Annotated in this window: 51 protein-coding genes (2 of these 51 only partly in view); 32 read left to right on the plus strand and 19 right to left on the minus strand. The window is 68.7% G+C overall.

Features of this window, described 5'->3' with window-relative positions:
• The 8 genes from FXO19_RS02960 to FXO19_RS02995 form a co-directional block, all read right to left on the minus strand.
• Nucleotides 1-427, minus strand: partial view of a YiaD family glycine zipper/OmpA-like lipoprotein gene (locus FXO19_RS02960; protein ID WP_149193547.1) — the 5' portion only. The gene continues 251 nt to the left of window position 1, outside the view; 427 of the gene's 678 nt are visible here — the first part of the coding sequence; the start codon lies at nt 425-427; its stop codon lies beyond the left edge, outside the window.
• A gap of 167 nt (nt 428-594) precedes the next feature.
• Nucleotides 595-2,052 (minus strand): WS/DGAT/MGAT family O-acyltransferase, encoded by a 1,458-nt coding sequence (locus FXO19_RS02965; RefSeq protein ID WP_149193548.1) that lies wholly within the window; start codon nt 2,050-2,052, stop codon nt 595-597.
• Between the two features lie 109 nt (nt 2,053-2,161).
• A complete protein-coding gene (alr, locus tag FXO19_RS02970; RefSeq protein WP_149193549.1) occupies nt 2,162-3,253 on the minus strand; it encodes an alanine racemase in 1,092 nt (363 codons plus the stop codon).
• Nucleotides 3,254-3,341: 88 nt separating this feature from the next.
• Nucleotides 3,342-4,745, minus strand: a complete 1,404-nt coding sequence (locus tag FXO19_RS02975; RefSeq protein ID WP_149193550.1) for a replicative DNA helicase — start codon at nt 4,743-4,745, stop codon at nt 3,342-3,344.
• A gap of 258 nt (nt 4,746-5,003) precedes the next feature.
• Entirely contained in the window at nt 5,004-5,465 is a 462-nt protein-coding gene (gene rplI / locus FXO19_RS02980) for a 50S ribosomal protein L9 (RefSeq protein WP_149193551.1), read from the minus strand.
• Nucleotides 5,466-5,637: 172 nt separating this feature from the next.
• Nucleotides 5,638-5,868, minus strand: a complete 231-nt coding sequence (rpsR, locus tag FXO19_RS02985; protein ID WP_096208774.1) for a 30S ribosomal protein S18 — start codon at nt 5,866-5,868, stop codon at nt 5,638-5,640.
• 11 nt (nt 5,869-5,879) lie between these two features.
• Nucleotides 5,880-6,338 (minus strand): 30S ribosomal protein S6, encoded by a 459-nt coding sequence (rpsF, locus tag FXO19_RS02990; RefSeq protein ID WP_149193552.1) that lies wholly within the window; start codon nt 6,336-6,338, stop codon nt 5,880-5,882.
• 178 nt (nt 6,339-6,516) lie between these two features.
• Entirely contained in the window at nt 6,517-6,858 is a 342-nt protein-coding gene (locus FXO19_RS02995) for a HesB/IscA family protein (RefSeq protein WP_149193553.1), read from the minus strand.
• Between the two features lie 132 nt (nt 6,859-6,990).
• On the opposite strand from FXO19_RS02995, the gene asnS reads away from it, so the two are divergent.
• The 16 genes from asnS to FXO19_RS03075 all read left to right on the plus strand — a co-directional run bounded on the left by asnS (nt 6,991) and on the right by FXO19_RS03075 (nt 22,580).
• Nucleotides 6,991-8,391: an asparagine--tRNA ligase gene (gene asnS, locus FXO19_RS03000; protein ID WP_149193554.1), complete on the plus strand. Its 1,401-nt coding sequence runs from the start codon at nt 6,991-6,993 to the stop codon at nt 8,389-8,391.
• Between the two features lie 129 nt (nt 8,392-8,520).
• Nucleotides 8,521-8,820 (plus strand): hypothetical protein, encoded by a 300-nt coding sequence (locus tag FXO19_RS03005; RefSeq protein ID WP_149193555.1) that lies wholly within the window; start codon nt 8,521-8,523, stop codon nt 8,818-8,820.
• Entirely contained in the window at nt 8,817-9,146 is a 330-nt protein-coding gene (locus FXO19_RS03010; protein WP_255516264.1) for a hypothetical protein, read from the plus strand. The genes FXO19_RS03005 and FXO19_RS03010 overlap by 4 nt, the downstream gene beginning before the upstream one ends.
• 3 nt (nt 9,147-9,149) lie before the next feature.
• Complete coding sequence (locus tag FXO19_RS03015) at nt 9,150-9,770, plus strand: FMN-binding negative transcriptional regulator (protein WP_149193556.1); 621 nt, start codon at nt 9,150-9,152, stop codon at nt 9,768-9,770.
• 23 nt (nt 9,771-9,793) lie between these two features.
• Nucleotides 9,794-10,579, plus strand: coding sequence for an SDR family oxidoreductase (locus FXO19_RS03020; protein ID WP_149193557.1), 786 nt, complete (start codon nt 9,794-9,796; stop codon nt 10,577-10,579).
• Between the two features lie 172 nt (nt 10,580-10,751).
• The gene (gene nei / locus FXO19_RS03025) at nt 10,752-11,564 is read left to right on the plus strand and encodes an endonuclease VIII (protein WP_149193558.1); all 813 of its coding nucleotides are present in this window, start codon (nt 10,752-10,754) and stop codon (nt 11,562-11,564) included.
• A gap of 269 nt (nt 11,565-11,833) precedes the next feature.
• Nucleotides 11,834-13,231: an aldehyde dehydrogenase gene (locus FXO19_RS03030; RefSeq protein ID WP_255516265.1), complete on the plus strand. Its 1,398-nt coding sequence runs from the start codon at nt 11,834-11,836 to the stop codon at nt 13,229-13,231.
• A gap of 13 nt (nt 13,232-13,244) precedes the next feature.
• Entirely contained in the window at nt 13,245-13,910 is a 666-nt protein-coding gene (gene can, locus FXO19_RS03035; protein WP_149193560.1) for a carbonate dehydratase, read from the plus strand.
• Nucleotides 13,911-13,916: 6 nt separating this feature from the next.
• Nucleotides 13,917-14,348 (plus strand): RidA family protein, encoded by a 432-nt coding sequence (locus FXO19_RS03040; RefSeq protein ID WP_149193561.1) that lies wholly within the window; start codon nt 13,917-13,919, stop codon nt 14,346-14,348.
• Between the two features lie 19 nt (nt 14,349-14,367).
• A complete protein-coding gene (locus FXO19_RS03045) occupies nt 14,368-14,898 on the plus strand; it encodes a 3-hydroxyanthranilate 3,4-dioxygenase (protein WP_149193562.1) in 531 nt (176 codons plus the stop codon).
• A 220-nt stretch (nt 14,899-15,118) separates the two neighbouring features.
• Nucleotides 15,119-16,129, plus strand: coding sequence for an amidohydrolase family protein (locus FXO19_RS03050; RefSeq protein ID WP_149193563.1), 1,011 nt, complete (start codon nt 15,119-15,121; stop codon nt 16,127-16,129).
• A gap of 155 nt (nt 16,130-16,284) precedes the next feature.
• Entirely contained in the window at nt 16,285-17,556 is a 1,272-nt protein-coding gene (kynU, locus tag FXO19_RS03055; protein WP_149193564.1) for a kynureninase, read from the plus strand.
• A 132-nt stretch (nt 17,557-17,688) separates the two neighbouring features.
• Nucleotides 17,689-19,059 carry an FAD-dependent oxidoreductase gene (locus FXO19_RS03060; RefSeq protein WP_149193565.1) on the plus strand — a complete coding sequence of 457 codons (1,371 nt, stop codon included), beginning with the start codon at nt 17,689-17,691 and terminating at the stop codon, nt 19,057-19,059.
• Nucleotides 19,060-19,147: 88 nt separating this feature from the next.
• A complete protein-coding gene (gene sbcB / locus FXO19_RS03065; RefSeq protein WP_149193566.1) occupies nt 19,148-20,590 on the plus strand; it encodes an exodeoxyribonuclease I in 1,443 nt (480 codons plus the stop codon).
• A gap of 213 nt (nt 20,591-20,803) precedes the next feature.
• Nucleotides 20,804-21,490 (plus strand): DUF2461 domain-containing protein, encoded by a 687-nt coding sequence (locus tag FXO19_RS03070; protein WP_149193567.1) that lies wholly within the window; start codon nt 20,804-20,806, stop codon nt 21,488-21,490.
• Between the two features lie 559 nt (nt 21,491-22,049).
• Complete coding sequence (locus FXO19_RS03075; RefSeq protein WP_149193568.1) at nt 22,050-22,580, plus strand: DUF2939 domain-containing protein; 531 nt, start codon at nt 22,050-22,052, stop codon at nt 22,578-22,580.
• A gap of 136 nt (nt 22,581-22,716) precedes the next feature.
• Here the strand turns inward: FXO19_RS03075 and FXO19_RS03080 are convergent, their stop codons facing one another.
• A complete protein-coding gene (locus FXO19_RS03080; RefSeq protein ID WP_149193569.1) occupies nt 22,717-23,622 on the minus strand; it encodes a 5'-nucleotidase in 906 nt (301 codons plus the stop codon).
• A 147-nt stretch (nt 23,623-23,769) separates the two neighbouring features.
• Here FXO19_RS03080 and FXO19_RS03085 point away from each other — a divergent pair, with 147 nt between their 5' ends.
• Nucleotides 23,770-24,906, plus strand: coding sequence for an alpha/beta fold hydrolase (locus FXO19_RS03085; RefSeq protein WP_149193570.1), 1,137 nt, complete (start codon nt 23,770-23,772; stop codon nt 24,904-24,906).
• A gap of 223 nt (nt 24,907-25,129) precedes the next feature.
• On the opposite strand, the gene FXO19_RS03090 is transcribed toward FXO19_RS03085, so the two are convergent.
• The 3 genes from FXO19_RS03090 to FXO19_RS03100 form a co-directional block, all read right to left on the minus strand.
• Nucleotides 25,130-25,906, minus strand: a complete 777-nt coding sequence (locus tag FXO19_RS03090) for an NAD kinase (RefSeq protein ID WP_149193571.1) — start codon at nt 25,904-25,906, stop codon at nt 25,130-25,132.
• Nucleotides 25,907-26,142: 236 nt separating this feature from the next.
• A complete protein-coding gene (locus tag FXO19_RS03095) occupies nt 26,143-31,131 on the minus strand; it encodes an NAD-glutamate dehydrogenase (protein ID WP_149193572.1) in 4,989 nt (1,662 codons plus the stop codon).
• A 123-nt stretch (nt 31,132-31,254) separates the two neighbouring features.
• Nucleotides 31,255-32,436, minus strand: a complete 1,182-nt coding sequence (locus tag FXO19_RS03100; RefSeq protein ID WP_425481437.1) for an acyl-CoA dehydrogenase family protein — start codon at nt 32,434-32,436, stop codon at nt 31,255-31,257.
• 287 nt (nt 32,437-32,723) lie between these two features.
• Between FXO19_RS03100 and FXO19_RS03105 the strand changes: the two genes are divergently transcribed.
• The 3 genes from FXO19_RS03105 (at nt 32,724) to metH (ending at nt 37,753) form a co-directional block, all read left to right on the plus strand.
• A complete protein-coding gene (locus FXO19_RS03105) occupies nt 32,724-33,662 on the plus strand; it encodes an ArsR/SmtB family transcription factor (protein ID WP_149193822.1) in 939 nt (312 codons plus the stop codon).
• 52 nt (nt 33,663-33,714) lie between these two features.
• The gene (locus tag FXO19_RS03110) at nt 33,715-34,797 is read left to right on the plus strand and encodes a homocysteine S-methyltransferase family protein (RefSeq protein ID WP_149193574.1); all 1,083 of its coding nucleotides are present in this window, start codon (nt 33,715-33,717) and stop codon (nt 34,795-34,797) included.
• 196 nt (nt 34,798-34,993) lie between these two features.
• Nucleotides 34,994-37,753 (plus strand): methionine synthase, encoded by a 2,760-nt coding sequence (gene metH / locus FXO19_RS03115; protein ID WP_149193575.1) that lies wholly within the window; start codon nt 34,994-34,996, stop codon nt 37,751-37,753.
• A gap of 241 nt (nt 37,754-37,994) precedes the next feature.
• On the opposite strand, the gene FXO19_RS03120 is transcribed toward metH, so the two are convergent.
• The 6 genes from FXO19_RS03120 to FXO19_RS03145 all read right to left on the minus strand — a co-directional run bounded on the left by FXO19_RS03120 (nt 37,995) and on the right by FXO19_RS03145 (nt 42,662).
• The gene (locus FXO19_RS03120; RefSeq protein WP_343195889.1) at nt 37,995-38,609 is read right to left on the minus strand and encodes a DUF2058 domain-containing protein; all 615 of its coding nucleotides are present in this window, start codon (nt 38,607-38,609) and stop codon (nt 37,995-37,997) included.
• A gap of 14 nt (nt 38,610-38,623) precedes the next feature.
• The gene (locus FXO19_RS03125) at nt 38,624-38,839 is read right to left on the minus strand and encodes a SlyX family protein (RefSeq protein WP_149193824.1); all 216 of its coding nucleotides are present in this window, start codon (nt 38,837-38,839) and stop codon (nt 38,624-38,626) included.
• A 2-nt stretch (nt 38,840-38,841) separates the two neighbouring features.
• Nucleotides 38,842-40,188, minus strand: a complete 1,347-nt coding sequence (locus FXO19_RS03130) for a UDP-glucose dehydrogenase family protein (protein WP_149193576.1) — start codon at nt 40,186-40,188, stop codon at nt 38,842-38,844.
• Between the two features lie 18 nt (nt 40,189-40,206).
• On the minus strand, nt 40,207-41,001 hold the full coding sequence (locus FXO19_RS03135) for an FKBP-type peptidyl-prolyl cis-trans isomerase (RefSeq protein ID WP_149193577.1): 795 nt from the start codon (nt 40,999-41,001) through the stop codon (nt 40,207-40,209).
• An 89-nt stretch (nt 41,002-41,090) separates the two neighbouring features.
• Nucleotides 41,091-42,035 carry an FKBP-type peptidyl-prolyl cis-trans isomerase gene (locus FXO19_RS03140; protein ID WP_149193578.1) on the minus strand — a complete coding sequence of 315 codons (945 nt, stop codon included), beginning with the start codon at nt 42,033-42,035 and terminating at the stop codon, nt 41,091-41,093.
• Nucleotides 42,036-42,131: 96 nt separating this feature from the next.
• Nucleotides 42,132-42,662: a glutathione peroxidase gene (locus FXO19_RS03145; RefSeq protein WP_149193825.1), complete on the minus strand. Its 531-nt coding sequence runs from the start codon at nt 42,660-42,662 to the stop codon at nt 42,132-42,134.
• A 168-nt stretch (nt 42,663-42,830) separates the two neighbouring features.
• Between FXO19_RS03145 and FXO19_RS03150 the strand changes: the two genes are divergently transcribed.
• From FXO19_RS03150 to FXO19_RS03170, 5 genes are all read left to right on the plus strand, one after another.
• On the plus strand, nt 42,831-43,253 hold the full coding sequence (locus FXO19_RS03150) for a hypothetical protein (protein WP_149193579.1): 423 nt from the start codon (nt 42,831-42,833) through the stop codon (nt 43,251-43,253).
• Nucleotides 43,254-43,257: 4 nt separating this feature from the next.
• A complete protein-coding gene (locus FXO19_RS03155; protein WP_149193580.1) occupies nt 43,258-43,629 on the plus strand; it encodes a GntR family transcriptional regulator in 372 nt (123 codons plus the stop codon).
• Between the two features lie 23 nt (nt 43,630-43,652).
• Entirely contained in the window at nt 43,653-44,519 is an 867-nt protein-coding gene (locus FXO19_RS03160; RefSeq protein WP_425481438.1) for an ABC transporter ATP-binding protein, read from the plus strand.
• The gene (locus FXO19_RS03165; RefSeq protein ID WP_255516267.1) at nt 44,516-45,592 is read left to right on the plus strand and encodes a hypothetical protein; all 1,077 of its coding nucleotides are present in this window, start codon (nt 44,516-44,518) and stop codon (nt 45,590-45,592) included. The genes FXO19_RS03160 and FXO19_RS03165 overlap by 4 nt, the downstream gene beginning before the upstream one ends.
• Nucleotides 45,593-45,935: 343 nt before the next feature.
• On the plus strand, nt 45,936-46,769 hold the full coding sequence (locus tag FXO19_RS03170) for a GIN domain-containing protein (protein WP_149193582.1): 834 nt from the start codon (nt 45,936-45,938) through the stop codon (nt 46,767-46,769).
• A 277-nt stretch (nt 46,770-47,046) separates the two neighbouring features.
• Here FXO19_RS03170 and FXO19_RS03175 read toward each other — a convergent pair whose 3' ends face one another.
• Nucleotides 47,047-48,465, minus strand: coding sequence for a class II fumarate hydratase (locus tag FXO19_RS03175; protein ID WP_149193583.1), 1,419 nt, complete (start codon nt 48,463-48,465; stop codon nt 47,047-47,049).
• Nucleotides 48,466-48,628: 163 nt separating this feature from the next.
• Here FXO19_RS03175 and purB point away from each other — a divergent pair, with 163 nt between their 5' ends.
• The 7 genes from purB to lpdA all read left to right on the plus strand — a co-directional run.
• Entirely contained in the window at nt 48,629-50,026 is a 1,398-nt protein-coding gene (purB, locus tag FXO19_RS03180) for an adenylosuccinate lyase (protein ID WP_149193584.1), read from the plus strand.
• A gap of 178 nt (nt 50,027-50,204) precedes the next feature.
• Entirely contained in the window at nt 50,205-50,606 is a 402-nt protein-coding gene (locus tag FXO19_RS03185) for a VOC family protein (RefSeq protein ID WP_149193585.1), read from the plus strand.
• A gap of 232 nt (nt 50,607-50,838) precedes the next feature.
• A complete protein-coding gene (locus tag FXO19_RS03190) occupies nt 50,839-52,053 on the plus strand; it encodes a cupin domain-containing protein (RefSeq protein ID WP_149193586.1) in 1,215 nt (404 codons plus the stop codon).
• The gene (locus FXO19_RS03195) at nt 52,050-52,970 is read left to right on the plus strand and encodes a GNAT family N-acetyltransferase (RefSeq protein ID WP_149193587.1); all 921 of its coding nucleotides are present in this window, start codon (nt 52,050-52,052) and stop codon (nt 52,968-52,970) included. Before FXO19_RS03190 ends, FXO19_RS03195 begins: the two co-directional genes overlap by 4 nt.
• 191 nt (nt 52,971-53,161) lie before the next feature.
• Nucleotides 53,162-55,990 (plus strand): 2-oxoglutarate dehydrogenase E1 component, encoded by a 2,829-nt coding sequence (locus tag FXO19_RS03200; RefSeq protein ID WP_149193588.1) that lies wholly within the window; start codon nt 53,162-53,164, stop codon nt 55,988-55,990.
• Nucleotides 55,991-56,026: 36 nt separating this feature from the next.
• On the plus strand, nt 56,027-57,292 hold the full coding sequence (gene sucB, locus FXO19_RS03205; RefSeq protein WP_149193589.1) for a dihydrolipoyllysine-residue succinyltransferase: 1,266 nt from the start codon (nt 56,027-56,029) through the stop codon (nt 57,290-57,292).
• Between the two features lie 128 nt (nt 57,293-57,420).
• A protein-coding gene (lpdA, locus tag FXO19_RS03210; protein ID WP_149193590.1) for a dihydrolipoyl dehydrogenase crosses the window boundary here: on the plus strand, nt 57,421-57,671 show its beginning. The gene runs 1,186 nt beyond the window's last position; the window shows 251 of its 1,437 coding nt (coding positions 1-251); its start codon is at nt 57,421-57,423; its stop codon lies off the right edge, out of view.

Consider the following 57,671-nt stretch of genomic DNA (forward strand, 5'->3'; position numbering starts at 1 on the left):
TCAGCGTGTTGGCGACGTTGTCCAGCACCGGATAGAACTGCGACTGAATGTTGGACTGGTCGAAGCCGAAGGTCACATTGCCCGGCATGTTGAGGGTGATGTTGTCGCCCTGGCGGACGACGTCGACGCCAGTGCCGGCCATCTGCCGCCGCAAGTCGGCTTCCTGTCGGTCCTGGTAGGCACCGACGGCGCCTCCGGCGAGCGCTCCGGCGCCGGCACCGACCATCGCACGCTGGCGACGCTCGGTGGCATCGCCACCGCTGAGCAATCCGGCCACCGCACCGATGCCGGCCCCGACCAGCGCGCCGGTCCGGGTACGGTTGGGATCGTTGGGGTCACTGGTCTGGCCGGTATAGCTGGCGCAACCGCTCATCAGCAGCGCAGCAGCGATTGCGGCGGCGAGACCGGGATTGGCGAACTTGCGCATGATGGCTCTCCTTGGATGACGCCGGACGATCCGGCTGGGTAATCAGGTCACTATGCTAACGATGCCGGGGTCTTGGAAGGGTGACGGGAGTCTGCACCTGAGCTTCGCCGGATAGTCCCCATTCAGCTGGTAACTCCCGGGAGCGTCCGCGCATCTCCGGGCATCGCTCAAGCAGCGCCATCCAGCAGCCCCTCGGCCGCAGTCGCGTCGAGCGCGGCGCTCCAGTCGCCCATCAGCGCCAGGTACAGCAGTTTCTCGAACTCCGGGCCGAAACGACGGATCACCGCGTCCGGATCCGGAATCAGCCGCGCATCGGCGATCAGCCCGAAATGCACCCGGCCGTTGTAGCTGAGGATCGAGATGCCGATGCCGATGGAGCCGGTCTGGGGCACCCAGAACATCATCTCGCGCAGGGTGCAGCCGGCCAGGTACAGCGGCTGCTGCGGGCCGGGCACATTCGTCGCGACGGCGGTGGCCTTGCGGCTGAGTAGCGCCAGCGCAACCTCCTGTACTGCCTGAGGTGTCATCCCCAAGGCCGCGAGCAACCCATACGCAACAATGGCTTGCTTGGAACTCTTCAACTGATTCATGCAACTTGCCACCCGCTCCAGCCGCCGCACCGGGTTGGGCTCGCCGACCGGCAGATCGAGGAAGACCAGCCCGAAGTGGTTGCCGAGCTTCTTCGCATGCTCCAGCGGACGCAGGTTGATGGGCACGGTGGCGCGCAGGGTGATGCCGTCGACCGGCTCGCCGCGCTCGCGCATGTAGTCACGCAGCGCGCCGGCGGCCGCGGCCATCAGCACGTCGTTGACGGTGCAGTCGCAGGCACGGCCGACCGCCTTCACCTCCTCCAGGTCCAGTGGCTCGGCCCAGGCCACGCGCTTGCTCGCGCCCAGCGGCCCGCGCAGCAGTGAGGGTGGATCGTCGGGCAGCGCCAGAGCGACCAGCAGCTCGCGCGCGATCTCGCCGCCCTCCTTCGCCAGCATCGCGGCGAGGCTGGGATCGCGGTACATCTCCATGCCCTTCTCGATCACCCTGCCGCCGAGCTTGCGGTAGCGCGCCACCGCGCCGACGCGGCGCGCGACCTCGGCACCGTCCTGCTTGAGCCAGTCACGCGCCAGGTCGCGACCGGCATCGGGATCGCGCACCGTGTCGGTGAGCGACAGCAACACCTGCACCAGCGCCATGCCATCGGCATAGCAGTGATGCACGCGCGCGACCAGCGCCGAGCCGCCGCGGTAGCGTTCGACCAGGTGGAATTGCCAGAGCGGCCGATCCTTGTCGAGCGGCGACGATCCCAGCCGGCTGACGAAGCGCTCGAGCGCGCGCTTGTCGCCGCGCCCGGGCAATGCCGCCGGCTGCACGTGCCGGTCGATGTCGAAGCCGGCATCATCCTGCCAGGCGGCGCCGGTGGGCCCGTCCACCGGCTTCTGCCGGAAGCGCGTGTAGGCGAGGAAACGCTGCTCCACCAGGTCCCGCAACCGCTCCAGCGACATCGGCTCGGCGAACATCAGCACGCCGGTGATCATCATTGGATTGGTCGGCTTCTCCATCCGCAGCCAGGCGGTGTCGACCCGCGACATCGGTTCGCTGCGCGGGCGCCTGCGCGGTTGCTGGGCGGTCATCCGCTCCTCCCTCGGACTGGCGGCGAGTGAAGCACGCGGCCGCGAAGAGCGTCAATCGACGCCACGGCCGTGGACATCGCCGCATCCGGGCGCGCCGGCGCGAGCGTGGTCAATCCTCGACGAAACGCACGCGGCGGGTGATCGAGCACACCGGCTCGTAACCGATCGTGCCGGCCGCCTCGGCCACCGTTTCAACCGGCAGGCCCGGGCCCCAGAGCACGACCGGATCGCCCGCACGCGCATCGGGCTGGCCGCGCAGGTCGAGCGTCATCAGATCCATCGATACCCGGCCCACGGTCCGTGCCGGACGGCCGTTGACCAGGACCGGGGTTCCCGACGGCACGTGGCGCGGATAGCCGTCTCCGTAGCCGACCGCCGCCACGCCGACCGGCATGTCCTCCGGGCACTCCCAACTGGCACCGTAGCCGATGCGTTCGCCGCGGGCGATGCGATTGACCGCGATCAACCGCGCCGACAGGGTCATCGCCGGCCGCAGCCCGAACTCGCTGCCCGGGCGGCCGGCCACCACCGAGATGCCGTACAGCGCCCCGCCCGGCCGCACCCAGTCGCCGTGCGCTTCCGGCCATCCGAGCACGCCGGCGGAATTGGCCAGCGAACGTGGCCCGGGCAGTCCTGCGGTCGCCTCGGCGAAAACGCGCAGCTGCGCCCGGGTCTGCACGCCGCGCGCGCCACCGTCGGCAAATTCGTCGGAGCTGGCGAAGTGGCTCATCAGCACGATGTCCTCGGCCACGTTGGGCAATTCGCACAGGCGCGCATGCGCCGCGCGCACCGATTCCGGTGCGAAGCCGAGCCGGTGCATGCCGGTGTCGACCTTGAGCCAGCAGCGGATCGGCGGGCCGGGCTCCGCCTGCGCGAGCATCTCGATCTGGTCGACGTGGTGGATCACCGCCTCGGCCCGCAGCCACCGCAGTCGCGCCAGATCCTCCGGCGCATCGAATCCGGACAGCAGCAGCACCGGCTGCGACAGGCCGAGCGCCCGGATCCGCTCGACGTCGGACAGGGCGGCCACGCCGAACGCGTCGGCATCACGCAACGTGCGCGCCACCCGCTCCAGCCCATGGCCGTAGCCGTCGGCCTTGACCACCGCCATCACCCGGCTGTGCGGCGCACGTTGTCGGATCACGCCGAGGTTGTGGCGCAACGCGTCGAGGTGGAGGGTGGCGGTCGTGGCTCGGGCCATGCGCGGGATTGTAGGGGGCGGAAGACCGGACCGTGGCGTTCCTGCGACGCTGCGGCGGTGGTCGTGGGAAAGCCTTCTTGGCCGCGGATCACTCGAAGCTGCCGACCGAGTCGTGCGCCAGGTTGTCGAAGCGGGTGTACTCGCCGAAGAACTTGAGCTTGAACGAGCCGGTCGGGCCGTTACGCTGCTTGCCGATGATGATCTCGGCCAGTCCCTTGTCGGGCGAGTTCTCCTTGTTGTAGTACTCGTCGCGGTAGATGAAGACGATCACGTCGGCGTCCTGCTCGATGGCGCCGGACTCGCGCAGGTCGGACATCAGCGGGCGCTTGTCGGTGCGCGACTCCAGCGAGCGGTTGAGCTGCGACAGCGCGACCACCGGCACGTTGAGTTCCTTGGCCAGTCCCTTGAGCCCGCGCGAGATCTCGGAGATCTCGGTGGCGCGGTTCTCGCTGTTGCCGGGCACCGCCATCAGCTGCAGGTAGTCGACCACGATCAGGCCGAGATCGTGCTCGCGCTTGAGCCGGCGCGCCTTGGCGCGCAGTATCTCCGGCGACAGCGCCGGCGTGTCGTCGATGAAGATGCGGGTGTCCTTGAGCAACCGGATCGCGCTGGTCACACGGCTCCAGTCCTCGTCCTCGAGCTGGCCGGTGCGCAAGCGGGTGGCGTTGATGCGGCCGACCGAGGAGATCAGGCGCAGCGCCAGCTGGCTGGCCGACATTTCCATCGAGAATATCGCCACCGCCTTCTTGGTCTTGAGCGCGGCGTATTCGGCGATGTTGACCGCGAACGCGGTCTTGCCCATCGACGGACGCGCGGCCAGGATCAGCAGATCGCTCGGCTGCAGGCCGGCGGTCATCTGGTCGAACTCCTCGTAGCCGGTCGGCAGCCCGGTGATGCCGCCGCCGTTGGCATAGCGCGTCTGCAGGACGTCGAATGCCTCGGCCATCGCCCTGTTGACCGGGGTGAAGTCACTGCGCCCGCGCGCCCCGGCCTCGGCGATGGCGAACACCGCCTGCTCGGCGCTGGCGAGCAGCTCCTGGCTATCGCGGCCCTCGGGCTGGAACCCGTCGTTGACGATGTCGGTGCCGACGTCGATCAGCTGCCGCAGCACCGCCTTGTCGCGCACGATCTCGGCATAGGCCTTGATGTTGGCCGCCGAGGCCGTGGTGCTGGCCAGTTCGACCAGGTAGGCGCCGCCGGCGACCTCCCCGGCGAAGCCTTGCGACTCGAACCACTCGCCCAGGGTCACCGCATCGTAGGGCTTGTTCTTTTCCGCCAGTTCGCGGATCGCGCGGTAGATCAGCTGATGGTCGCGACGGTAGAAATCGTTGTCGACCAGCATGTCCGCGATGCGGTCGTAGGCGTCGGGCGACAGCATCAGCCCGCCGAGCACCGCCTGTTCGGCCTCCACCGACTGCGGCGGCACGCGCAATTGCTCGATACGGCTGTCGCTACCGCGCTGTTCGGGGCCGAAGCGGGGACGTGCGGACATGACGGGCTGCGGCTCCTGGCTTGCGTAGGCGCCGAACGCGATCAGCGTCCGGTTCGATTGTCGGATGGGGTCGGCCATCGTACGCGCGCTCGCACCGCGGAGGTTGCAGACAAGTCTTGGGAAATGCTGTGCATAACTTTCCCCGCAACCGGTCGCATACGCTGCGACGCAACATCGACGCCAACGAAAAGAGGCGCCTCGCGGCGCCCCTTCTCGGATCGATCGCCGGGATTGACCCGGGATCGATGGTCTGGAAGGTCAGACGACCACGGCTTCCGGCTCGATCGCGACCTTGACCGTGGTCTCGACGTCGGCGTACAGATGCACGACGACCTCGTACTCGCCGACGTGGCGGAACGGGCCCTCGCCCATCACCACTTCCGACTTGCCGACCTCGACGCCGGTCTGCGCCGTCAGCGCCTCGGCGATGTCGCGCGGACCGACCGAGCCGTACAGCTTGCCCTCGCTCGAGGCGTTGACCTTGACCGCGATGCTGGCGCCTTCCAGCTTGGCCAGGCGGCCGCTGGCCTCGTCATGGGCGACCTTGGCCTTGGCTTCGTACTCGGCGCGCTTGGCCTCGAACTCGGCCAGGTTGGCGTCGGTCGCCCGCACCGCCTTGCCCTGCGGCACGAGGTAGTTGCGGCCGTAGCCCGGCTTCACGGTGACCTTGTCGCCAAGATTGCCGAGATTGGTGACCTTCTGCAGCAGGATCAGTTCCATGGGTGTGCTCCTTGTTCGTTAGCGGCGCGCCCAGGCGCCGCAACTTTCAGCTGTCCGAACGGACGGGGGAAAGCGAGAAACGAGTGAAGAGGAGTGAGAAACGAGTGAAAGCGCTCTTCTCTCATTTCTCACTCCTGCGGCGGCATTGCCGCCGCCCACTCGTTTCTGCCCTTTAGACGTTGTGGTTGTCGGTATACGGGATCAGGGCCAGGAAGCGCGCGCGCTTGACCGCGGTGGCCAGCTGGCGCTGGTAGCGCGACTTGGTGCCGGTGATCCGGCTGGGAACGATCTTGCCGTTCTCGGTCAGGTTCTGGCGCAGGGTGTTGAGATCCTTGTAGTCGATCTCCTTGACGCCCTCGGCGGTGAACTTGCAGAACTTGCGGCGACGGAAAAACTTGGACATGGGGGCGATCCTCAGGCGGCTTCGGCGGTGTCGTCGGCCTTCTCGGCCTGGTCGGGCTTGTCTTTGTCGCTGCCGGCCTCGTCGTCGTCGCGGCGGCGGCGTTCGCCGCGCTCCCCGCGCTCGCCACGCTCCGGCTTGTCGCTCTTCTCGTCCTTGTTCTTCATGATCAGCGACTGCTCGGTGATCGGCTCGTCGCGACGGATCACCAGGTGGCGCAGGATGGCGTCGTTGAAGCGGAAGGTGCCGACGAGCTCATCGAGCACGGCCTGGCTGGCCTCGATGTTGAGCATCACGTAGTGGGCCTTGACCAGGTTGTTGATCGGATAGGCGAGCTGGCGGCGGCCCCAGTCTTCGAGGCGGTGGATCTTGCCGTTGCCGCCTTCGACCAGCGCGGTATAGCGCTCGATCATCGCCGACACCTGCTCGCTCTGGTCCGGATGGACCACGAACACGATTTCGTAATGACGCATTTGGTTTTCCTTTCGGTTATCGATCGCCGGGCATCGCCCGGCCGGATCGGACAGCTCCCCGACGACCGGAACCGGGCGCGGTGGAGCAAGGGCTCGCTACGGCGCACCGCAGCGAGCCGCATATTATGGCGGATCAATGACTTGCGGGCAAGCGGCCGGGCGGCCGGCGGGCCGTCTCTCAGGCAGCGCGGTCGGCGGCGGTGGTGAAGCTCTCGCCGCAGCCGCACTCGGCGGCCATGTTCGGATTGCGGAACTGGAACTGTTGGTTCAGGCCCTGGCGGGCGAAATCGATCTCGGTGCCGTCGACCAGGGGCAGGCTGTCGGCGTCGACGTAGATACGCACGCCGTCCTGTTCGTTGACCCGGTCGCCGGGGCGTTCCTCGTGCGCCAGGTCGACCACGTAGCCCCAGCCGGAGCAGCCGGTGCGCTCGACGCCGAAGCGCAGGCCCAGGGCCTGGGGCGAGGCGGCGAGGAAGCTCTTCACGCGTTCCAGTGCAGCGGGGGCGAGATGGATGGCCATGTGTCGATTCTACTCCGTCGAGTGCCGGCGCACGGTCACGGCGCGTGAACGCTGTGTACCGCAGTCAGTCAGCCGTGACTTCGGTAGACTGCACGGCTCACAGATCTGTTCATCGAACCCGGAATTCAAGGCATGACGACGGTCAGCGTGGCACAGGCGCTCGCGGGCAAGATCCCCGAGGGCGGCGAGGTAACGGTCCGCGGCTGGGTCCGCACCCGGCGCGACTCCAAGGCGGGGCTGAGCTTCGTCAACGTCAGCGACGGCTCCTGCTTCGCGCCGATCCAGATCGTCGCGCCGGAAACGCTGCCCAATTACGAGTCCGAGATCCGGCGCCTGACCGCCGGCTGCGCGGTGATCGCCCGCGGCACCCTGGTGCGCTCGCAAGGCAAGGGCCAGAGCTTCGAGATCCAGGCCGAGGCGGTCGAGGTGGTGGGCTGGGTCGACGATCCCGAGACCTACCCGATCCAGCCCAAGGCGCATTCGCTGGAGTTCCTGCGCGAGGTCGCGCACCTGCGCCCGCGCACCAACCTGTTCGGCGCGGTCACCCGCATCCGCCATTGCCTGGCGCAGGCGGTGCACCGCTATTTCCACACGCAGGGCTACTACTGGATCGGCACCCCGATCATCACCACCTCCGACGCCGAGGGCGCCGGCCAGATGTTCCGCGTCTCGACGCTGGACCTGGCCAACCTGCCGCGCGGCGAGGACGGCGCGGTCGACTTCTCCCGCGACTTCTTCGGCCGCGAGGCCTTCCTCACGGTGTCCGGCCAGCTCAACGTCGAGGGCTACTGCCTGGCGCTGAGCAAGGTCTACACCTTCGGCCCGACCTTCCGCGCCGAGAACAGCAACACCACCCGCCACCTGGCCGAGTTCTGGATGGTGGAGCCGGAGATCGCCTTCGCCGACCTGGCCGAGAACGCGCGCGTCGCCGAGGACTTCCTCAAGTACCTGTTCCGCGCGGTGCTCGACGAGCGCGGCGACGACATGGCGTTCATCGCCGAGCGCGTGCAGAAGGATGCGATCACCCGGCTGGAGGCGTTCGTCAACGCGCCGTTCGAGCGCATCGACTACGGCGACGCGGTCGATCTGCTGCGCAGGTCCGGGCACAAGTTCGAGTTCCCGGTCGAATGGGGCCTGGACCTGCAGACCGAGCACGAGCGCTGGCTGACTGAGCAGCACGTCGGCCGCCCGGTGGTGGTCACCGACTACCCCGAGCACATCAAGGCCTTCTACATGCGCCTGAACGACGACGGCCGCACCGTCGCCGCGATGGACGTGCTGGCGCCGGGCATCGGCGAGATCATCGGCGGCGCCCAGCGCGAGGAGAGGCTGGAGGTGCTCGATACGCGCATGGCGCAATTCGGGCTCGATCCCGAGCACTACGGCTGGTACCGCGACTTCCGCCGCTACGGTACGGTGCCGCACGCCGGCTTCGGGCTCGGCTTCGAGCGCCTGGTGGTGTACGTGTGCGGGCTGTCCAATATTCGCGACGCCATTCCGTATCCGCGGGCGCCGGGCCATGCGGAATTCTAGAGGCGAGAAACGAGTGAACAGGAGTGAGAAACGAGAGAAGAGCGAAGGCCGCCGGCGGCGGCCGCGCGACTCGCGACTCAATGCTTCTCACTCGTTTCTCACTCCTCTCCACTCACTCCTCGCTTTCCCATGACGCTCTTCCTCGCCCTGTGCTTCGTCGGCATCGCCATCGGCGGCGCCTGCGCCTTCGTGATCTTCTGGCCGCTGTCGCTGGTGCACCTGCGCGAGCGCGATCCGCAGCTGCGCGCGCGGCTGGGCGAAGGAGCATTTCTCAAACCCTCCGCCCTGGGCTGGCTGCTCTCCGGCGGCTATCGCGAATCGCACGACCGTCAGTTCACCGGGCTGGCGACGCCGGCGCGGATCGCGCTGATGACGGTGCTGACAGGGCTCGGCATGGCCGCGCTGCTGTGGCTGTGGTCGCTGGCATGAACGGGACCCGCGACCCGGCATCGCCCATGGCCTACGAGGAATGGTGGCTGGCCACGCTCGGCCGCACCGTGATCTGGGCGCGCCTGCGCGTATGCGCCGGCGGCACCGCCGAGGTGTTCGACAGCGACGGCAACACCCTCGCCTACGACACCGAGGACAGCGCCCGCGCCGCCCTGCTCGATGCCGAGTTCGTCGGCTTCGATGGACTCGACGAGGACGACGCACTGGCACGCGGATTCTCGCTGGACGAACTGCCGCCGCCGCACGCGGATTCCGACGAGGCGCTGCGTGCACAGATGGTGCGCAAGCTCGGCGGCCACGCCTGAGGCATGTACACGCCGCGCGCCTTCGCCGAAACCGACCTCACGCGGCTGGACTGGCTGGTTGCCGAGCATCCCTTCGTCACCCTGGTCACCAGCGATGCGCAGGGCGCGCCGTTCGCCTCGCAGCTGCCGGTGCTGTATCGGCGCAACGGCGACGACATCCTGATCGAGGGACATTGGGCCCGGCCCAACCCGCAGGCCGGCCATGGCGCGCACGCGCTGTTGATCGTGCACGGGCCGCATGCGTACGTATCCGCGGGCTGGTATCCGGACAAGGAGCCCGCGGCGCGGGTGCCGACCTGGAACTACGCGACCGCCCATCTTTACGGCAACCTTGAGCGCTACGACGACGGCGATGCGCTGGCCGACTTGGTCCTGCGCCTCAGCGACCACCACGAGGCGCGGACCGGCGGCGACTGGCGCTTCGATCCGAAGGAACCGCGCTTTCGCAGCCAGCTGCGCGGCATCGTCGGTTTCCGCTTCATTCCCGAGCGGGTCGAACTGAAGTTCAAGCTCAGCCAGAATCATCCTGCGGAGAACCGCAACGCCGTCGCGGCGGCGCTCGAGGCGCGCGACGAGCACGGTGCGCAGCAGGTCGCCGCGCTGATGCGCGCCAACGCATCCTGACCCACCCCCTACGGAGCCGGCCCATGGATCTCGACCTCAGCGGCAAGCACGCCCTCGTCTGCGGCGCCTCCGAAGGCATCGGCCGCGCCGCCGCGCACGAGCTCGCCCTGCTCGGCGCCGACGTCACCGTGCTGTCCAGGCGCGCCGAGGCGCTGCAGGCGGTAGCCGCCGCCCTGCCCCGCAAGGATGCCCAGCGCCACGACTGGATCGCGGCGGACGTGTCGCAGACGCAGGCGCTGCGGGAACGGGCCGAGGCGCTCGCCGTCGAACGGCCGGTACAGATCCTGATCAACAACAGCGGCGGTCCGGCCGGCGGCCCGGCGCATGCCGCCGATGCCGAGGCCTACCTCGATGCCTTCCGCCGCCACCTGGTCGCCAACCAGACCCTGGTGCAGGCGCTGCTGCCGGGCATGCGCGCGGCGCGCTGGGGCCGCATCGTCAACGTGATCTCGACCTCGGTGCGCGAACCGATCCCCGGACTCGGCGTGTCCAACACCGTGCGCGGCGCGGTGGCGAGCTGGGCCAAGACCCTGTCGCGCGAACTGGCGGACGAGGGCATCACCGTCAACAACGTGCTGCCCGGCTTCACCGAGACCGGCCGCATCGAGCAGATCGTGCGCGACCGCGCCGGCAAGGAGGGCCGCGACGAGGAAGCCGTGCGCGCGGCGATGCGCACCACTGTGCCCGCCGGGCGCTTCGCCCGCCCCGAGGAAACCGGCGGCGTGATCGCCTTCCTCTGCTCGCCCGCGGCCGCCTACGTCAACGGCGTCAGCCTGGCGGTCGACGGCGGGCGGATGCAGTCGATTTGAAGGGCCGGGAATAGGGAATCGGGAATGGGGAATCGAAAAGGCAACAGCTCGCAGCGAATGTGGCGGAATGACTTGCGCCATCGGGCATTGAAAAGCATTACGAGCACCTGCCAGAGCACTCGCCGTCCCGGCTTTCCATTCCCGATTCCCCATTCCCCATTCCCGGCTCTCCATGCCTGAAGGCCCTGAAATCCGCCGCACCGCCGACCGCCTCGCCGAGGCGGTGGCGGGACGCGCGCTGGCCTCGGCCTGGTTCGTGTTTCCGGCGCTCAAGCGGCACGAGCGCACGCTGCGCGGCCGCACGATCGAGGCGATCAGCGCGCGCGGCAAGGCGCTGCTGGTCCGTTTCGACCATGGCTGGACGCTGTACTCGCACAACCAGCTGTACGGCGTGTGGCGCGTGGTCGCGGCCGGGGAGCGCCCGGACACCGCTCGCTCGCTGCGGGTGGCGCTGGAGACGGCGGAACGCGCGATCCTGCTGTACTCGGCATCCGACGTGGCGATGTGGCGGACCGATGCGCTCACAGAGCATCCGTTCCTGACCCGGCTCGGCCCGGACGTGCTCGACCCGAAGCTCGATGCAGACGCGGTGGAAAGCCGCCTGCAGGACCGGCGCTTCGCCGGCCGCCGGCTGGCGGCGCTGCTGCTCGATCAGCGGTTCCTGGCCGGCATGGGCAATTATTTGCGCTCGGAAGTGCTGTTCGAGGCCGGTATCGATGCCGCGCGCAGGCCGGCCGACCTCGATGTCGGCGAACGGCGACGACTGGCGCGTGCACTGCTGGCGGTGCCGGCGCGCAGCTACCGCGCACGCGGCATCGAAGCGGCCGCGGGCATGCGCGCCGACTACCTGACCGATACGCCCGATGCGTTCCGCTTCCACGTGTTCGACCGTGAAGGGCTTCCGTGCGAGCACTGCGGCACGCCCATCCGCCGCAGTGAGTCCGGCGGGCGGCGGCTGTACTTCTGCCCGCGTTGCCAGCGGTAGGAGCGCGCCATGCGCGCGATGCCGCGGGCGTTTGGCCGCCCGCAAATTCAGGTGACCGGCGCACCTGCCGGCCCGGAATCGCGGCATCCGCCGGATCCTGCGGTGCCCACGGCATCGCGCGCATGGCGCGCTCCTACGAAGGTAGGCGTCCGGTCTGAATCATCGGGCCGAGCCGTGCGCCGTGCCGGCGCGCGGTCGGGCCGAGATCCGGGTCTCGGCCACGGTAAGATGGCGCGATGCGGCAGTTCGGACACTTCATCGATGGTCAGATGCACGGGACCGGCGGCGATCGCTGGCTGCCGGTGCACGATCCCGCGCTCGGCCGGGTCTATGCCGAAGTCGCCGACGGCGACGCCGCCGACGTCGATGCCGCCGTCACTGCCGCCGCCGGAGCGTTCCCCGACTGGGCGGCGCAGCCCAACGACCGGCGTGCGCGCTGGCTGGAACGCCTGGCCGACGCGCTCGAGGCCCGCACCGACGACTTCGCCCATGCCGAGGCGCGCGATGGCGGCAAGCCGTTCGCGCTCGCACGCGATGTCGAGATTCCGCGCGCGGTCGCCAACCTGCGCTTCTTCGCCCACGCCGCCACCCAGTTCTCCAGCGAATCGCACCATGGCCAGGCCGGGCTCAACTACACCCTGCGCACGCCGCTGGGCGTGGTCGGCACGATTTCGCCCTGGAACCTGCCGCTGTACCTGTTCACCTGGAAGATCGCGCCGGCGCTGGCCGCCGGCAACACCGTGGTGGCCAAACCATCCGAAGTCACCCCGGCGACCGCCACGCTGCTGGGCGAATTGGCGGCCGAGATCGGCTTTCCCGCCGGCGCGCTCAACATCGTGCACGGCCGCGGGGCGGAGGTCGGTGAGGCCATCGTCGCCCATCCTGGCATCCGCGCGATCTCGTTCACCGGCAGCACCGCGGTCGGCCGCCGCATCGCCGGCATTGCCGGGCCGCTGCTGAAGAAACTCTCGCTCGAGCTTGGCGGCAAGAATCCGACCCTGGTGTTCGCCGACAGCGACTGGCAGGCGCACCTGGACACGCTGGTCCGCTCGGCGTTCCAGAACTCCGGACAGATCTGCCTGTGCGGCTCGCGGATATTGGTCGAGCGGCGCATCTACAACGCCTTCCGCGAAGCCTTCGTCGAGGCGGCGCTGGCGCTGCGCATCGGCGATCCGATGGATTCGGATGCGCGGCTCGGCCCGCTGGTGTCGCAGGCGCACTTCGACAAGGTGCTGGCGGCGATCGCGCGCGCGCGCGACGAAGGCGCCACCGTGCTGTGCGGCGGCGAGGCGCTGCAGCGGCCCGGATGGTTCGTGGCGCCCACCGTACTCGAGGGCCTCGGACCCGACTGCGCCACCAATCGCGAGGAGATCTTCGGCCCGGTCGCCACCCTGCAGCCGTTCGACGACGACGCCCAGGCATTGGCGCTGGCGAACGCCGGCGACTACGGCCTGGCGGCCTCGCTCTGGACCCGCGATCTCGACCGCGCACACCGCCTCGCCGCCGCGCTGCGCGCCGGCATCGTCTGGATCAACACCTGGCTGATGCGCGACCTGCGCACGCCGTTCGGTGGCATGGGCCAGTCCGGCATGGGCCGCGAAGGCGGCCTGGAAGCGATGCGCTTCTTCACCGAGCCGAAGAACGTCGGCATTCAACTTTCCTCATGACCCACCTGAACCGATGACCGAACTCGACGATCTCCTGCACCGCAACCACGAATGGGCCGAGCGCGTCCGTCGCGAGGATCCCGGCTTCTTCGACCGCCTGTCGCAGCAGCAGGCACCGAAATACCTGTGGATCGGCTGCTCCGACTCGCGGGTGCCGGCCAACCAGATCCTCGGCCTGGATCCGGGCGAGGTCTTCGTGCACCGCAACGTCGCCAACCTGGTGGTGCACACCGACCTCAACGCGCTCAGCGCGATCCAGTTCGCGGTCGACCTGCTGAAGGTCGAGCACATCCTGGTGGTCGGCCACTACGGCTGCAGCGGCGTGCATGCCAGCCTCACCGGCACCCGCGTCGGCATCGCCGACAACTGGCTGCGCCACGTCGGCGATGTCGCCCAGAAGCACGCCGGGCTGCTGGCGAAGGTGCCGACCGAGGAACTGCGGCACGCGCGGCTGTGCGAGCTCAACGTGGTCGAGCAGGTCGTCAATGTCTGCCGCAGCACGGTGGTCCGGGACGCCTGGACGCGTGGCCAGGCCGTCGACGTGCACGGCTGGGTCTACAGCCTCGCCGACGGCCGGGTGCGGCCCCTGGCGATCGACATTTCCGGCCCCGACGAGATCGAAACGGCCTATACCGCCGCCATCGCCGGCATGCCCACCACCACCCCGCGCGACGGATAGGAATCGATGAGCGATATCGTCCGCACCGACACCGCGCCGCCGCCGGTCGGCACCTATCCGCACGCGCGCCGGGTCGGCGGGCTGCTGTTCCTGTCGGGCATCGGCCCGCGCGACCCGGCCACCAACGCGATCCCCGGCAACGAGGTCGACGCCGACGGCCGCCTGCGTGGCTACGACATCGCCGCCCAGACCCGCGCCGTGTTCGCCAACGTCCGCGCGGTGCTCGAGGCCAGCGGCGCGCGCTGGCAGGACCTGGTGGACGTGACCGTCTACCTCACCGACATGGCGCGTGACTTCGCCGCCTACAACGCGGTCTGGGCCGAGTACTTTCCCGATGCCGGCACCGCGCCCTGCCGCACCACGCTCGGCATCGACGCCCTGCCCACGCCGATCGCGATAGAGTTGAAATGCGTCGCGGCGCTGCCCGGCCGCTCCTGACGCCCGAAGGAGAGTGCGCATGCTGCCCGAACCGCTGAACTTCCAGGCCTGGATCGAAGAGAACCGCCATCTGCTGAAGCCGCCGGTCGGCAACAAATGCATCTACGACGGCGACTTCATCGTGATGGTGGTCGGCGGCCCCAACCAGCGCACCGATTACCACTGGGACGAGGGCCCGGAATGGTTCTACCAGCTCGAGGGCGAGATGACCCTGCGCGTGCAGGACGAAGGCCGCCCGCGCGACATCCCGATCCGTGCCGGCGAGACCTTCCTGCTGCCGCCGCGGATCCCGCATTCGCCGCAGCGCGGCCCGGACTCGATCGGGCTGGTGATCGAGCGCAAGCGCCTGCCGCACGAGAAGGACGGGCTGCTGTGGTACTGCGAGCGCTGCAACCACAAGCTGTACGAGGAATATTTCCAGCTCGGGGACATCGAAAAGGACTTCCCGCCGGTGTTCGAGCGCTTCTACGCGTCGAAAGAACGCCGGACCTGCGACAGCTGCGGGCACCTGAATCCGGCGCCGGGGAAGTACGAAGAGCGAGCGCGATAATCCGCCCGATCTGTTAGGAGCGCACCGCGCCAGACAGCCATTTCTGTTGCTAGGAGATTCGGTCCGTCGCCATGGGCGGTGCGAACAGGCAGCCAGGGCACCATGCTGGAACAGGTCCTTACAATAGCCTGAGGCGCGGGCGATTCATTGGCACCAGCCGTGGCGACTGCCCATTCCTCACCGCAACGGAACTGGCTGCCTGGCGCGGTAGAATGCCGTCGTGCTGAAGATCGACATCCACGCCCATTACCTGCCGCGCAGCTGGCCCGACCTGGCCGCCAAGTACGACGACGCGCGCTTTCCGGTCATCCACCACACCGCCGACGGCCGCCATCGCATCTACAAGGACGGACGCTTCTTCCGCGAGATCTGGTCCAAGACCTGGGACGCACAGGAGCGGATCGACGATTACGCCCGCTTCGGGGTGCAGGTGCAGGTGATCAGCACCGTGCCGGTGATGTTCAGCTACTGGGCGAAACCGCACCAGGCGCTGGAACTGCACCAGGCGCTCAACGACGACATGGCGGCGACCGTGGCGGCGCATCCGCGGCATTACGCCGGCATCGGCACGGTGCCGCTGCAGTCGCCGCGTCTGGCGATCCAGGAACTCGAGCGCTGCATGGACCAGCTGGGCCTGCAGGGCGTGCAGATCGGCTCGCATATCGGCGCATGGAATCTGGACGCGCCGGAACTGTTCCCGTTCTTCGAGGCCGCCGCCGATCTCGGCGCCGCGATCCTGGTGCACCCCTGGGACATGATGGGGACCGACAGCATGCCCAAGTATTGGCTGCCGTGGCTGGTCGGGATGCCGGCCGAGCAGTCACGCGCGGCCTGCTGCCTGGTCTTCGGCGGTGTACTCGAGCGGCTGCCGAAGCTGAAGGTGTGCATGGCGCATGGCGGCGGCAGTTTCCCGTACACCATCGGCCGCATCGAGCACGGCTACAACATGCGCCCGGATCTGGTGGCCACCGACAACCCGAACAATCCGCGCGGCTACCTGCAGCGGCTGTACTTCGACTCCTGGGTCGCCGATCCGCGCGCGCTGCGCTACCTGCTCGACACATGCGGCGTCGAGCGGGTGATGCTCGGCACCGACTATCCGTTCCCGCTCGGCGAGCAGACCCCGGGCGCCGGCATCGCCGAGCTGGATCTGGCGGAGATCGAACAGGCGCGGCTCTATCACGGCACGGCGCTGGAATGGCTGGACCTGCCGATGGCTCGTTTCAGATGATTGGCCACGGATTTGCGCGGAGCAACACGTATAAGGGCCAAGGGTGGCAGACGCGGACCGGTGGAATCCGTGACAACCGGGCAAGCAGCAGCAGGCACACGCGACGGCGCTGTCCGCGTTCATCCGCGCAAATCCGCGGCAAATAGTAGGCAGGCATGACCGATCTCTTTTCCGAAGACTACGCGCGACGGCAGGACGCCGGCGACCCGCTGGCCGGAATGCGGAACGAGTTCCTGATCCCGAAGCACGACGGCGAGGACCAGGCCTACTTCTGCGGCAACTCGTTGGGGCTGCAGCCGAAAGGCGCGCGGGCCCATGTCGAGGAGGTGCTCGACAAGTGGGCGATGGAGGCGGTGGAGGGACACTTCACCGGCCAGGCGCAATGGATGCCCTACCATGAACTGGTGCGCGAGCCGCTGGCCGACGTGGTCGGCGCGCAGCCGGCGGAGGTGGTGGCGATGAACTCGCTCACCGCCAACCTGCACCTGATGCTGGTCAGCTTCTATCGCCCGACCCGCGCGCGGCCGGCGATCCTGATGGAGGCCGGCGCATTTCCCTCCGACCGCTATGCGCTGGAGTCGCAGGTCCGCTTCCACGGTTTCGACCCGGCGACCGACCTGATCGAGCTGCAGGCGGACGAGGCCGACGGTACGATCTCGATGCAGGCGATCGAACGCGCAATTGCCGAGCACGGCCCGCGCCTGGCGCTGGTGCTGTGGCCGGGCGTGCAGTACCGCAGCGGCCAGGCCTTCGACCTGGCGGAAATCGCCCGCCTCGCGCACGCAGCCGGCGCCGTGGTCGGCTTCGACCTGGCCCATGCGGTCGGCAACCTGCCGCTGCGGCTGCACGACAGCGGCGCCGATTTCGCGGTCTGGTGCCACTACAAGTACATGAACGCCGGCCCCGGCGCGGTCGCCGGCTGCTTCGTGCACGCGCGCCACGCGCGCACCGACCGGCCGCGCTTCGCCGGCTGGTGGGGGCACGAGCGCGAAAGCCGTTTCCGCATGGGGCCCGAGTTCGTGCCCACGCCCGGCGCCGACGGCTGGCAGCTGAGCAATCCGCCGATCCTGGGACTGGCGCCGCTGCGCGCCTCGCTGGAACTGTTCACGCGCGCCGGCATGGACGCGTTGCGCACGCGCTCCGAGCGCCTCACCGGGTATCTGGAGGCGCTGATCCGCGAATCGCTGTTCGACACGCTGCAGATCGTCACCCCGGATGCGCCACAGCGGCGCGGCTGTCAGCTGTCGCTACGCGTGGCCGGCGGGCGCGAACGCGGCCGGGCCCTGTTCGAATTCCTGGCGTCGCGCGGCGTGCTCGGCGACTGGCGCGAACCGGACGTGATCCGCATCTCGCCTGCCCCGCTGTACAACACCCACGCCGACGTGTTGCGCTTCGCGCGCGCGGTGGAGGCATGGCGTGGCGGGTAACCGCATTTTCAGCCGCGGATCGACGCGGATGAACGCGGATAAGGTGCAAAGTGGTCCGTGCCTGCTCGATTCATTTTCATCCGCGTTCATCCGCGCTAATCCGTGGCTGGAAGCTTTCGCAATGGAGGCACGATGACGCCGAAGCGCCATCACATCGCCATCGTCGGCGCCGGCCTGGCCGGCGCCCTGCTCGCGATCCTGCTGGCGCGCAAGGGCTGGCGTGTCGACGTGTATGAAAAACGCGGTGATCCGCGGGTGCGAGGCTACGCCGGCGGCCGCTCGATCAACCTGGCCCTGGCCGAGCGCGGCCGTCACGCCCTGCAGCAGGCCGGCGCCGAGGCCGCGGTGATGGCGCACGCGGTGATGATGCGCGGACGCATGGTGCATTTCGCCGACGGCAGCCAGCAGCTGCAGCGCTACGGCCGCGACGACTCCGAGGTGATCTGGTCGGTGCACCGCGGCGATCTCAACATCACCCTGCTCGACCTGGCCGAGCGCGCCGGCGCGGCGGTGCATTTCGACCGCCGGCTCGACAGCGTCGATTTCGACGCCCGCAGCGCCCGCTTCGTCGACGACCGCGACGATTCCGCATGCGAAGTGGCGTTCCGGGCGCTGGTCGGCGCCGACGGTGCCGGCTCGGCGTTGCGCGCGGCAATGCAGCGCGAGACCGACCTGGGCGAGCGCGTCGAGAGCCTGGACCATTCATACAAGGAGTTGGAGATCCCGCCCGCGCCCGACGGCGGCTTCCGCATCGAACCCAACGCCCTGCACATCTGGCCACGCGGCGACTACATGTGCATCGCCCTGCCCAATGACGAGCGTACGTTCACCGTCACCCTGTTCATGCCCAACCACGGCAACCCGGGATTCGATACCGTGCGTACCCCGGCCGAAGCGCACGCGCTGTTCGCCCGCGATTTCACCGACGCACTGCCACTGATTCCGGACCTCGAGGCCGACTGGGCCCGAAACCCCGCCGGCACGCTGGCCACGCTGTACCTGGACCGCTGGCACCTGGACGGCCGTGCGGTGCTGATCGGCGATGCCGCGCATGCGATGGTGCCGTTCCACGGCCAGGGCATGAACTGCGCTTTCGAGGACTGCGTCGCCCTCGCCGACCGGCTGGAGGCGGAGGCTTCGTTGGCGGAGGCCTTCGCCGCGTTCGCGGCCGAGCGGCGGCCGAACGCCGCGGCGATCCAGCACATGGCGGTGGAAAACTACCGCGAGATGCGCGACCGCGTCGACGACGCCGACTATCTGCTGCAGCGGCAGCTGGAACTGGAACTGCAGCAGCGCCACCCCGACCGTTTCGTACCGCACTACGCCATGGTCAGCTTCATGCGCATTCCCTACGCCGTCGCGCTCGAGCGCAGCAATCTCCAGCGCGACATCCTCGCGCGCGCCACGCGCGGCGTTCAAGATTCCGCCGATGTCGATCGGGCCGCGCTCGACGCCGACGTGCGACGCCAGCTTCCGCCGCTGCAGGAGGGCGCGTCTCCGTGAACCGCGCCCCCACGACCCCTCTGCCCGAGCGGGGAACGATGCCGTCGCCACGGCTTGCGAAAATGACTCGCCAATAGCACCACTCCTTATGTCTGCCAGCTTCCTCTTCTACGATCTCGAAACCTTCGGCAGCGATCCGCGCAGAACCCGCATCGCGCAATTCGCGGCGATCCGCACCGACGAGGCGCTGAACGAGATCGACGCCCCGGTCGACTTCATGGTGCGGCCTGCCGACGACCTGCTGCCCACGCCCGCCGCCAGTCTGGTCACCGGCATCGCACCGCAGGACGCGCTGCGCGACGGCGTCGGCGAGGCCGATGCGTTCGCCCGCATCTTCGAGGCGATGTCGCAGCCACGCACCTGCAGCGTGGGCTACAACTCGCTGCGCTTCGACGACGAGTTCGTGCGCCACGGCCTGTTCCGCAACTTCTACGATCCCTACGAGCGCGAGTGGCGCAGCGGCAACTCGCGCTGGGACCTGCTCGACGTGCTGCGGCTGGCGTATGCGCTGCGGCCGCAGGGGATCGTCTGGCCGAAGCGCGACGACGGCGCCTGCTCGTTCCGGCTCGAGCATCTGGCCGCGGCCAACGGCGTGCGCACCGGCGACGCGCACGAGGCGCTGTCGGACGTGCGCGCGCTGATCGGCATGGCGCGCCGCCTGCGCGCGGCGCACCCGCGGCTGTGGGACTACGCCCTGCGCTTGCGCGACAAGCGCCACGCCGCCGGCTTGCTCGACATCGTCGCGATGCAGCCGGTGCTGCACGTCTCGCAGCGCTACCCGGCCACGCGCATGTGCGCCGCGCCGGTGCTGCCGCTGGCCGTGCACCCGCGCATCGACAGCCGCGTGATCGTGTTCGACCTGGACAGCGATCCCGACGCGCTGCTGGCGCTGGAACCGGAGGCGATCGCCGACCGCCTCTATACCCCGACGGCCGACCTGCCGCCCGGCGAGAGCCGCATCCCGCTGAAGGAAGTACATCTCAACCGCTGCCCGGCGCTGGTCGCCTGGCACCACCTCACCCATGCCGACATCGACCGCCTCGGCATCGACTCCGCCGCGGTCTCGGCCCGCGCCGCGCGCCTGCGCGAGGCCGGCCCGGCGCTGGCCGAGAAGGTGCGCCGCGTTTACGCGACGGAGGCCGCGCGGGCGCCATCGGACGCCGATGCCGCGCTCTACGACGGCTTCGTCGCCGACGCCGACCGCCGCCGCTTTCCCGAGGTGCGCGCGACGCCGCCGGAAGCGCTGGGCACGCGCGCGTTCGGCTTCCAGGACCCGCGCCTGCCGGAACTGCTGTTCCGCTACCGCGCCCGCAACTGGCCGCACACGCTGGACGCCGCCGAGCGGCAGCGCTGGGACGACTACCGTCGCCTACGTCTGGCCGAGGGCAGCGAACTGTCGGAACTGTCGCTGCCCGGCTTCTTCGCCGAGCTCGCCGCGCTCCGGCTCGCCCATGCCGACGACGGCGCCAAGCTCGCGTTGCTCGACCGGCTGGAGGCCTGGGGCCGCGAGCGCGAGGCGGAACTGGGCTGAGGCCATTGCGCCTGCTTTCCCTTTGAGCGCCGACGCGGTCGCCAACGGCCTTGCAGGCGGGTTTCGACCAAGCGAGTATCGGGGAGCGACTCGAAACCCACCCGCAAGGCCGCCCCACGCAAATTCCGCGACTCCGATGCAAACCGATCTTTCGGAGCCGGGAGCCGGCCATATGAACCCAAGCTTCGTCCCCGCCGCCACCGCACCCCACGCATGACGACCTACTTCAGCGATCGCTCCTTCCGCTTCCTGCGCGCCCTCGCCCGCCACAACGAACGCGCCTGGTTCCACGCCCACAAGGCGGACTACGAAGCGCACGTGCGCGATCCGTTCCGGCGCCTGCTGGCCGACCTGCATCCCGATGTCCTGCCGGTCAGTCCGCACTACCGCGCCGACCCGAAGCCGGTCGGCGGCTCGCTGTTCCGGATCCACCGCGACACCCGCTTCGCCAACGACAAGTCGCCGTACAAGACCTGGCAGGGCGCGCGCCTGTTCCACGAGCGCAGCCGCGAGACCGCGGCGCCGTCCTGGTATCTGCACCTCGAACCAGGTGACTGCTTCGTCGCCGCCGGCATCTGGCATCCGGAGTCGCCAGTGCTGCGCCGCATCCGCCAGTTCGTGGTCGACAATCCCGCCGGCTGGAAGACCGCCGCGCACGCACCGGCCTTCCGCCGCCGCTACCGGCTCGGCAGCCAGGAGATGCTGGTGCGGCCGCCGCGTGGCTTTCCCGCCGACTTCGAGTTCATCGAGGATCTGCGCCGGCGCAACTTCATCGCCCTGCGCAGCATCGACGACGCCACCATGACCGGCCCGCGCCTGCGGCAGGTGCTGGCACGCGACCTGCGCGCCACCGCACCGTTCATGGACTACCTGTGCGCGGCGCTGGACCTGGAGTTCTGAGTCGCGCCAGGTAGATTCTTTCCGCGGCGACGAGGCGAGCCCCCATCGTCACGGGCGGCATCAAGTGAATAGCTAGCCGTGCCCAGGCAGCCGTCGCGTCCAGACAGACCCTCGTTGTCATGATGGACCCGGAAGAGATCTTCGACTTCGGAACGAGCGGCGTCCGGGCCGGGGCATGCTCCCCGGCTCGGTCCGCCATCCATGGCGGACTCGCCGCCGCAGGCCATCCATGGCCTGCTTTCCGCATACCCCGGCCCGGACGCCGCACCGGCAATTCGTTTTCGGATGCTCGGAAGCCTCCCACCGAAGCTGGCGAGGGCTGGAGCGGGAGACGTGCCGCGGGGGTTACGGAGAGCTGCACATGGATGTGCAGCGGCCCTGAGTACGGCCATGAATGGCCGGACCGAAGGGCGGAGCAATCCCCGCGGCGCGGCTCACGCCCCGCGCGGACAGCAGAAGGCGCTCTTCCAGTGTTTTCAACCGAACATCGCGAACCGGCTTTGCAGCGATTCAGCAACGCGCGGCACACTGGACGAACCCGGCCCGAAAGGAACGACGCATGAAGAAGTGGATCTGGCTCGCCGCGGCGCTGCTGCTGGCGCTCGGCGCCTACGTTGCCGCGGGTCCGTACCTGACCATCCGCGCCATCCAGCAGGCGGTACAGGAGGACGACACCCGGGCGCTCGCGCGGCAGGTCGATTTTCCGGCGCTGCGCAGCAGCCTCAAGCTGCAGCTCGACGATTACCTGGTGCGCAGCGCCGGCGCCGACGCACAGAGCAGCGCCCTCGGCCAGATCGGCCTCCGGATCGCCAGCGGCGTGGCCGGCGGCGCGGTCGATGCCATGGTGACCCCGGTGGGGCTGGCGGCGATGATGGAGGGCCGCCGTGTCTGGCGGCGTGTCGACGTCCGTGCGCTGCCACAATCCGCCGGCGAACCGGCGTCGAAGCCGCTGCAAGGCGCCGAACACCGCTACGAATCACTGTCTCGCTTCACCGCGACCGTCCATGACGACACCGGCCGCCCGGTGGTGTTCGTGCTCACCCGCGACGGCCTGCGCTGGCGTCTGTCCGACATCCGCCTGCCGTTGTAGGTGGCAGGCGTCTGGTGCCGTAGCCCTGTGGGAGCGACGGGAGTCGCGATGCGATCAGGCGTCGCGCTGTCGCGACCCCCGTCGCTCCCACAGGAAGTCCGTTGGAGGCCTCCCGGCGAGGTCCGGCCAGCGCCGGCTACGGGTTCGACACGCCGTGCGGCACATGGCCGGTGGCCACGTGCAGGCGCGCCGAGTCGATGTTGTGCTGCGAATCGTCGAAGAAGATGTCGGCGCCGAACGCTTCCAGAAACGGGCCCTTGGCGCGGCCGCCGAGGAACAGCGCCTCGTCCAGGCGCACGCCCCACTCGCGCAACGTGCGGATCACCCGCTCGTGCGCCGGGGCCGAGCGCGCGGTGACCAGCGCGGTGCGGATCGGCGAGTGCTCCCCCGGCGGATACGCCGCCTGCAGGTCGTGCAGGGCCGACAGGAACGCGCGGAACGGACCGCCCGACAGCGCCTCGCGCGCACGCTCGCGCTCGTGCCGGTGGAACGCCTCGATCCCGCCTTCCCGCGAGACCCGCTCGCCCTCGTCGCCGAAGATCACCGCGTCGCCGTCGAACGCGATGCGCAACTGGTCGTGGCGATGCTGCGGCGCCTTCGCTGGCAGGATCGTCGCCGCGGCGACGTCGTTGGCCAGTGCCCGCCGCACCGACTCCGGATTGGCCGACAGGAACAATTGCGCACCGAACGGACGGATGTACGGCCAGGTCGGCTCGCCCGAGGTGAAGGTCGCGCGCGAGATCGGCAAGCCGTGATGCTGGATCGAATTGAAGATGCGCAGGCCGGTATCGGCGGAATTGCGCGACAGCAGGATCACCTCGACCCGCGGCGCATCCGGCGCCGCGCCCTCGTTCAGGGCCAGCAGCTTGCGCACCAGCGGAAAGGCAATGCCTGGCTCCAGGATCTCGTCCTCGTACCTGCGCTGGTGTTCGGCATACGCCTCGATGCCGTCGCGCTCGAACAGCGCGTGGCTGTCCTCCAGGTCGAACAGCGCCCGTGAGGAGATCGCGACGATCAGCGGCGGCGGGTTATCTGCGGACATGACACGAGTATGCGCGATGGAGACACAGGCAGGCGAGCGGCATGACGCCCATTGTGAGCCCATGCCCGTGACGATCGACACTGCACCCGCAGACCGCGGATTGCGACACTCGAATCGAACCAGGCCCCGCTCACGACTGGAGTCCCCATGGCCCGCACATTGCGCAACTTCCTCATGACGACGTGCATGGCCGCAGGCATCGCCGCGGCCCCCGCCGCCGTCGCCGGGCCGGAGACCGCAACCGACACCGAATCGCCCTACGCCGAGGCGAAGCGGATCATCGGCGACGTGCAGCGCATCGTCACGCCCAACGGCGTACAGGAAATGTACCGGGTCTCCCTCGGCGGCATCGACCAGTGGATCTCGGTCCGCGGCGCCGATCGCGACAATCCGATCCTGCTGTACCTGCACGGCGGCCCCGCGGCGCCGATGATGCCCGCCGCCTGGACGTTCCAGCGCCCGTGGGAGGACTACTTCACCGTCGTCCAGTGGGACCAACGCGCCGCCGGAAAAACCTACCGGGCGAACGATCCGGACGCTGTCGCGCCGACGATCCTGATCGACCGCTACGTCGCCGATACCATCGAGCTGATCGCCCACCTGCGCGAGACCTACGGCAAACGCAAGATCTTCCTCCTCGGCCACAGCTGGGGCACGATCGTCGGCATGCGCACGCTGGTGGAGAAGCCGGAATGGCTGCATGCCTATGTCGGGCTCGGCCAGATCATCCAGTCCGAGCTGGGCGAACGCATGGGCTACGCGTACGCGCTCGCGCAGGCGACGGAAGACGGCAACCGCGAGGCGATCGCCGAACTCGAAGCGCTGGCGCCCTACCCCGGCGGAGACGTGCGCGGCGGCCGCATCGACCGGCAACGCAAGTGGGTGATCCACTACGGCGGGCACAGCGCCTATCGCGACAACTCCGACTACTATTTCGCATCGCAACGGCTGTCGCCCGACTACAGCGAGGCCGACCGCAAGGCCATCGGCCTGGGGAGCGCGTTGACGCTCGACCGGATCCTGGGACAGTGGAACGACATCGACTTCCGCGAGGTGCGCAAGGTCGAAGCGCCGGTGCTGATGTTCATGGGACGCCACGACTACAGCACCCCCTCGCGGGCAGCGGCGGACTGGCTGGAACGGGTCGAGGCGCCCGCCAAGCAGGCCGTCTGGTTCGAGCACTCGGCGCATTTCGCCCCGCTGGAGGAGCCGGGCCGGACCCTGATGGCGCTCGTCACCCAGGTGCGTCCGCTGGCGGAAGCCGCCGGCGACGGCAAGCCGTAAAAAAACCGGGGGCGAATCTGAGATTTCCCCCATACTTCCTGACGCTTGCCTTCCCCCTTTGAAAAAGGGGGATTGAGGGGGATTTGCTTTGGCCTTGACTTAGCCGGGCGCCCAGCAAATCCCCCCAGCCCCCCTTTTTAGAAGGGGGAAAGCAGCCAAGCCGTTGAATTGATCGCAGGAAACAGGGGGAATCCCAGACTCTGACCCCGGCTTTAGGCGCGCCTCAGACCACGAACTGCTCGCTGAGGATGCGTTCCTCGAGATTGTGCTCGGGGTCGAACAGCAGGGTCACGATCCGGTCTTGCGATTCGCGGATGGTCACCTCGATCACGTCGCGCACCTCGTGCGAGTCGGCGGTGGCGCTGACCGGACGCTTGTAGGGATCGAGCACGCGGAAGCGTACCTCCGTCTGCGCCTTGAGCAGGGCCCCGCGCCAGCGTCGCGGCCGGAATGCGGCGATCGGCGTGAGCGCGATCACGCTGGCACCCAGCGGCATGATCGGGCCGTGCGCGGAGAAATTGTAGGCCGTGCTGCCGGCGGGGGTCGCGACCAGCACGCCGTCGCAGATCAACTCTTCCAGGCGCCGCTTGCCGTTGAGGTCGATGCTCAGATGGGCGGCCTGGCGTGTCTGCCGCAGCAGCGAGACCTCGTTGTAGGCCAGCGAGCCGACACTCGTGCCGGATTCGGTCTGCGCAACCATCTCCAGCGGCCGCAGCACCGCCGGCTCGACCGCCTGCAGCCGCTCCAGCAGCGCGTCCTGGCGATAGTGGTTCATCAGGAAGCCGACGCTGCCGAGCTTCATGCCGTAGACCGGCTTGCCGAGCGCCCCATGCCGGTGCAGCGTCTGCAGCATGAAGCCGTCGCCGCCGAGCGCGCACAGCACGTCGGCCTCCTCCGGTTCGTGCTGTCCGTGCTCGGCGACCAGCGACTCGAGCGCCGCGCGCGCATCGTCCGTGGCGCTGGCGAGAAAGGCGATACGCGGAGGCTGGCCGGAGCTCATGGCCGCAGGATAGCGCACCCCGAACGACGCGATGAAGACCCCCGCCCCGCAGCCGTCTCTCGATCACGGTTCGGGCCATCGGCTGAGAGGCGACCTCGGTCGCGAGCGGAAAGGCTGCCTTGGACACGGATCAACGCGAACAAGGCACGTTGCTGCATCGTTTGATCCGTGTCTTGTCCGCGTTGATCCGTGCCTGAAATGCTTTCTCTCGCCATCGAGAAACGGTCCGACCGGCCTTAACCGCCGGCCGCCAGCTGCGCCAGCCGGCTCACCGCCACCGAGGCGGTCGGGTAGTCGATCGCCTTCTGCGCGAACATCTCGTCGAGCATCGCCAGGGTGAAGCGCAACGCCGGATCGTCGCGGCCGATCCAGCGACGCACCTTCTCGTCGGCATCCTGGCCCGGCATCGACAACGCCTGCCCGGCCAGCAGCGTCTGCTGCGCCGACAGGTCGTCGCGCAGCACGCCGCGCGCGACCGCATGCCAACGCCCCTGCACTTCCAGCGCCTCGATCTGGGCGAACAGCCACGGCAGGTGCAGCGCGTCGCCGACGCGGAAGTGCACCCGCGCCACGTCGACCGGCTTGAGCCGCCGCGCCCGCGCCAGCTCGATGATGTCGAACACTGGGCCCAGGTACGGCAGTTCGGCGAGATCCTCGGCCAGGTCCGCCGACATGCCGCGCTCGCGCCACTGCGCGCGCGCGTCCTCGAAGGCCGGACGCTGCGAGTCGGGCAGGATGCCCTCGGCGCTGCGGATCTCGTTGAAGGCGTCGCTGTAGCGCTCCACCGCGCGGGTGATGCCGGGGATCTCGCCCGGCCGGTTCAGCAGCCAGCGCACGAACGAGCGCTGCAGGTGCCAGATCTCCTGCAGCGCGTCGATCTGTGCCGCCTCCGGCACCTTGCCGTCGAGCGCGTCGATCTCCGTCCACAGCGCCCGCGCGTTGAGCGTCTCGCGGCTGATGGTATAGGCCTTGGCCACCTCGGCTGGGGTGCGCCCGGTGTCCTCCTGCATCCGCATCAGGAACGTCGCGCCCATGCGGTTGATGGTGGTATTGGTGACCGCGGTGGCGATGATCTCGCGCTTCAGGCTGTGCTTTTCCATCGCCGCGGCGTATTTCTTCTGCAGCGGCGCCGGGAAGTACCGCTGCAGTTCCTTGGACAGGTACGGGTCCTCGGGGATGTCGGAATCGAGCATCTGCTGGTAGGCGACCAGTTTCGCGTACGACAGCAGCACCGACAGTTCCGGCCGGGTCAGGCCCTGCCCGCGCGCCTTGCGCGCCGAGATCTCGGCATCCGACGGCAGATACTCGATCTGCCGGTCCAGCAGCCCCTGTGCCTCCAGGGTGCGGATGAAGTGCTGCTTGGAGCCCAGCCGCGACACGCTCATCCGCTCCATCAGGCTCAGCGCCTGGTTCTGGCGGATGTTGTCGAACAGCACCAGGCTCTCGACCTCGCCGGTCATGTCGGCGAGCAGCTTGTTGCGCGCGGCCACCGTCAGCTTCTTCGCCTGCACTTGGGCGTTGAGCAGGATCTTGATGTTGACTTCGTGGTCGGAGGTGTCGACGCCGGCCGAGTTGTCGATGAAGTCGGTGTTGAGCAGCACCCCGTTCATCGCCGCCTCGATGCGCCCGCGCTGGGTCAGGCCGAGATTGCCGCCCTCGCCCACGACCTTGCAGCGCAGTTCGCCGCCGTCCACGCGCAGCGCGTTGTTGGCGCGGTCGCCGACATCGGCATGGCTTTCGCTCGAGGCCTTGACGTAGGTACCGATGCCGCCGTTCCACAGCAGATCCACCGGCGCCTTGAGGATCGCCTTCATCAATTCGGCCGGGCTCATCGAGTCGCCATCGTCCTCGATACCCAGCGCCTCGCGCGCGGCCTTCGACAATGCGATCGACTTGGCGCTGCGCGGCCATATTCCGCCGCCGGCGCTGATCAGCTTGCGGTCGTAATCTTCCCAGCTCGAGCGCGGCAGTGCGAACAGGCGCTTGCGCTCGTCGTAGCTGGAGGCGGTGTCGGGCGCCGGATCGATGAAGATGTGGCGGTGATCGAAGGCCGCCACCAAGCGGATGTGTCGGGACAGCAGCATGCCGTTGCCGAACACGTCGCCGGACATGTCGCCGATGCCGACCGCGGTGAAGTCCTCGCTCTGGCAATCGTGGCCGAGCGCGCGAAAATGCCGCTTCACCGACTCCCAGGCGCCCTTGGCGGTGATGCCCATGCCCTTGTGGTCATAGCCGACAGAACCGCCGGACGCGAACGCGTCGCCGAGCCAAAAGCCGTGCTCGGCGGCGATGTCGTTGGCGATGTCGGAGAAGGTCGCGGTGCCCTTGTCGGCGGCGACGACCAGATATGCGTCGTCGCCGTCGTGCCGGACCACATCCGCCGGCGTCACGATCCTGCCGCCGGTCGTGATGTTATCGGTGACGTCGAGCAGGCCGTTGATGAAGCGCCGGTAGCAGGCGATGCCCTCGGCCAGCACCGCGTCGCGGTCGCCTCCCGCCGGCGGGCGCTTGACGAAGAAGCCGCCCTTGGCGCCGACCGGCACGATCACCGTGTTCTTCACCATCTGCGCCTTGACCAGGCCCAGCACCTCGGTGCGGAAGTCCTCGCGGCGGTCGGACCAGCGCAGGCCACCGCGGGCGACCGGGCCGAAGCGCAGGTGCACGCCTTCCACGTGCGGGCCGTAGACGAAGATCTCGCGGTACGGGCGCGGCTTCGGCAGGTCCGGGACGCGTGCGCTGTCGAACTTGTAGGCCACGTAGTCCTTGTCGTCGCCGTCCTTGCCGCGCTGGTAGAAGCTGGTGCGCAGAGTGGCATCGATCGCGCCGATGAAGCTGCGCAGGATACGGTCCTCGTCGAGGCTGGCGACGCCGTCGAGCAGCGTCTTCAGCGCCTCGCGGGTGGCCTGGTACTGCTGCTCGCGGTCGCCACGGCGCGCCGCGACCACCGGCCGCAGCGTCGCCAGCACCGAAGTCTCGCCACCGGCGAGCGTCTCGAACTGCGCTTCCAGGCGCGCCGCGCCCTGCTCGATCTCCTCGCGGCTCTCGCGGCCGGTCGCCGGGCTGAAGCGGGCCTCGAACAGCTCCACCAGCAACCGCGCCAGCAGCGGATAGCGCGTCAGCGTTTCCTCGACGTAACTCTGCGAGAACGGCGCCGCGGTCTGCAGCAGGTACTTGCAGTAGGCACGCAGCATCGAGACCTGGCGCCAGGTCAGTCCCGCGCCCAGGATCAGGCGGTTGAAGCCGTCGTTCTCGGCACCGCCGCGCCACAGCTGCGCGAACGCGTCCTCGAAGTCGTCACTCACCTCTTCGATGTCCGGCCTGACCGCGGCGACCTCGACCTCGAAGTCCTGGATGTAGAGCGCCTCGCCCTCGACCTCGATCCGGTAGGGATGCTCGGAGATCACCCGCAGGCCCATGTTCTCCATCATCGGCAGCACGTCCGAGAGCGGGATGTCGCGCCGCTGGCGGAACAGCTTGAGGCGTAGCGGCCCCTCGCCCTGGTTCTGGCGCGGTGCGCAGTACAGGCACAGCCGCAGGTCCTCCGGCGTACGCAGCGCAGCCAGGTTGGCGACATCGCCGGCGGCGATCGCCGGCGTCGCCTGCTCGATGTAGTTGGCGGTCAGCGCGCGTCCGTAGCGGTTGGCCAGCATCAGGCCCTCGGCTTCGCCGTGGCGTTCGACCAGTTCGTCGCGCAGGTCGTCCTGCCAGTTGCGCACGATCGACGCCAGCGCCGCATCCAGTTCGCCTTCGTCGATCCCATCGGTCACGCCCGAGCGCGGGCGCACGATCAGGTGCAGCTGCGCCAGCGGCGACTCGCCGAGCTGGACGCTGGTGTCGACGCGGTCGGCCTGCAGGGCCTCCTTGAGCATCCCCTCGATGCGCAACCGCACGTCGGTGTTGAAGCGGTCGCGCGGGATGTAGGCCAGGATCGAGTAGAAACGCCCGTAGCGGTCGCGCCGCAGGAACAGCCGGCTGCGGATGCGCTCCTGCAGGTGCAGGATGCCGGTGCCCAGGCCGTGCAGCTCCTCGGCGCTGGACTGGAACAGCTCGTCGCGCGGCAGCGTCTCCAGGATGTGCTTGAGCGCCTTGCCGCTGTGCCCGGTCTGGCGCAGCCCCGACTGGCTCATCACGTGCTCGAAGCGATTGCGTACCAGCGGGATCTCCCAGGGCCTGCGGTTGTATGCGCTGGACGTGTAGAGGCCGATGAACCGCTGCTCGGCGATCGGCTTGCCGTGGCGGTCGAAGCTGAGCACGCCGATGTAGTCCATGTAGCCGGGGCGATGCACCGACGCGCGCGAATTCGTCTTGGTCAGGATCAGCGGGTCGATCGCGCCGCCCTTCGACGCCGTGGTCGCGGCCAGCGTGCTCAGTGCGCGCGCCTTGCCGGCGTCCTTGCCGCGCAGCAGTCCGAGTCCGGTGTTCTCGACCGCGCACAGCACCTCCTCCCCGCGCTGCTTCCTGACCTTGTACTCGCGGTAGCCGAGGAAGGTGAAGTGGTCGCTCGCCGCCCAACGCAGGAACTCCTGCGCTTCGCGGCGTTCGTCGTCGGACACCGGCAGCTCGCGGGTGGCGAGGTCGGCCGCGACCTGCAGCATCTTCTCGCGCATCGTCGGCCAGTCCTCGACGATCAGGCGCACGTCGCGCAGGACGGCCTTGACCGCATGCTCGACACGCGCGATGCCGTCGGCGGCCTGGCGGTCGATCTCCAGATGCATCAGCGATTCGGCGTCGCCCTCGCCGACCGAGACCAGCCGGCCGGCGCGATCGCGCCGGATCGGGATGATCGGGTGGCCGAGCACGTGCACGCCGATGCCCTGCTCGGCCAGGGCCATCGTCACCGAATCGACCAGGAACGGCATGTCGTCGTTGACGACCTGCAGCACCGTATGCGGCGACTCCCAGCCGTATTCGGCGAGATTGGGGTTGAACAGGCGCACGTTGGCACGGCCCGGCTTGCGGGTCCGGGCGAAATCGAGGAAGTCGTTGGCCAGCGCGGCCCAGCCGTCGGGGCTGTGCAGCGGCAGCTCGTCGGCGGTCATGCGCCGGTAGAAGGCGCCGGCGAACGCGCTGGCGTCGTCCTGGCGGCCCTTGCCGGCGCGATTGCGGATGGCGGCGAAGATCGGTTCGAGCAGCGCGCTGCGCGCCTGCGCGCGAGGCGATGCCGCCTGCCGCTTGTCGGACTTGGCGGACCTGGAACGTGGGGCGGCTTTGCGTGGTGTGCTCATGGCGACGGGTTTCGGATGGAATGAGGCCCGCGCTTGCGCGCGGGCCGGAGGTGGGCGTCAACGTCGTCCGGCGATGACCTGCAGCATGACGACGGCGGTCCGGGAGGCTGCTCCGGCGCTGCGTCAGCGCAGTCCGGTTTCGTGGCGGGCGATGACCAGGCGCTGGATCTCGCTGGTACCTTCGTAGATCTCGGTGATCTTGGCGTCGCGGAAGTAGCGCTCGATCGGCATCTCCTTGGAGTAACCCATGCCGGCGTGGATCTGCACCGCCTGGTGGGCGATCCACATCGCCGCTTCCGAGGCGGTCAGTTTGGCCACCGAGGCCTCGGTGGTGAACTTCCGGCCCTGGCCCTTCAGCCAGGCGGCGCGCAGGGTGAGCAGCAACGACGCGTCGAGCTTGCACTTCATGTCGGCGATCTTGGCCTGGGTCATCTGGAACGCGCCGATCGGCTGGCCGAAGGCCTTGCGTTCGCGCACGTACGCCAGCGTCGCCTCGTAGGCGGCGCGGCCGATGCCGATCGCCTGCGAGGCGATGCCGATGCGGCCGGCGTCGAGCACGCTCATCGCGATCTTGAAACCGTGGCCCTCGTTGCCGAGCACCTCCTCGGGCGCCGCGACGTAGTCCTGGAACTCGATCTCGCAGGTGGCCGAGGCGCGGATGCCGAGCTTCGGCTCGGTCTTGCCGCGGTGCAGTCCCTCGCGCTCGCCATCGACCAGGAAGGCGGTGATGCCGCGTGCGCCCTTGTCCGGGTCGGTCATCGCGAACAGCACGAAGTACTTCGCCACCGGGCCCGAGGTGATCCAGCTCTTCTTGCCGTTGATGACGAAGCTGCCGTCGTCGCGCTTCACCGCGCGGCAGCGCATGGACGTGGCGTCGGAGCCGGATTGCGGCTCGGTGAGCGCGAATGCACCGATCGCCGCGCCCTCGGCGATCGCGCGCACATAGGTCTGCTTCTGCGCCTCGCTGCCGTGGGTGAGGATGCCGTTGCAGAACAGCGAATTGTTGACCGACATGATGGTCGAATGCGCGGCATCGCCGGCGGCGATCTCGATCATCGCCAGCACGTAGGCCATCGGATCCATCCCGGCGCCGCCGTACTCGGCCGGCACCTCGATTCCCATCAGCCCGTTCTCGCCCAGCAGCCGGATGTTGTCCAGTGGGAACTCCCCGGAGCGGTCGAACCCCTCGGCGCTGGGCGCGATCTTCTCCTGCGCGATGCGCCGCGCCACGTCCTGGATCATCAACTGCTCTTCGGTGAAGCCAAAATCCACTTGCGCGCTCCGGCGGGAAGGTCGGGGTGGAATTGTAACGGGACTCGGCAGCCGACACCCGGGACTCGGGATAGCAGCGCCAAGCGCCGGCAGTTCGTCGACCGTCATCCCGGCGCAGGCCGGGTCCCAGGTTTTTGCAATCACCGGTTTGAAGGCGCGGCGCAAGGAGCTGGATCCCGGCCTGCGCCGGGATGACGAGCAAGGTGGCTACGCTGTGCCGAGTCCGAGTCCGAGTCCGAGTCCCGGCTCCGAGCCGTCCGCCTTGACCTCCCCCTGCCCCGGTCCCAAAATCATCTCTATATCGCGATAGGAAGATGTTTGTGGATCTGGAAAGCTGGTCGACCCGGCTCAAGGTGCTCGCCGACGCCACCCGGGTGCGCCTGCTGGCGCTGCTCGAGCGCGAGGAGCTGACCGTCGCCGAGCTGTCGGCGGTCACCCGCCTGGCACAGCCGCGCGTGTCCACCCACCTGGCGCGGCTCAAGGAGGCCGGGCTGGTGCGCGACCGCCGCGCCGGCGTGTCGGCGTATTACCGCTTCGACGACACACCGCTAGATCCGCCGCTGCAGCAGCTGTGGCGCACCTTGCGCGACGGCAGCGATGACGCCCTGTTGCGCCAGGACGGCGAGCGCCTGCCCGCGGTGCTGGCGATGCGCGCGGCCGACCAGAACTGGGCCGACTCGGTGGCCGGCGACATGGAACGCCACTACTCGCCCGGGCGCACCTGGGAAGCACTCGCGCGCTCTGCACTGCCGTTGCTGGAGGCGGGTGACGTGCTCGACATCGCCTCCGGCGACGGCGTGCTGGCCGAGCTGGTGGCGCCGCACGCGCATCGCTACGTCTGCGTCGACACCAGCCGGCGCGTGGTCAACGCCGCCACCGAGCGCCTGCGCCGGCACCGCAATGTCGAGGTGCACGAGGGCGACATGCATGCGCTGCCGTATGCCGACGCCGAGTTCGACCTGGTCGTGCTGATGCATGCACTGACCTATGCCGCCCGTCCGGCGCAGGCGGTGGCCGAAGCGGCACGCGTGCTGCGCCCCGGCGGACGCCTGCTGCTGAGCAGCCTCGCCCGCCATGAGCATCGCGCGGTGGTCGAGGCCTACGGCCACGTCAATCTCGGCTTCGGCGAGCGCGACCTGCGCCGCTTCGTCGAAAAGGCCGGGCTGACGGTGCGCAACCAGGAAACCGTGACCCGGGAAAAGCGGCCGCCGCATTTCGAGGTGGTCTCGCTGATCGCCGACAGGCCGGTGTCGAAATGATGGTTTCGCCACGCCCAGAAACAGCCCTGCTCCCGAAGAACGAGGTTTCGCAATGAACACGCTGCCATGGCTCGACCCGTCCCGCGCCGAATCGCTGCTGCAACAGCTGGGCCAGCGCATCCTTGTGCTGGACGGCGCCATGGGCACGATGATCCAGCGCCACGACCTGCAGGAGGCGGACTACCGCGGCGAGCGCTTCGTCGACGGCTACGACCGGATCGAACGCGGCGACGGCGACGGTACCGGGCATGACCAGAAAGGCAACAACGACCTGCTCAGCCTCACCCGGCCGGAGCTGATCCGCGACATCCACGCCGCCTATCTCGAAGCCGGCGCCGACTTGGTCGAGACCAACACATTCAACTCCACCGCGATCTCGCTCGCCGACTACCACCTGCAGCACCTGGTGCGCGAACTCAACCGCGAGGGCGCGCGGCTGGCGCGCGAGGCCTGCACGGCGGCGCAGGCGGACACACCCGAGCGTCCCCGCTTCGCCATCGGCGTGCTCGGCCCGACCAGCCGCACCGCCTCGATCAGCCCCGACGTCAACGACCCCGGTTTCCGCGCGGTGGATTTCGACGAGCTGGTGGCGATCTACCGCGAGGCCGCCGAAGGCCTGGCCGAGGGCGGCGCCGACGCGCTGATGGTCGAGACCGTGTTCGACACGCTCAACGCCAAGGCGGCGCTGTTCGCCATCGAGGCGACGTTCGACGGGCTCGGTGCGCGCCTGCCGGTGATGATCTCCGGCACCATCACCGACGCCTCCGGCCGCACCCTCTCCGGGCAGACCGCCGAAGCGTTCTGGTATTCGCTGCGGCACGCGCGGCCGCTGTCGATCGGCCTGAATTGCGCGCTCGGCGCGAAGGAGCTGCGGCCGCATGTGGAGGCGCTGTCGGGCGTGGCCGAGTGCCACGTCAGCGCGCACCCGAACGCGGGACTGCCGAACGCGTTCGGCGAGTACGACGAAACCCCGGAGGACATGGCCGAAACCCTGCGCGAGTTCGCGCAGTCGGGCTTGCTCAACATCGTCGGCGGCTGCTGCGGCACCACGCCCGACCACATCCGCGCGATTGCCGCCGCCGTCGAAGGTCTGCCGCCACGTCGACTGCCTGAGACCATGGAGGCGGCGGCGTGAAGCTTTTCAGCCGCCGATCGACCCGGATGAACGCATTACCGTCATCCCGGCGCATGCCGGGATCCAGGCCCGCGCGTGCGCAACGAGACAATGAACACGACGGCTTGCGCCCATGCGGCAATGGCGAGCCTTGGACCGCTTCATCCACGTTCATCCGCGCCAATCCGCAGCCAACCCCTTTCTTTCCGGCCAACCGATGACCCAGTCCCGCCACACCCGCCTGTCCGGCCTCGAGCCGCTGGTCCTCACCCCGGACCTGCTGTTCGTCAACATCGGCGAGCGCACCAACGTCACCGGCAGCGCGCGCTTCCGCAAGCTGATCAAGGAGGACCGCTACCCGGAGGCGGTGGAGGTCGCGCGGCAGCAGGTCGAGAGCGGCGCCCAGATCCTCGACATCAACATGGACGAGGGCCTGATCGACTCGGAGCGGGCCATGACCCGTTACCTCAACCTGATCGCGGCCGAGCCGGACATCGCCCGCATTCCGTTCATGGTCGACTCATCGAAGTGGTCGGTGATCGAGGCCGGGCTGAAGTGCCTGCAGGGCAAGGGCGTGGTCAACTCGATCTCGCTCAAGGAGGGCGAGGAGACCTTCCTGCAACAGGCGCACAAGGTATGGCGCTACGGTGCGGCCGTGGTGGTGATGGCCTTCGACGAGCAGGGCCAGGCCGACACGCGCGCACGCAAGGTGGAGATCTGCACCCGCGCCTACCGGCTGCTGACCGAGACCGTCGGGTTTCCGCCCGAGGACATCATCTTCGATCCCAACATCTTCGCCATCGCCACCGGCATTCCCGAGCACGACAACTACGCGGTCGATTTCATCGAGGCCACGCGCGAAATCAAGCGCACGCTGCCGCACTGCCATGTCTCCGGCGGCGTTTCCAACGTCTCGTTCTCGTTCCGAGGCAACGAGACCGTGCGCCAGGCGATCCACGCCGTGTTCCTGTACCACGCCATCGAGGCCGGCATGGACATGGGTATCGTCAACGCTGGCGCCCTGCCGATCATCGACGACCTCGATCCAGAACTGCGCGAACGGGTCGAGGACGTGGTGCTCAACCGCCGCGCCGACGCGACCGAACGCATGCTCGAGATCGCCGAGCGCTACCGCGGGCAGAAGGGCGAGGCCAAGGTCGAGAACCTGGCCTGGCGCGAAGCCACGGTCGCGGAGCGGCTGAAGCATGCCCTGGTGCACGGCATCGACCAGTACGTCGTCGCCGATACCGAAGAGGCCAGGCAGCAGTTCGACAAGCCGCTCGAGGTGATCGAGGGCCCGCTGATGGCCGGCATGGGCGTGGTCGGCGACCTGTTCGGCGCCGGCAAGATGTTCCTGCCGCAGGTGGTCAAGTCGGCACGGGTGATGAAGAAGGCGGTCGCCCACCTGCTGCCCTACATCGAGGCCGAGAAGGAGCGCAGCGGCAACGCCGGCAAGCCCAACGGGCGCGTGCTGATGGCCACGGTGAAGGGCGACGTGCACGACATCGGCAAGAACATCGTCGGCGTGGTGCTGGCCTGCAACAACTTCGAGGTCACCGACCTCGGGGTGATGGTGCCGGCGCAGGCGATCCTCGACAAGGCGCGTGAGATCGGCGCCGACATCATCGGCCTGTCCGGCCTGATCACGCCGTCACTGGAGGAGATGAGCCACGTCGCGCGCGAGATGAAGCGACAGGGGTTCGACACCCCGCTGCTGATCGGCGGCGCCACCACCTCGCGTGCCCACACCGCGTTGCGGATCGCGCCGCACTACGCCGCGCCCACGGTCTGGGTCAAGGACGCCTCGCGCGCGGTCGGCGTGGTGCAGTCGCTGATCAGCGTCGAGCTGCGACAGAAGTTCGTCGCCGCCAACGACGCCGACTACGCCAAGATCCGCGAGCGCCACCTCAACCGCGGCGACGCCAAGCGCCTGGTCTCGCTGTCGAAGGCGCGTGCGCAGAAGTTCGACGGCGGCTGGGACGACTACGCGCCACCGCAGCCGAATGCGCCCGGCGTCACCGTGCTCGATGACTATCCGCTGGACGAACTGGTCGATTGCATCGACTGGACGCCCTTCTTCCAGGCCTGGGAACTCGCCGGCAGGTATCCTGCGATCCTCACCGACGAGGTGGTCGGCAAGCACGCCAGCGACCTGTACCGCGACGCGCGCGCGATGCTGAAGCGGATCGTCGCCGAGAAATGGCTGACCGCGAAGGCGGTATTCGGGATCTGGCCGGCCAACAGCGTCGGCGATGATGTTGTGATCCTGGCGGACCACCGTGATTCGGGATTGGTGATTGGTGATTCGCAAGAGCGATCTCCTGCTGCTCCCGAATCACCAATCACCAATCACCAATCACGAGTCTTGCACTTCCTGCGCCAGCAGGTCGACAAGCCGCCCGAGCGCCCCAACTTCTGCCTGGCCGACTTCATCGCGCCGGAGACCTCTGGCCGGCAGGACTGGATCGGCGCGTTCGCGGTCACCGCCGGCATCGGCATCGACGCCCACGTCGCCCGCTTCGAGGCCGATCACGACGACTACAACGCGATCCTGCTCAAGGCGCTGGCCGACCGCCTGGCAGAAGCCCTGGCCGAGCGCCTGCACCTGCGCGTCCGCACCGAGTACTGGGGCTATGCGCCGGACGAAGGCCTCGACAACGCCGCCCTGATCGCCGAGAAGTATCGCGGCATCCGGCCTGCACCCGGTTATCCGGCGTGTCCGGAGCACAGCGAGAAAGCCACCCTGTTCACGCTGCTCGACGCCGGCAGCAACGCCGGCATGACCCTGACCGAGAGCTTCGCGATGCTGCCGACGGCGGCAGTCTCCGGGTACTACTTCAGCCATCCGGGCAGCCAGTATTTCGTGGTCGGCCGCGTATCGAAGGAACAGGTGGAGGACTACGCGAAGCGCAAGGGCGTGAGCCGCGCGCAGGCCGAGAGCTGGCTGGCGTCGAACCTGGACTACGATCCCGAGTGAGCATTTCGCAGGAGCGCGCCATGCGCGCGATGCCGCGCCAGGCAGTCGTTTCCGCTGCGGTGAGAAACGGGCCGTCGCCACGGGTTTCGTCAGTGAATCGCCTGCGCTCCAAGTCTGGATGTTTGCTAGCCCATTGCGAAAGGCTCGGCTGCCTATTTGCACCGCCCGTGGCGACGGGCCTGATCTCACCGCAGCGGAAAGACTGCCTGGCGCGGCGCGCTCCTACGGGGCACTCTGGCTCTCACCACACCAGGTCGTCGGGCACCTGGTACTTCGGGTCCGCGTACGGGTCGTCTCCGGCCGGCGCATCGGGATCGACCTTCAATGCCACGGCGGGCGCGAACACCGCCTCGGCCTCGGCCAGCACCGACGCGGTCACCAGCAGATAGCGGCCGTTGAGCTGCAATACACCCAGCTCACCGGCATTGAGCGCCTTCAGCTGCGCGGCGGTGACGTAGATGCGCTTGATCTTGCCGCCGTACTCGAAGTGCCGGGCGATCTCGGCATCGTCGGCATTGAGCGCCTTATCCTGCAGCAGCTGCGCCAGCTTCGCGCGCGCCTCGCGCCGTTGCCGCGCCTCCTCCTGCTTGCGACGCTCGGCCTCGATCCGCTCGTCCTTCTCCTTCTGCGCCCGGATCGCGTAGGCCTTGGCGAGATCGATGTCCTCGCGCGTGCGTCCTGAACGATGGCCGCCGCCGCGCTTGTCCTGACGCTGCGGCGCACCGGCTTCGGGCTTGCGCCCGCCGGGCCGTCCGGGCCTGGCGTTCGGGTTCGGCTTCGGCTTGGATTTGCGCTCCGGCGCCGGCGCGCTCTTGAAACCGAGCCCGAGCAACTGGTCGCGAAGGGAATCGCTCATGTCGGTCGTCAATATCAGTAATGCGGTGGTGGCGGCTCGTCCGCCGGGTCGGCATAGAAGGTACCCCGCGCCTGTTTCAGCTCTTCCAGGCCGCGACGGACGACCTCGGTATTGCGCACCGTTTCCATGCGCAGCGCGGCCAGCGCGTCGCCGAGCTCGGCCAGCGCCTGCTCCTGGAAGGCCAGGCGGGTCTCGAGCTCGACGATGCGCTGTTCGAGGGTCTCGTCCATGGTCAGCCTGCGAGCACGGAACGGCCGCGACCGATGCCATAGTAGGCCAGCCCGGCCTCCTCGACCATCTCCGGTGCATACACGTTGCGGCCGTCGAAGATCGCGGCGTCGGCGAGCGCATCGCGCAGCGCGGCGAAGTCGGGGCTGCGGAACTGCTTCCATTCGGTCACCAGCACCAGCGCATCGGCGCCCTGCAGCGCATCCTCTGCGTTGTCGCACAGCAGCAGGTCGTCACGTTCGCCGAACACCCGCCGTGCCTCGTCCATCGCTTCCGGATCGTAGGCGCGGACCCGCGCGCCGGCATCCTGCAGCTGCTGCAGCAGGCGCCTGCTCGGCGCCTCGCGCATGTCGTCGGTATCGGGCTTGAAGGCCAGGCCCCAGACCGCGAAGGTCTTGCCGCGCAGCACGTCGATACCGCAGTAGTGCTGCACGAGCAGGTCGAACAGATGGCTCTTCTGGCGCTCGTTGACCGCCTCCACCGCCTGCAGCAGGGTGGGCGTATGGCCATGGTGCAGCGCGGTCCGCGCCAGCGCTTGTACGTCCTTCGGAAAACAGGAGCCGCCGTAGCCCGCGCCCGGGTAGATGAAATGCCAGCCGATGCGCGGATCCGAGCCGATACCCTGGCGCACCGACTCGACATCGGCGGCGACCTTCTCGGCGATGCTGGCGATCTCGTTCATGAAGCTGATCTTGGTCGCCAGCATGGCGTTCGCGGCGTACTTGGTCAGCTCGGCGGAGCGCACGTCCATGGTCACGATGCGGTCGCGATTACGGTTGAACGGCGCGTACAGCCGTCGCAGCCGCTCGATGGCGTCGTCGCTGGAGGCGCCGATGACGATGCGGTCCGGGCGCATGCAGTCCTCGACCGCCGCGCCCTCCTTCAGGAACTCCGGATTGGCCACCACCTCGAACGCGATCTGCACGCCGCGTTCGGCCAGCGCCGAAGCGACGGCCGCGCGCACGCGGTCGGCGGTGCCCACCGGCACCGTGGACTTGTCGACGATCACCGCCGGTCGTTGCAGGAGGCGGCCGATCGTATCGGCCACCGCGAGCACGTACTGCAGGTCGGCGCTGCCGTCCTCATCGGGGGGCGTGCCGACCGCGATGAAGATGATCTCGGCGCGCGCCACCGCCTCGGCGGCGTCGGTGGTGAAGTGCAGGCGCCCGGCTTCGCGGTTGCCGGCCACGATCGGCGCCAGTCCCGGCTCATAGATCGGTACCCGCCCCTGATTCAGGGCATCGATCTTGTCGCTGTCGATATCGACACAGATCACGTCGTTGCCGACCTCGGCCAGGCAGGCACCGGTGACCAGACCGACGTAGCCGGTTCCAAAGATGCTCACGTGCATGGCGATGCTCCCTGCTGTCTATTCGGCGGCAGCCGGCATCACTTCGAGCAGCTCGACCTCGAACGCCAGGGTGGCGTTGGGGCCGATCGGGCCGCCCGGCGTGCCCTGCTCGCCGTAGCCCAGCTCGCTCGGAATCCACAGGCGGTAGCGGCTGCCCGGCGACATCAGCTGCAGGCCCTCCTGCCAGCCCGGCACCACCTGGTCCAGCGCGAAGGTCGCCGGCTCGCCGCGCGCCAGCGAGCTGTCGAAGGTGGTGCCGTCGAGCAGCTTGCCCTCGTAATGCACGCTGACCCGGTCGCCCGGCTTCGGCGGCGCGCCCTCGCCCTTCTCCAGCACCTCGTACTGCAGGCCGGACTCGGTGGTCTGCACGCCCGGCTTCTTGGCGTTCTCGGCCAGGAATGTCTTGCCTTCGGCGGCCAGTCTTTCGGCCTCGGCCTGCTGGCGCGCCTGCATGCGCTGGCCCAGGCCCTGCATGATCTGCGCGAGCTGCTGCTCATCGACCTTGGGTTCGTTGCCTTCGAGCGTATCGCGCACGCCCTCGAGCATGGCGTCGAGGTCGACCTCCTCCTTCACCGGCACCAGCGTGTTCCCCAGTTCGAGGCCGATCGCATAGCCGACCTGCTCCTTCTCGCTCTCCAGCCCCGGAATGTCGAGTGCGGATGCCGGCGCCTCGCCGTCGGCGGATTTCTGTGCGGCATCGTCGCCGTCGAGGCGCTCGCCGGTCTCCTTGTCCAGCGGCTTGCAGGCGGCCAGCGTTGCCACGAAGGCGATGGCGAGCAGCGCCGGCAGGGTGACGCGCGGGAAAATGGTCATGGGGGACTCCTTGGGAAATGGGGGAAGGCCGGCCGCGCCGGCGGCGCGCCCGCAGCAGATGCGGACGCAGCGATGGAAACGTCGCCGGATCAGAGGATATCCAGCAGTTCGACGTCGAAGACCAGGGTCGCGTTCGGGCCGATCGGCCCGCCCTGCGTGCCCTTGTCGCCGTAGGCGAGCTCGCCCGGAATCCAGAAACGGTACTTGGCGCCGATGGGCATCAAGGCGACGCCCTCGGTCCAGCCGGGGATCACCTGGTTGAGGCCGAACTCGGTCGGCTCGCCACGCTCGTAGGAACTGTCGAACACGGTGCCGTCGAGCAGGGTGCCGTGGTAGTGCACGCGCACGCGGTCGCTGGGCAACGGGCGCCGCCCCGAACCCTGGCGGATCACCTGGTACTGCAGGCCGGACGGGGTCGAGAACACGCCCTTCTCGTTCTTGTTGGCGGCCAGGAATGCCGTGCCCTCGGTGCGGTTCTTCTCGCCGACCTGCGCCGCCTCGGCGTCCATCTTCTGCTGCACGCGCCCGGAGAACGCCTGGCGCAGTGCCTCGGCCTCGGCCTCGGCCAGCAGCAGCTCGCCACCCTCGATCCGTGTCCGCAGCGCCTGCAGCATCACCGGCAGTTCGATCTCGTCGCGGATCGGCAGCAGCGAACGGCCGACATCGGCGCCGACCAGCAGGCCGACCTTGCTGCTGTCCACTTCCGGCGGCGCGGCCCCGGGCGGTACGCCCGGCAGGCTTTGGCCGCCGCGCGCAGCCACGCGCTGCATCAGCGCCTGGCCGACCTCCTGCATCTCCTCGGCATCGAGCAACGGCTCGCCGCCCTCGAAGGCGTTGCGCACCGCGCGCTCCAGCGCAACATAGTCCATGTCCGGACCGACCGGCACCAGCGACTGGCCGACGTCCATCCCCACCATGTAGCTGACCTTTTCACGCTCGTTCTCAAGCCGCGGCTGCTGGGCGCTCGCGGTCGCCACTGTCAACCAGGCCACAAGCAGACACAGCGCGAACGCGCCGCGCATCGCATTCTTCATCGGGAAACACTCCAGTTGGGCGCCGCCGCCGGCGACGCGTAGGCGCCTATTGTCGCGAGGCCGGCGCGCACGGGCAATCGCGTGCACGCCGCACGTTCATCTGTCCGCAACAGGCGCCTGCAGGGCATGCTCGATCGCCGCCACCACCTCCGGGTCGTCCGGCACGGTGCGGCTGCCCCAATTCGCCAGCACCCGGCCGTCGCGGCCGATCAGGTACTTGTGGAAGTTCCATTGCGGCGTCGCTCCGGTGGCCGCGGCAAGGTCGCGGTACAGCGCCGTCGCCTCCGGCCCGACCACGTGCACCTTTTCGAACATCGGGAACTTCACGCCGTAGGTGAGCGTGCAGAACTCGCGGATCTCCGCCTCGTCCTCGAACTCCTGCGCCTTGAAGTCGCCCGACGGGAAACCGAGCACCGCGAATCCGCGATCGCCGTAGCGTGCATGCAGCTGTTCCAGCGCCTCGAACTGCGGCGTGAAACCGCATTTGCTCGCGGTGTTGACCACCAGCAGCACCTGACCGCCGTAGGTGGCCTGCAGATCGACCGATGTCTTGCCCGCCAGCGGCCGGTAACTGCGGTCCAGCAAACCGTCCGCCGCTTGGGCCTGCATAGTGAGAATGCACATCATAAAAACAGCGCAAATAGCTGTTTTATAATCATATTTCCGATTCTTCATGGGGACTCCGCGGCAACATGACTTCAGTTGGGGAACGAATCTGCATCCGGTTCTTGACAGCCCCTGTCTTGGTGTTATAGTTGCATACAACACCGATCAACCAGCGCAGGAGGTGTCGGCATGAACCGCAAGCTCCACAACACGATACTGGCTTTCTCCGTCACCGGCGGCATGTTGTTGCTGGGGCTCATGGCAGCCGTTCCGGTTCCCCGCGCGGTCCAGGTCGCGGCCGGGCCGACGCAGAGCCTGTCTTCCGCGCGCGCCGAAGCCATCGAGGCACGCACCCGGACGTTCGAGGCGGAACTGGAGCGCGCCGGATCCGCCAACGAAATGGTCGCCCTGTCCTCGGTCTTCCTCGCCGAGATCGTGACCGAGGCGGCAGTCGCCGCGGCTCTGCAGGGCATCGAACGGGACACCACCGGCGAAGACGCCACCCGCACCGGGGCGACCGAGCGCAAGCGCGGCAACGGCCGCAAGCGTAATGCCCTGGCCATGCCCTATTTCTCGTTCGCGCAGGGCCTGCGCGGCAGCAGCGGGAGCTGACACCATGACGCCCATCCAGTGGAGCGAAGGCGCTCCCATCTACCGGCAGCTGAAGGAGCGCGTCATCGCGATGATGCTCGATGGCCTGCTCAAGCCCGGCGACGCCCTGCCCTCCGTGCGGCAGGTCGCGGCGGAATACCAGCTCAACCCGATCACCGTCTCGCGGGCCTACCAGGAGTTGGCGGACGAGGCGCTGGTCGAAAAACGAAGGGGACTCGGCATGTTCGTCACCGATGAGGCATCCAAGAAGCTGCTGGCCAATGAGCGCGAGCGCTTTCTCACCGAGGAATGGCCGCAGGTCCTGGAGCGCATCCAGCGCCTGGGCCTGGCGACCGAGGACCTGCTCAAGCCGGTCCGCAATGGAGGTGCGAAGTGAATGCCGCCGTTTCCAACCACGAATTGTCCAGTGACCTGGTGGTGCAGGCCCGGGGCCTGCGCAAGGCCTACCGGAACACGCTGGCCCTGGACGGCACCACGTTCGACATCGAGCCGGGCCGGATCGTCGGTCTGATCGGCCCCAACGGCGCCGGCAAGACCACCGCGCTGAAGGCGATGCTGGGGCTGATCCCGTTCGAGGGTGACCTCAAGATCCTCGGCCGCGATCCGCGCCTCGAGCGCGACGCGCTGATGAACGACGTCTGCTTCATCGCCGACGTCGCCGTGCTGCCACGCTGGATCCGGGTACGCGAGGCGATCAAGTTCGTCGCCGGCGTGCACCCGCGCTTCGACCGCGCCCGCTGCGAGCGCTTCCTCGCCAACACCCAGCTCAAGCCGGACGCGCGGGTGCGCGAACTGTCCAAGGGCATGATCGTGCAGCTGCACCTGGCGCTGGTGATGGCGATCGACGCCCGCCTGCTGGTACTCGACGAGCCGACCCTGGGCCTGGACATCCTCTACCGCAAGCAGTTCTACCAGCGCCTGCTGGAGGATTACTTCGACGAGCAGAAGACGATCCTCATCACCACCCACCAGGTCGAGGAGATCGAGCACATCCTCACCGACGTGATGTTCATCCGCGGCGGCAAGATCGTGCTCAAGGCGACCATGGACGAGGTCGGCGGGCGCTTTACCGAGGTGCTGGTCAATGCCGAACAGGCCGAGGCGGCGCGCGCGCTGGGTCCGATCGACGAGCGTGCATTGCCGTTCGGCAAGACGGTGATGCTGTTCGACGGCGTCACCCAGCCTGCACTGGCATCCTACGGCGAGACCCGCACGCCGGGCCTGGCCGATCTCTTCGTCGCGACGATGAAAGGAACCTACGCATGAACGCGAGCACCGACACCATGACCCGGGCGCCGGCCGCGAACCCGCCGGCGGCGCCGCACGCGACCCACCGCTACCGCATGCTGCTGCGTCGCGAATACTGGGAACACAAGGGCGGCTTCCTGTGGGCGCCGCTGGTCGCCGGGGCGATCTCCCTGGGGCTGACCTTGCTGTTCGCCATCATCGCCCTGGTCGCCGCACACCGCGCCGCGGCGGGCGGCGAGCTGGAGATCGACGGCGAGATGATGGTCAACGGCCTCGACCTCGGGCTGATCACCAGCCGCCTCGGCCCCGAGGAGATGCGTCAGCTCGGCGCCGGCCTCGACGTGAGCCTGCTCATGGCCTCGAGCTGGCCGTTCATCGTGCTCGCCTTCGTAGTGTTCTTCTACTGCCTGGGCGCGCTGTACGACGAGCGCAAGGACCGCAGCGTGCTGTTCTGGAAGTCGCTGCCGCTGTCGGACCGCGACACCGTGCTGTCGAAGACGATCAGTGCCGCGGTGGTGGCACCGGCACTCGCCACCGTGGCGGCGATCGCAACGATGTACGGCTTCATGCTGCTGGTAAGCGCGATCGTGCTGGCGCACGGCGGCAACCCGGTGACCCTGCTCTGGGGACCAGCCAGCCCGCTGTACCTGGCTGCGCACTTCATCGCCGCGATCCCGGTGTATGCGGTCTGGGCGCTGCCCACCATCGGCTGGCTGCTGCTGTGCTCGGCCTGGGCGCGGAGCAAGCCGTTCCTGTGGGCGGTCATGATCCCGGTGTTCGCCGGCGTGATCGTGTCCTGGTTCGACCTGATGGAGTTCTTCGATCTGGAGACCCTGTGGTTCTGGAAGAACGTGGTCGGCCGCTCGCTGCTGAGCGTGGTCCCGATCGGCTGGCTGGATGCGCTCGACCTGCAGGGCATGGCCGCGATGGGCCGCTTCAAGTTCGAAAGTGCCGCCGACATCCGCGGGGTACTCAACCTGAAGGTCGTGTACTCGGCCTTCGCCTCGCCGAAGATGTGGATCGGCGCCGCCGCCGGCGTGGCGATGATCCTGGCCGCGATCCGCCTGCGCCGCTGGCGGGACGAGGGGTGAGGCAGGCCGCTTGCGCGGCACTGCCGCGCGGCCTGCCGAACGCCCGGCCATGGATGGCCGGGCCGGACGGTCCAAAGCCGGTCGGCCTCGCCATGGATGGCAACGGCCCACTCGCCGAAGCGGCAGCAGGATGCCTTAATTTGCATCGGCAGCGGGCGCGAACGCCCGGCCATGGATGGCCGGGCCGGGCGATCCGAAGCCCACCCGGTCCCGCCATGGATGGCAACGGCCTTGTGGTCGAAGCGGGATCCACGGCACTGCCGCGCAGCTTGTTGAACGCCGGGCCATGGATGACTGGACCGCACCACCGCCCCATCGCAACGAACCAAACTGGAGCACGTGCATGAAACCTGCCATCGCCACCGCCACCCTGCTCGCCTGCCTGCTGCCCCTCGCCGCCGCCGCCCAGGATGGCCGTTGCAAGGAATCGGAACCACGCGAGCTGCAGCTCGACCTCGCCGGCGTGAAGACCGTGATGTTCGATGTCGGTCCGCACAAGCTGCGGCTCGACGCGACCGATACCCCCGACGCCACGCTGCGCGGACGCGCGTGCGCGGCCAGCGCGGCGCGCCTGCCGCAGCTGCAGATCGAACAGGAGAAGAGCGGCGACCGGCTGCTGGTCCGCCTGCAACGAGAAGAGCGCGCACTGAGCCTCTCCTTCGGCAACAGCTACGCCTACCTGGACCTGTCCGGCCAGATTCCCGACGATGTACTGGTGCAATTGAAGGTCGGCTCGGGCGATGCCTGGCTGACCGGCGCCGCGGCGATGAGCGCGGACGTGGGCTCCGGCGACGTCGAGGCGAAGCAGATCCGAGGCCTGGCCACGGCCAAGGTCGGCTCCGGCGACATCGCCTTCGATGACATCGGCGCGCTCGAGGTGCTGTCAATCGGCTCCGGCGACATCGAGGCGCGGAACGTCCGTGGCGCGGTCCAGGTCGGCAGCATCGGCTCGGGCGATTTCGAGCTGGACGGCGCGCGCGGCGATGTCGCGATCGACACGATCGGTTCCGGCGATGCCAACCTGCGCGACATCGACGGCAACGTGACCATCGGCTCGATCGGTTCCGGCGACGTCGATACCCGCGGCATTCGCGGCAATCTCACCTTGCACTCCAAGGGCAGCGGATCGGTCAACCACTCCGGCGTGACCGGCACGGTCGAACTGCCGGGACGCTGACCCACCGTTCGCTCGCCATGCGAGCGATACCGCTTCGACGGCCCGGCCGCCTGATCCGGCGGCTGGCCTGCGACGTTCAGCAATCCCCGGCTTCGACCGCTTTGCATCAGGATCGGCGAGCTCGAGAGCATTCCGAACACCCTCGCGGAGATCACGCCCGAATTCAGGCCACGCGCCACGGTTTCCGCCGGCACGGGCGCGCGCCGCGCGGCTGCGTTCCATCCCTGATCATCCGCGCGCCGTTCCCGGCACGCCCCGCCAACTCGGTGGGCAGGCCTCAGGCGCCGCCCCCGTTCCTGCCCTGAACACCACCACGGGTGAGCGCGGCCGGATCCAGCAACCGGCGCAGTTCCTGCGCGTCGAGGCCGCTGTCCTCCAGCGCGACCTCGAACACCGGTCGGCGCTCACGGTAGGCGCGCTTGGCGATCGCGGCGCCCCGCTCGTAGCCGATCACCGGATTGAGCGCGGTCACCAGGATCGGGTTGCGGTCCAGCGCCGCGGTCACGCTGTCCTTGCGCACCTTCAGCGCGGCGATCGCGCTGTCGGCGAGCAGGCGCGACACGTTGCCCAGCAGGTGGATCGACTCGAGCAGGTTGGCGGCGATCAGCGGCAGCATCACGTTGAGCTGGAAGTTGCCGCTCTGCCCGGCCACCGTGATCGCGGTGTGATGGCCGATGACCTGGGCGCAGACCATGCAGGTCGCCTCCGGGATCACCGGATTGACCTTGCCCGGCATGATCGAGCTGCCCGGCTGCAGCGTCGGCAGTTCGATCTCGCCCAGCCCCGCCAGCGGCCCGGAGTTCATCCAGCGCAGGTCGTTGGCGATCTTCATCAGCGCCACCGCCAGCACATTGAGCTGGCCCGACAGTTCCACCGCATCGTCCTGCGCGGCGATGCCCTCGAACTTGTCGGCGGCGCTCTCGAAGCGGGTCCCGGCGTGCTGCGACAGCCGCCTGACCGCGGCCGGCCCGAAGCGCGGGTCGGCATTGATGCCGGTCCCGATCGCGGTCCCGCCCAGGGGCAGGCGCCGCAACCGCTTGAGGCTGTCCTCGATCCGCGCCTGCGCCGACGCCAGCTGCGCGGACCAGGCGCCGAACTCCTGCGCGAACGTCAGCGGCATCGCGTCCATCAGGTGGGTGCGGCCGGTCTTGACCACTTGCTTCAAGGCGCGCCCGCGGCGATCGATGGTGCGGCGCAGATGCTTCAGCGCCGGCAGCAGGTGCTCCACGGTCGCCAGCTGCGCGGCGACGCGGATCGCGGTCGGCACCACGTCGTTGGAACTCTGGCCGAGGTTGACGTGATCATTCGGGTGCACCGGCTTGCCGCCGCGCGAGGCCAGCGTGGCGATCACCTCGTTGGCGTTCATGTTCGACGAGGTGCCGGAGCCGGTCTGGTAGATGTCGATCGGGAAATGGGCGTCGTGCTCGCCGTTGGCGACGGCGAGCGCGGCCTTGCACACCGCCTGCGACAGCCCTTTCGGCAGCAGCCCGAGCCCGGCGTTGGCTTCGGCCGCGGCCGCCTTGATCAGGCCGAGCGCGCGGATGAAGTCGCGCGGCACCGGCCGTCCCGAGATCGGGAAGTTCTGCACCGCGCGCTGGGTCTGCGCGCCCCACAGCGCATCGGCGGGCACCTGCAGTTCGCCCATGCTGTCGTGCTCGGTGCGCGTGGCGGGCGCCGGTGATGTTCGCTTGCCCATGGATCGTCTCCGCAGCGGTCGATGCGCGGCAGTCTAGCGCCCGGGCCGTCATCGCGACGCTGGCCCTAACGCCGGGCGTGGGTGCCACATGTCCCGCCGCGGCGCCGGATCGGCGCTGCCTGTAAACTTGGCGGTTTCGCCACACCGCCAGAGTCGCCGCCTCATGTCCGCTCCCGCCAGCCCGGTCGACGCACCGGCAGAATCACGCCTGCTCGCCCTGTCCCCGCTCGACGGCCGCTATGCCGGCAAGGTCGATGCGCTGCGCCCGATCTTCTCCGAGTACGGGTTGATCCGCGCCCGGGTCCGGGTCGAGGTGGAGTGGCTGCTGGCGCTCGCCGCCCATCCAGCCATCGTCGAACTGCCGGCCTTCGACCAGGCCCGGCGCACGAAACTGCGCCGCCTGGTCGACGATTTCTCGGTCGCCGACGCGGCGCGGGTCAAGGAGATCGAGCGCACCACCAACCACGACGTCAAGGCGGTCGAATACTTCATCAAGGAGCGGCTGCAGGGCCAGCCGGATCTCGCCGCGGCGCTCGAATTCGTCCATTTCGCCTGCACCAGCGAGGACATCAACAATCTGTCGTACGCGCTGATGCTGGGCGACGCCCGCCAGCAGGTGCTGCTGCCGAAGCTCGACGCCCTGATCGAGAAGCTGCGCGCGATGGCGCATGCGCATGCGGCCCTGCCGATGCTCTCGCGCACCCACGGCCAGACCGCCTCGCCGACCACCCTGGGCAAGGAGCTGGCCAACGTGGTCGCGCGCCTGCAGCGCCAGGGCGAGACCCTGGCCGGCGCACGCATGCCGGGCAAGATCAACGGCGCGGTGGGCAACTACAACGCGCACGTGGCCGCCTATCCGGATGTCGACTGGCCGGCGTTCGCCGAGCGCTTCGTGCATTCGCTCGGGCTCGACTGGCAGCCCTATACCACCCAGATCGAGCCGCACGACGGCATCGCCGAGCTGTGCGACGCGCAGCGCCGCATCGACAGCATCTGCATCGACCTGTGCCGCGACCTCTGGGGCTATATCTCGCTCGGCTACTTCCGCCAGACGATGAAGGAAGGCGAGATCGGCAGCTCGACCATGCCGCACAAGGTCAACCCGATCGACTTCGAGAACGCCGAGGGCAACTTCGGCGTCGCCAGCGCGCTGTTCGAACACTTCGCCGCCAAGCTGCCGGTCAGCCGCTGGCAGCGCGACCTCACCGACTCCACCGTGCTGCGCGGGCTGGGCACCGCCTTCGGCCACGCCCTGGTGGGCGTCGACGCGCTGCTGCGCGGCCTCGACAAGCTCGCCGTCGACGAGGCGCGGCTGCAGGCCGACCTCGACGCCGCCTGGGAGGTGCTGGCCGAGGCGGTGCAGACGGTGATGCGCCGCCACGGCCTGCCCAATCCCTACGAGCAGCTCAAGGCGCTGACCCGCGGCCGCGGCATCGACGCCGACTCGATGCGCGGCTTCATCGAGTCGCTCGCGCTGCCGGAGGACGCGCGGCGGCGCCTGCTGGCACTCACCCCCGGGACCTATACAGGCCTGGCCGAGCGGCTGGCGAAGCAGATCTGAGCCGGGATCGCTGACCGAGGGCCGCTGATGTCGCGGCGCGCCGATCGCCCACCATCGGTCGTGCCCGCGAAAGACGGCCATCAGCGATTTCGACCCGCCGGGTTCCGACGCAAGGATGGCGACCGCCCCTGAGCGCACGACGGCGGTAAATTACGCGTTTCGGGCAGCAAACCTGCGCATGCACCTGCTGATCAACATCGATGTCGACGACCTGGCCCGGGCCAAACGCTTTTATTGCGAAGCGTTCGGGCTCAGGCCCGCACGCCGGATCGGCGAGGGCGTGCTCGAGCTGCTCGGCGCTCAGGCGCCGATCTACCTGCTGAAGAAGGACGCCGACAGCATCGGCGCGGGCACGGCCAGGCGGAGCTATGCACGTCACTGGAGTCCGCTCCACTGCGACGTGGTGGTCGATGATCTCGACGCCGCACTGGCCCGTGCCCTCGCCGCCGGCGCACGCCGGGAAGGCGATATTCGCGAAGGCAGCTGGGGCCGGATCGTGCAACTGGCCGATCCCTTCGGCCACGGCTGGTGCCTGCTGCAGTTCCTCGGCCGCGGCTACGACGAGATCGCCACCGGCTGAGCCCCGGACCACGTCATCCTGCTCGCCGCCGCCCCTGTAGGAGGGGCTTCAGCCCCGACCGCACCAGGCAGTTCCACCGGCAACGGTCATGATGAACGCGCTGCCGTGCGTTGCGACGGAAAACAACGGCGAAGAGCCTCTACCATCACCTGGCGCGGTGTCGGGGCTGAAGCCCCTCCTACAGGAGGCGCTCCGCTTCGCACCGCTTGCCCGATCACGTAGGCTTGTGCGCATGCGTTCACCCCCGATCGAAATCGATGCCGCCGCACTGCCGCCGCTGGGCCTGCCACCGGCGGAGTTTCTGGAGAACTACTGGCAGAAGCGGCCGCTGCTGATCCGCAACGCGTTCCCGGATTTCGTCTCCCCGATCACCCCGGAAGACCTCGCCGGCCTGGCTTGCGAGGACGGCGTGCTGGCGCGCATCGTCGCCCACGAACGCGACCGCGACCGCTGGCTGCTGCGGCAGGGGCCGTTCCCGGAATCGCTGTTCCCCGGCCTGCCCGACCACGACTGGAGCCTGCTGGTGCAGGACGTCGACAAGTGGGACGCCGATGTCGCCGCGCTGCTGCCCGCGTTCGATTTCCTGCCGCGCTGGCGCATCGACGACATCATGGTCAGCTTCGCCGCGCCGGGCGGCTCGGTCGGCGCCCATGTCGACCAGTACGACGTGTTCCTGCTGCAGGCACAGGGCCATCGCCGCTGGCAGATCGACGACCGCCCGGACCCGCCGGTGCACTTCCGCCTGGACACCGAACTCAAGCTGCTGCAGCGCTTCGCCCCCACCCACGACTGGGTACTCGGCCCCGGCGACATGCTGTACCTGCCGCCGGGCGTGCCGCACCACGGCGTCGCCGAGGACCCGTGCCTGACCTTCTCGATCGGCATGCGCGCGCCGTCGGCCGCCGAGCTGATGGGCGACTGGGTCGACGCGATGATCTCCGAGGCCGACGACCGCCTGCGCTACCGCGACTCCGACCTGGCGCCGCCGCGCGACCCCCACGAGATCGACGCCGCGGCGATGAACCGCGTGGTCGAGGCGCTGAACCTGCTGCGGATGAACGATCCCGACCGTCTCGGCGACTGGTTCGGGCGTTTCATCACCCTCTACCGCGCCGGCGGCGAGGCCGCGCCGTCCGGGGAGTCGCGCTCGCGCATCGAGGTCGAATGGGACCTGCAGCAGGGCGGCACGCTGCACCGCCATCCGTTCACGCGCATGGCCTGGCGGCGCAGCGGGCGCGAGGCGCGGCTGTACGTGGCCGGCCAGGACCTGCCGCTGCCGGCGCGCGACGCGGCGCGGATCGCCGCCGCCGCCGGCATCGATGCGCAGCTCTACGGCGCGCTCTCCGAAACCGGCCGCGATGCGGTGTTCGCCCTGCTCGCACAGGGGCACTACCGTCTGCTGCCGCCCGGAGGCGACGACGGCGACGAGGACGAGCCGGCGCCATGAGCACGAACGCTGCGGACGCACCGTTTCGGGTCGAGGCCGTGGACTATGCCGCCGCCTCGGCCGATCTGCGCGCCGTGCGCGAAACCGTGTTCGTACGCGAACAGCAGGTCCCGCCGGAACTGGAGCTGGACGCCACCGACCCGTTGTGCGCGCATGTCCTGGCCCGCGACGCCGGCGGCCGCCCGATCGGCACCGGGCGCATGGACGACGCCGGCAGGATCGGGCGCATGGCGGTACTGGCCGACTGGCGCGACCGCGGTGTCGGCGCCGCGCTGCTGCAGGCGCTGCTGCGCATCGCGCGCGAGCGCGGGCTGAAGGAAGTCGTGCTGCACGCACAGGCGGGGGCGATCGCGTTCTATACCCGGCACGGATTCGTCCCGGTCGGCGAGCGCTTCCAGGAAGCCGGCATCGAGCACCAGACCATGCGGCGGGCGCTCGCCCGGCCACAGACCATCGAAAATCGTGAAGACGCCGTGACGGCCACCGTGGACCTCGTAGCCGGAGCACGGCGACACCTGTGGGTCTACAGCCGCGAACTCGATCCCGGACTGTTCGACGATCCCACAGTGCTGGAGGCGCTGCGCGCGTTCGCGGTGCGCGAGCGCGGCGGCGAGGTCCGCCTGCTGCTGCAGGACGCGGCGGCCGCGCAACGGGCGCACGCGCCGCTGCTGCCCCTGGCGCAGCGGCTGCCGAGTACGTTCCTGTTCCGCCAGGTGGAGGATCCGGTCGACCGCGCCTATGCCTCGGCTTTCGTCGTCAATGACAGCGGCGGCTACTACTTCCGCGGTCTCGGCCACCGCTTCGACGGCGAATGCGAACGCCATGGCGCCGGTCGCGCACGCCAGCTGGTCGAGGCCTTCAAGCCGGTCTGGGAGCGCGCGCGGCCGTGTGGCGAACTGCGCGCGCTGGGGCTGTGAACGCTGTTTTCGAACCGGGCAACGCCGGCTGACCTGCCGCCATCGACAGCTCGGTAGCCGGTCGCACCGCAACCGGCGCTACGGCTATAATCAGCGACTTCATGCGTCCGCTTTGCGGCGGTCGCCGCACCTCCGCACCGGAGCACCCGGCGCGGGCGCCCGCCTCCCCCTACGAGCCCCATACGCCAGACGTGGACAGTCTTCTCAAGCAGTTTGCGCAGTCTTCCCAGTTCGGCGCCAACGCCGCCTACATCGAAGAACTGTACGAGCGATACCTGGTCGACCCCGACAGCGTCGGGCCGAAGTGGAAAACCTGGTTCGACGCGTTCGAGGGCCGCGAGGCCGGCGATGTGCCGCATTCGGCGGTACGCGAAGCGGTGGCCGAGGCCGGCCGACGCGCGGCGCGCGGCCAGGCCGGCAGCGGCGCCGACGAGCGCGAGCGCCATGTCGGCCGCCTGATCACCGCCTACCGCTCGCGCGGCCACCTGGGCGCGCAACTCGATCCGCTCGGCCTGTCGCCGCCGGTCAACCCGCCTGACCTCGGCCTGCCCTTCCATAATCTCTCCGACGCCGATCTCGACGGTGAGTTCAGCACCGGCGGCGTGGGCGGACGCGAGCGCATGCGCCTGCGCGACCTGCTGGCACTGCTCAAGGCCACCTACACCGGGCCGATCGGCGCCGAGTTCATGCACATCACCGACGCCGAACAGCGCCGCTGGCTGTACGAACGCCTGGAGCGCGCCGGTGGCCGCTTCGATCCCGGCGCCGAAACCCGCAAGCGCATCCTCGAGCGCCTGACCGCGGCCGAGGGCCTCGAGCGCTACCTGCACACCAAATACGTCGGCCAGAAGCGCTTCTCGCTGGAAGGCGGCGATGCGCTGATCCCGCTGCTGGACACCCTGATCCGGCGCGCCGGCAGCGACGGGGTCAAGGACATCGTCATCGGCATGGCCCACCGCGGCCGCCTCAACGTGCTGGTCAACACCCTGGGCAAGTCGCCGCGCAAGCTGTTCGACGAGTTCGAGGGCAAGTTCGAGCACAAGCCCAGCGACGATCCGGCGCACACCGGCGACGTCAAGTACCACATGGGCTTCTCGGCCGACGTGCAGACCCCGTCCGGGCCAGTCCACCTGGCCCTCGCCTTCAACCCCTCGCACCTGGAGATCGTCGACCCGGTGGTGGTGGGCAGCGTGCGCTCGCGCCAGCACCGCCGCGGCGACAAGGCGCGCAAGATCGTGCTGCCGGTGCTGCTGCACGGCGACGCCGCGTTCGCCGGCCAGGGCGTGGTGATGGAGCTGTTCCAGATGTCGCAGGCGCGCGGGTTCGCGGTCGGCGGCACTCTGCACGTGGTGATCAACAACCAGCTCGGCTTCACCACCAGCGACCGCCAGGACGCCCGCTCCACCCTGTACTGCACCGACGTCGCGAAGATGGTCGGCGCGCCGGTGCTGCACGTGAACGCGGACGATCCGGAAGCCGTGGTGTTCTGCATGGAGCTCGCCTACGCGTTCCGCCAGCAGTTCGGCAAGGACGTGGTGATCGACCTGGTCTGCTATCGGCGCCACGGCCACAACGAGTCCGACGAGCCGGCCGCCACCCAGCCGCTGATGTACCAGAGCATCCGCAAGCACAAGACGCCGCGCGAGCTCTACACGGCACGCCTGATCGAGGCCGGCGTCGTGGCCGAGGACGAGGCCAAGGCGATCGTCGACGGTTTCCGCGACAAGCTCGATGCCGGCGAATTCACCACCGAACTGGCCGACGCCAATCCGGACGACTACGACCTCACCATCGATTGGGGCCCCTATCTCTCCGGCAGGATCGACGATCCGGTCGACACCCGCGTTCCCGCCGACAAGCTGCGGGCGCTGGCAAAGGCGATCAACGAGGTTCCCGACAACATCACCCTGCATGCCCGCGTCGCCAAGGTCTACGAGGAACGCCGCAAGATGGCCGCCGGCGAGATCCCCGGCGACTGGGGCTTCGCCGAGAACCTCGCCTACGCCACCCTGCTCGACGAAGGCCACAAGCTGCGCCTGGTCGGCCAGGACAGTGGCCGCGGCACCTTCTTCCACCGCCATGCGGTGCTGCACGACCAGAACAGCGGCGAGGACTACATCCCGCTGCAGCAGCTGGTGAAGAATCCCGAGGACGCCACCATCATCGACTCGCTGCTCAGCGAGGAAGCGGTGATGGCGTTCGAGTACGGCTATTCCACCTCCGAGCCCGGCACGCTCGACATCTGGGAGGCGCAGTTCGGCGACTTCGCCAACGGCGCGCAGGTGGTGATCGACCAGTTCGTCTCCTCCGGCGAGGCCAAGTGGCAGCGCCTGAGCGGGCTGACCCTGTTCCTGCCGCACGGCTACGAGGGCCAGGGGCCCGAGCACAGCTCCGCGCGCCTGGAGCGCTTCCTGCAGCTGTGCGCGCTGGAGAACATGTTCGTCTGCGTGCCGACCACCTCGGCGCAGGCGTTCCACATGATCCGCCGCCAGCTGTGCATGAAGACCCGCAAGCCGCTGGTGGTGATGACGCCGAAGTCGCTGCTGCGGCACAAGCTGGCGGCCTCGCCGCTGCAGGACCTGTCCGATGGCGAGTTCAGGCACCTGATCGCCGACGAGGCCGACCCGAAACAGGTCAAGCGCGTGGTCGCCTGCTCCGGCAAGGTCTACTACGACCTGCTCGAGGAACAGCGCAAGCAGTCGCTCGACAACGTGGCGCTGATCCGCATCGAGCAGCTGTACCCGTTCCCGCGCGAAACGCTCGCCGCCGAGCTCAAGCGCTACGGCAAGGGCGTCGGCCTGGTCTGGTGCCAGGAAGAGCCGCAGAACCAGGGCGCCTGGTACCAGATCAAGCACCACCTCGACGCCTGCCTCGCGTCCGGTCAGAAGCTGCACTACGCCGGCCGGCCGCGCTCGCCGTCGCCGGCGGTCGGTCACTTCAATGACCACGTCGAGGAGCAGAAGCAACTGATCGCCGACGCGCTGGTGAACCCGCTCAAGGGCAAGGTCGCCGCCGAATGATTCCCACCCCACACCGCTTTCCCAGGAAGCCGCCCCATGGCCACTGAAATCAAGGTCCCCGTCCTGCCAGAATCCGTCGCCGACGCCACCATCGCCAGCTGGCACAAGAAGCCCGGCGACGCGGTCAAGCGCGACGAGAACATCGTCGACCTGGAGACCGACAAGGTCGTGCTCGAGGTGCCCTCGACCGTCGACGGCGTGATCAAGGAGCTCAAGTTCGAGGAAGGCGCCACCGTGACCAGCTCGCAGGTGATCGCCGTCATCGAGGAAGGCGCCGCCGCCGAGGCGCCGAAGAAGAACGAGAAAAAAGAGGAAAAGAAGCAGGAAGACGGCAAGTCCGACGCCGACGAGGCAGCGTCGACCACCAAGGACGAAACGGACGAGGTCAAGGCGGCCAAGCAGGAAGGCCCGCAGATGGCCAAGAAGGAAACCAAGCAAGCCGCGCCCTCCTCCGACCAGTTGCCGCCCGGCGCACGCTTCACCGCCGAGAAGGAAGGCATCGATGCCGCGCAGGTCGAAGGCACCGGCCGCCGCGGCGCGGTGACCAAGGAGGACCTGCTCAACTACGCCTCCGGCAAGACCGCGGGTGTGTCGGGCGGCGCGCGTCCGGAAGAACGCGTGCCGATGACCCGCATCCGCAAGCGCATCGCCGAGCGCCTGATGCACTCGAAGAATTCGATCGCCATGCTGACCTCGTTCAACGAGGTCGACCTGGGCAAGGTGATGGTGCTGCGCAAGGAACTGGGTGAACAGTTCCAGAAGGAGCACGGCATCAAGCTCGGCTTCATGAGCTTCTTCGCCAAGGCCGCCGCCAACGCACTGCAGCGCCACCCGGTGGTCAACGCCTCGGTCGACGGCGACGACATCATCTACCACGGCTATGCCGACATCTCGGTGGCGATCTCCACCGACCGCGGCCTGGTCACGCCGGTGCTGCGCAACGTCGAGCGCATGGGCTTTGCCGAGATCGAACAGGGTATCGCCGACTTCGCCAAGGCCGCGCGCGAGGGCGGGCTGAAGCTCGAGGACCTGCAGGGCGGCACCTTCACCATCACCAACGGCGGCACCTTCGGCTCGCTGATGTCGACCCCGATCGTCAACCCGCCGCAGTCGGCGATCCTCGGGATGCACACGATCAAGGAGCGCGCCGTCGTCAAGGACGGCCAGGTGGTCGCCGCGCCGATGATGTACATCGCCCTGTCCTACGACCATCGCGTCATCGACGGCAAGGACGCGGTGCTGTTCCTGGTCGACATCAAGAATCAGCTTGAGAATCCGCACAGGATGCTGCTCGGCATGTGATGCCGAGCAGCATCGGGAATGGAGAATCGGGAATCGGGAATCGGGAATCGGAAGAGCAGCTTCCGGCCCCATGTTACCGCTCTTCCCATTCCCGATTCCCCATTCCCCATTCCCGTTGTGAGCGAAGCATGAGCGAACAATTCGATGTCATCGTCATCGGCGCCGGCCCCGCCGGCTACCACGCCGCCATCCGCGCCGCGCAGCTGGGCATGAAGGTGGCCTGTGTCGACGCCGCGCTGGGCAAGGACGGCAAGCCGGCGCTGGGCGGCACCTGCCTGCGGGTGGGCTGCATCCCGTCCAAGGCGCTGCTCGATTCCTCGCGCCAATACTGGAACATGGGCCACCTGTTCGGCGACCACGGCATCAGCTTCAAGGATGC

It is taken from the genome of Luteimonas suaedae (assembly GCF_008312895.1).
GTDB classification, from domain to species: Bacteria; Pseudomonadota; Gammaproteobacteria; order Xanthomonadales; family Xanthomonadaceae; genus Luteimonas; species Luteimonas suaedae.

Coding starts and splice junctions, on each gene's coding strand:
- FXO19_RS03155 (WP_149193580.1), top strand. CDS start 43,258: ATGACGCCCATCCAGTGGAGCGAAGGCGCTCCCATCTACCGGCAGCTG.
- FXO19_RS03085 (WP_149193570.1), top strand. CDS start 23,770: ATGGCCCGCACATTGCGCAACTTCCTCATGACGACGTGCATGGCCGCA.
- FXO19_RS03125 (WP_149193824.1), bottom strand. CDS start 38,839: ATGGACGAGACCCTCGAACAGCGCATCGTCGAGCTCGAGACCCGCCTG.
- metH (WP_149193575.1), top strand. CDS start 34,994: ATGACCCAGTCCCGCCACACCCGCCTGTCCGGCCTCGAGCCGCTGGTC.
- FXO19_RS03030 (WP_255516265.1), top strand. CDS start 11,834: ATGCACGGGACCGGCGGCGATCGCTGGCTGCCGGTGCACGATCCCGCG.
- FXO19_RS03130 (WP_149193576.1), bottom strand. CDS start 40,188: ATGCACGTGAGCATCTTTGGAACCGGCTACGTCGGTCTGGTCACCGGT.
- nei (WP_149193558.1), top strand. CDS start 10,752: ATGCCTGAAGGCCCTGAAATCCGCCGCACCGCCGACCGCCTCGCCGAG.
- sucB (WP_149193589.1), top strand. CDS start 56,027: ATGGCCACTGAAATCAAGGTCCCCGTCCTGCCAGAATCCGTCGCCGAC.
- purB (WP_149193584.1), top strand. CDS start 48,629: ATGTCCGCTCCCGCCAGCCCGGTCGACGCACCGGCAGAATCACGCCTG.
- asnS (WP_149193554.1), top strand. CDS start 6,991: ATGACGACGGTCAGCGTGGCACAGGCGCTCGCGGGCAAGATCCCCGAG.
- FXO19_RS03145 (WP_149193825.1), bottom strand. CDS start 42,662: ATGATGTGCATTCTCACTATGCAGGCCCAAGCGGCGGACGGTTTGCTG.
- FXO19_RS03020 (WP_149193557.1), top strand. CDS start 9,794: ATGGATCTCGACCTCAGCGGCAAGCACGCCCTCGTCTGCGGCGCCTCC.
- FXO19_RS03185 (WP_149193585.1), top strand. CDS start 50,205: ATGCACCTGCTGATCAACATCGATGTCGACGACCTGGCCCGGGCCAAA.
- FXO19_RS03190 (WP_149193586.1), top strand. CDS start 50,839: ATGCGTTCACCCCCGATCGAAATCGATGCCGCCGCACTGCCGCCGCTG.
- FXO19_RS03005 (WP_149193555.1), top strand. CDS start 8,521: ATGACGCTCTTCCTCGCCCTGTGCTTCGTCGGCATCGCCATCGGCGGC.
- FXO19_RS03070 (WP_149193567.1), top strand. CDS start 20,804: ATGACGACCTACTTCAGCGATCGCTCCTTCCGCTTCCTGCGCGCCCTC.
- FXO19_RS03015 (WP_149193556.1), top strand. CDS start 9,150: ATGTACACGCCGCGCGCCTTCGCCGAAACCGACCTCACGCGGCTGGAC.
- FXO19_RS03080 (WP_149193569.1), bottom strand. CDS start 23,622: ATGTCCGCAGATAACCCGCCGCCGCTGATCGTCGCGATCTCCTCACGG.
- FXO19_RS02995 (WP_149193553.1), bottom strand. CDS start 6,858: ATGGCCATCCATCTCGCCCCCGCTGCACTGGAACGCGTGAAGAGCTTC.
- FXO19_RS03075 (WP_149193568.1), top strand. CDS start 22,050: ATGAAGAAGTGGATCTGGCTCGCCGCGGCGCTGCTGCTGGCGCTCGGC.
- FXO19_RS03045 (WP_149193562.1), top strand. CDS start 14,368: ATGCTGCCCGAACCGCTGAACTTCCAGGCCTGGATCGAAGAGAACCGC.
- can (WP_149193560.1), top strand. CDS start 13,245: ATGACCGAACTCGACGATCTCCTGCACCGCAACCACGAATGGGCCGAG.
- FXO19_RS03095 (WP_149193572.1), bottom strand. CDS start 31,131: ATGAGCACACCACGCAAAGCCGCCCCACGTTCCAGGTCCGCCAAGTCC.
- sbcB (WP_149193566.1), top strand. CDS start 19,148: ATGTCTGCCAGCTTCCTCTTCTACGATCTCGAAACCTTCGGCAGCGAT.
- FXO19_RS02965 (WP_149193548.1), bottom strand. CDS start 2,052: ATGACCGCCCAGCAACCGCGCAGGCGCCCGCGCAGCGAACCGATGTCG.
- rplI (WP_149193551.1), bottom strand. CDS start 5,465: ATGGAACTGATCCTGCTGCAGAAGGTCACCAATCTCGGCAATCTTGGC.
- kynU (WP_149193564.1), top strand. CDS start 16,285: ATGACCGATCTCTTTTCCGAAGACTACGCGCGACGGCAGGACGCCGGC.
- FXO19_RS03090 (WP_149193571.1), bottom strand. CDS start 25,906: ATGAGCTCCGGCCAGCCTCCGCGTATCGCCTTTCTCGCCAGCGCCACG.
- FXO19_RS03120 (WP_343195889.1), bottom strand. CDS start 38,609: ATGAGCGATTCCCTTCGCGACCAGTTGCTCGGGCTCGGTTTCAAGAGC.
- FXO19_RS03010 (WP_255516264.1), top strand. CDS start 8,817: ATGAACGGGACCCGCGACCCGGCATCGCCCATGGCCTACGAGGAATGG.
- FXO19_RS03140 (WP_149193578.1), bottom strand. CDS start 42,035: ATGAAGAATGCGATGCGCGGCGCGTTCGCGCTGTGTCTGCTTGTGGCC.
- FXO19_RS03135 (WP_149193577.1), bottom strand. CDS start 41,001: ATGACCATTTTCCCGCGCGTCACCCTGCCGGCGCTGCTCGCCATCGCC.
- FXO19_RS03195 (WP_149193587.1), top strand. CDS start 52,050: ATGAGCACGAACGCTGCGGACGCACCGTTTCGGGTCGAGGCCGTGGAC.
- FXO19_RS03170 (WP_149193582.1), top strand. CDS start 45,936: ATGAAACCTGCCATCGCCACCGCCACCCTGCTCGCCTGCCTGCTGCCC.
- FXO19_RS03165 (WP_255516267.1), top strand. CDS start 44,516: ATGAACGCGAGCACCGACACCATGACCCGGGCGCCGGCCGCGAACCCG.
- rpsR (WP_096208774.1), bottom strand. CDS start 5,868: ATGTCCAAGTTTTTCCGTCGCCGCAAGTTCTGCAAGTTCACCGCCGAG.
- FXO19_RS02975 (WP_149193550.1), bottom strand. CDS start 4,745: ATGTCCGCACGTCCCCGCTTCGGCCCCGAACAGCGCGGTAGCGACAGC.
- FXO19_RS03060 (WP_149193565.1), top strand. CDS start 17,689: ATGACGCCGAAGCGCCATCACATCGCCATCGTCGGCGCCGGCCTGGCC.
- alr (WP_149193549.1), bottom strand. CDS start 3,253: ATGGCCCGAGCCACGACCGCCACCCTCCACCTCGACGCGTTGCGCCAC.
- FXO19_RS03175 (WP_149193583.1), bottom strand. CDS start 48,465: ATGGGCAAGCGAACATCACCGGCGCCCGCCACGCGCACCGAGCACGAC.
- rpsF (WP_149193552.1), bottom strand. CDS start 6,338: ATGCGTCATTACGAAATCGTGTTCGTGGTCCATCCGGACCAGAGCGAG.
- FXO19_RS03110 (WP_149193574.1), top strand. CDS start 33,715: ATGAACACGCTGCCATGGCTCGACCCGTCCCGCGCCGAATCGCTGCTG.
- FXO19_RS03150 (WP_149193579.1), top strand. CDS start 42,831: ATGAACCGCAAGCTCCACAACACGATACTGGCTTTCTCCGTCACCGGC.
- FXO19_RS03040 (WP_149193561.1), top strand. CDS start 13,917: ATGAGCGATATCGTCCGCACCGACACCGCGCCGCCGCCGGTCGGCACC.